55 protein-coding genes and 1 riboswitch are annotated in these 55,788 nt (G+C 59.9%); of the genes, 43 read left to right on the top strand and 12 right to left on the bottom strand.

The window, feature by feature from the left end; translation table 11 throughout:
* Positions 1-223 precede the first annotated feature (223 nt).
* Complete coding sequence (locus PL597_RS23105) at positions 224-436, bottom strand: DUF1674 domain-containing protein (protein ID WP_077983668.1); 213 nt, start codon at positions 434-436, stop codon at positions 224-226.
* Positions 437-554: 118 nt separating this feature from the next.
* On the opposite strand from PL597_RS23105, the gene htpX reads away from it, so the two are divergent.
* The 4 genes from htpX (at position 555) to purH (ending at position 6,465) form a co-directional block, all read left to right on the top strand.
* Positions 555-1,520 carry a zinc metalloprotease HtpX gene (htpX, locus tag PL597_RS23100; RefSeq protein ID WP_269824774.1) on the top strand — a complete coding sequence of 322 codons (966 nt, stop codon included), beginning with the start codon at positions 555-557 and terminating at the stop codon, positions 1,518-1,520.
* Entirely contained in the window at positions 1,517-2,902 is a 1,386-nt protein-coding gene (locus tag PL597_RS23095; RefSeq protein WP_142912892.1) for an RsmB/NOP family class I SAM-dependent RNA methyltransferase, read from the top strand. Before htpX ends, PL597_RS23095 begins: the two co-directional genes overlap by 4 nt.
* 125 nt (positions 2,903-3,027) lie before the next feature.
* Positions 3,028-4,695 (top strand): heparinase II/III family protein, encoded by a 1,668-nt coding sequence (locus PL597_RS23090; RefSeq protein ID WP_165691251.1) that lies wholly within the window; start codon positions 3,028-3,030, stop codon positions 4,693-4,695.
* A 153-nt stretch (positions 4,696-4,848) separates the two neighbouring features.
* Complete coding sequence (gene purH, locus PL597_RS23085) at positions 4,849-6,465, top strand: bifunctional phosphoribosylaminoimidazolecarboxamide formyltransferase/IMP cyclohydrolase (RefSeq protein WP_271366311.1); 1,617 nt, start codon at positions 4,849-4,851, stop codon at positions 6,463-6,465.
* 87 nt (positions 6,466-6,552) lie between these two features.
* Here the strand turns inward: purH and PL597_RS23080 are convergent, their stop codons facing one another.
* Positions 6,553-8,085 carry a UxaA family hydrolase gene (locus PL597_RS23080; RefSeq protein ID WP_077983664.1) on the bottom strand — a complete coding sequence of 511 codons (1,533 nt, stop codon included), beginning with the start codon at positions 8,083-8,085 and terminating at the stop codon, positions 6,553-6,555.
* A gap of 42 nt (positions 8,086-8,127) precedes the next feature.
* Positions 8,128-8,820, bottom strand: a complete 693-nt coding sequence (locus PL597_RS23075) for a FadR/GntR family transcriptional regulator (RefSeq protein WP_191217162.1) — start codon at positions 8,818-8,820, stop codon at positions 8,128-8,130.
* A 254-nt stretch (positions 8,821-9,074) separates the two neighbouring features.
* Here PL597_RS23075 and PL597_RS23070 point away from each other — a divergent pair, with 254 nt between their 5' ends.
* The 9 genes from PL597_RS23070 to PL597_RS23030 all read left to right on the top strand — a co-directional run bounded on the left by PL597_RS23070 (position 9,075) and on the right by PL597_RS23030 (position 18,390).
* Positions 9,075-10,640 carry a sugar ABC transporter ATP-binding protein gene (locus PL597_RS23070; protein WP_269824776.1) on the top strand — a complete coding sequence of 522 codons (1,566 nt, stop codon included), beginning with the start codon at positions 9,075-9,077 and terminating at the stop codon, positions 10,638-10,640.
* 8 nt (positions 10,641-10,648) lie between these two features.
* On the top strand, positions 10,649-11,671 hold the full coding sequence (locus PL597_RS23065; protein WP_077983716.1) for an ABC transporter permease: 1,023 nt from the start codon (positions 10,649-10,651) through the stop codon (positions 11,669-11,671).
* Between the two features lie 75 nt (positions 11,672-11,746).
* Positions 11,747-12,688, top strand: a complete 942-nt coding sequence (locus PL597_RS23060) for an ABC transporter substrate-binding protein (RefSeq protein ID WP_191217164.1) — start codon at positions 11,747-11,749, stop codon at positions 12,686-12,688.
* Positions 12,689-12,751: 63 nt separating this feature from the next.
* Positions 12,752-13,765, top strand: coding sequence for an aldo/keto reductase (locus tag PL597_RS23055; protein WP_271366309.1), 1,014 nt, complete (start codon positions 12,752-12,754; stop codon positions 13,763-13,765).
* 4 nt (positions 13,766-13,769) lie between these two features.
* Complete coding sequence (locus tag PL597_RS23050; protein ID WP_271366307.1) at positions 13,770-14,591, top strand: amidohydrolase family protein; 822 nt, start codon at positions 13,770-13,772, stop codon at positions 14,589-14,591.
* 3 nt (positions 14,592-14,594) lie between these two features.
* Positions 14,595-15,605 (top strand): zinc-binding alcohol dehydrogenase family protein, encoded by a 1,011-nt coding sequence (locus PL597_RS23045; RefSeq protein WP_142912897.1) that lies wholly within the window; start codon positions 14,595-14,597, stop codon positions 15,603-15,605.
* Complete coding sequence (locus PL597_RS23040; RefSeq protein WP_269824779.1) at positions 15,602-16,735, top strand: mannitol dehydrogenase family protein; 1,134 nt, start codon at positions 15,602-15,604, stop codon at positions 16,733-16,735. The genes PL597_RS23045 and PL597_RS23040 overlap by 4 nt, the downstream gene beginning before the upstream one ends.
* A gap of 11 nt (positions 16,736-16,746) precedes the next feature.
* Complete coding sequence (locus PL597_RS23035) at positions 16,747-17,076, top strand: L-rhamnose mutarotase (protein ID WP_077983658.1); 330 nt, start codon at positions 16,747-16,749, stop codon at positions 17,074-17,076.
* A gap of 36 nt (positions 17,077-17,112) precedes the next feature.
* Positions 17,113-18,390 (top strand): L-fuconate dehydratase, encoded by a 1,278-nt coding sequence (locus tag PL597_RS23030; protein WP_173990383.1) that lies wholly within the window; start codon positions 17,113-17,115, stop codon positions 18,388-18,390.
* On the opposite strand, the gene cobD is transcribed toward PL597_RS23030, so the two are convergent.
* Positions 18,372-19,418 carry a threonine-phosphate decarboxylase CobD gene (gene cobD, locus PL597_RS23025; RefSeq protein ID WP_271366306.1) on the bottom strand — a complete coding sequence of 349 codons (1,047 nt, stop codon included), beginning with the start codon at positions 19,416-19,418 and terminating at the stop codon, positions 18,372-18,374. The genes PL597_RS23030 and cobD overlap by 19 nt on opposite strands.
* Here cobD and cbiB point away from each other — a divergent pair.
* Positions 19,417-20,382, top strand: a complete 966-nt coding sequence (cbiB, locus tag PL597_RS23020; RefSeq protein WP_173990379.1) for an adenosylcobinamide-phosphate synthase CbiB — start codon at positions 19,417-19,419, stop codon at positions 20,380-20,382. The genes cobD and cbiB overlap by 2 nt on opposite strands.
* Here cbiB and PL597_RS23015 read toward each other — a convergent pair.
* Together PL597_RS23015 and cobO are read right to left on the bottom strand one after the other, a co-directional pair.
* Positions 20,369-21,826 carry a cobyric acid synthase gene (locus PL597_RS23015; RefSeq protein WP_271366304.1) on the bottom strand — a complete coding sequence of 486 codons (1,458 nt, stop codon included), beginning with the start codon at positions 21,824-21,826 and terminating at the stop codon, positions 20,369-20,371. The genes cbiB and PL597_RS23015 overlap by 14 nt on opposite strands.
* 1 nt (position 21,827) lies before the next feature.
* Positions 21,828-22,445, bottom strand: coding sequence for a cob(I)yrinic acid a,c-diamide adenosyltransferase (gene cobO / locus PL597_RS23010; protein ID WP_137412352.1), 618 nt, complete (start codon positions 22,443-22,445; stop codon positions 21,828-21,830).
* Positions 22,446-22,578: 133 nt separating this feature from the next.
* Positions 22,579-22,793: riboswitch (cobalamin riboswitch) on the top strand.
* A gap of 120 nt (positions 22,794-22,913) precedes the next feature.
* Here cobO and PL597_RS23005 point away from each other — a divergent pair.
* From PL597_RS23005 to PL597_RS22975, 7 genes are read left to right on the top strand one after another with little or no spacing between them, the layout of a single operon-like run.
* Complete coding sequence (locus PL597_RS23005; RefSeq protein ID WP_269824781.1) at positions 22,914-23,339, top strand: DUF1636 family protein; 426 nt, start codon at positions 22,914-22,916, stop codon at positions 23,337-23,339.
* Positions 23,336-24,373 (top strand): cobalamin biosynthesis protein CobW, encoded by a 1,038-nt coding sequence (gene cobW, locus PL597_RS23000; RefSeq protein WP_077983652.1) that lies wholly within the window; start codon positions 23,336-23,338, stop codon positions 24,371-24,373. The genes PL597_RS23005 and cobW overlap by 4 nt, the downstream gene beginning before the upstream one ends.
* 2 nt (positions 24,374-24,375) lie before the next feature.
* Entirely contained in the window at positions 24,376-27,726 is a 3,351-nt protein-coding gene (gene cobN, locus PL597_RS22995; RefSeq protein WP_269824782.1) for a cobaltochelatase subunit CobN, read from the top strand.
* Positions 27,726-29,078, top strand: coding sequence for a precorrin-3B synthase (gene cobG, locus PL597_RS22990; RefSeq protein WP_271366314.1), 1,353 nt, complete (start codon positions 27,726-27,728; stop codon positions 29,076-29,078). Before cobN ends, cobG begins: the two co-directional genes overlap by 1 nt.
* Entirely contained in the window at positions 29,078-29,710 is a 633-nt protein-coding gene (locus PL597_RS22985) for a precorrin-8X methylmutase (RefSeq protein ID WP_137412348.1), read from the top strand. The genes cobG and PL597_RS22985 overlap by 1 nt, the downstream gene beginning before the upstream one ends.
* A complete protein-coding gene (locus PL597_RS22980) occupies positions 29,707-30,474 on the top strand; it encodes a precorrin-2 C(20)-methyltransferase (protein ID WP_142912903.1) in 768 nt (255 codons plus the stop codon). Before PL597_RS22985 ends, PL597_RS22980 begins: the two co-directional genes overlap by 4 nt.
* Positions 30,471-31,232 carry a precorrin-3B C(17)-methyltransferase gene (locus PL597_RS22975; protein ID WP_142912904.1) on the top strand — a complete coding sequence of 254 codons (762 nt, stop codon included), beginning with the start codon at positions 30,471-30,473 and terminating at the stop codon, positions 31,230-31,232. Before PL597_RS22980 ends, PL597_RS22975 begins: the two co-directional genes overlap by 4 nt.
* Here PL597_RS22975 and PL597_RS22970 read toward each other — a convergent pair.
* A complete protein-coding gene (locus PL597_RS22970; RefSeq protein WP_137412346.1) occupies positions 31,199-31,981 on the bottom strand; it encodes a cobalt-precorrin-6A reductase in 783 nt (260 codons plus the stop codon). The genes PL597_RS22975 and PL597_RS22970 overlap by 34 nt on opposite strands.
* On the opposite strand from PL597_RS22970, the gene cbiE reads away from it, so the two are divergent.
* Genes cbiE through cobM form a run of 3 tightly spaced genes read left to right on the top strand, consistent with a single transcriptional unit; the run spans position 31,980 to position 34,440 of the window.
* On the top strand, positions 31,980-33,257 hold the full coding sequence (gene cbiE / locus PL597_RS22965; RefSeq protein WP_077983645.1) for a precorrin-6y C5,15-methyltransferase (decarboxylating) subunit CbiE: 1,278 nt from the start codon (positions 31,980-31,982) through the stop codon (positions 33,255-33,257). The genes PL597_RS22970 and cbiE overlap by 2 nt on opposite strands.
* The gene (locus PL597_RS22960; RefSeq protein ID WP_162520514.1) at positions 33,251-33,667 is read left to right on the top strand and encodes a cobalamin biosynthesis protein; all 417 of its coding nucleotides are present in this window, start codon (positions 33,251-33,253) and stop codon (positions 33,665-33,667) included. The genes cbiE and PL597_RS22960 overlap by 7 nt, the downstream gene beginning before the upstream one ends.
* The gene (gene cobM / locus PL597_RS22955; RefSeq protein WP_077983643.1) at positions 33,667-34,440 is read left to right on the top strand and encodes a precorrin-4 C(11)-methyltransferase; all 774 of its coding nucleotides are present in this window, start codon (positions 33,667-33,669) and stop codon (positions 34,438-34,440) included. The genes PL597_RS22960 and cobM overlap by 1 nt, the downstream gene beginning before the upstream one ends.
* Here the strand turns inward: cobM and PL597_RS22950 are convergent.
* Positions 34,395-35,525, bottom strand: a complete 1,131-nt coding sequence (locus PL597_RS22950) for a cobalt-precorrin-5B (C(1))-methyltransferase (RefSeq protein ID WP_162520495.1) — start codon at positions 35,523-35,525, stop codon at positions 34,395-34,397. The genes cobM and PL597_RS22950 overlap by 46 nt on opposite strands.
* Positions 35,526-35,582: 57 nt before the next feature.
* Between PL597_RS22950 and cobA the strand changes: the two genes are divergently transcribed.
* From cobA to PL597_RS22935, 3 genes are all read left to right on the top strand, one after another.
* A complete protein-coding gene (gene cobA, locus PL597_RS22945) occupies positions 35,583-36,371 on the top strand; it encodes a uroporphyrinogen-III C-methyltransferase (protein ID WP_271366302.1) in 789 nt (262 codons plus the stop codon).
* A complete protein-coding gene (locus tag PL597_RS22940; RefSeq protein ID WP_271366300.1) occupies positions 36,368-37,684 on the top strand; it encodes a cobyrinate a,c-diamide synthase in 1,317 nt (438 codons plus the stop codon). Before cobA ends, PL597_RS22940 begins: the two co-directional genes overlap by 4 nt.
* A 222-nt stretch (positions 37,685-37,906) precedes the next feature.
* Positions 37,907-39,157 (top strand): cytochrome-c peroxidase, encoded by a 1,251-nt coding sequence (locus PL597_RS22935; RefSeq protein ID WP_271366299.1) that lies wholly within the window; start codon positions 37,907-37,909, stop codon positions 39,155-39,157.
* Here the strand turns inward: PL597_RS22935 and leuB are convergent.
* The 3 genes from leuB to PL597_RS22920 form a co-directional block, all read right to left on the bottom strand.
* Positions 39,138-40,250, bottom strand: a complete 1,113-nt coding sequence (gene leuB, locus PL597_RS22930) for a 3-isopropylmalate dehydrogenase (RefSeq protein ID WP_271366297.1) — start codon at positions 40,248-40,250, stop codon at positions 39,138-39,140. The two genes, PL597_RS22935 and leuB, sit on opposite strands and share 20 nt — an antisense overlap.
* A 222-nt stretch (positions 40,251-40,472) precedes the next feature.
* Positions 40,473-41,078, bottom strand: coding sequence for a 3-isopropylmalate dehydratase small subunit (leuD, locus tag PL597_RS22925; protein ID WP_271366296.1), 606 nt, complete (start codon positions 41,076-41,078; stop codon positions 40,473-40,475).
* Between the two features lie 165 nt (positions 41,079-41,243).
* Positions 41,244-41,474, bottom strand: a complete 231-nt coding sequence (locus tag PL597_RS22920; protein WP_137412341.1) for a hypothetical protein — start codon at positions 41,472-41,474, stop codon at positions 41,244-41,246.
* Positions 41,475-41,583: 109 nt separating this feature from the next.
* On the opposite strand from PL597_RS22920, the gene PL597_RS22915 reads away from it, so the two are divergent.
* Positions 41,584-42,495: an HpcH/HpaI aldolase/citrate lyase family protein gene (locus tag PL597_RS22915; RefSeq protein WP_271366295.1), complete on the top strand. Its 912-nt coding sequence runs from the start codon at positions 41,584-41,586 to the stop codon at positions 42,493-42,495.
* The gene (locus tag PL597_RS22910; RefSeq protein ID WP_063951515.1) at positions 42,492-42,698 is read left to right on the top strand and encodes a DUF1737 domain-containing protein; all 207 of its coding nucleotides are present in this window, start codon (positions 42,492-42,494) and stop codon (positions 42,696-42,698) included. The genes PL597_RS22915 and PL597_RS22910 overlap by 4 nt, the downstream gene beginning before the upstream one ends.
* Before the next feature lie 18 nt (positions 42,699-42,716).
* Here the strand turns inward: PL597_RS22910 and PL597_RS22905 are convergent, their stop codons facing one another.
* Entirely contained in the window at positions 42,717-43,157 is a 441-nt protein-coding gene (locus PL597_RS22905) for a metallopeptidase family protein (RefSeq protein ID WP_003492693.1), read from the bottom strand.
* A gap of 329 nt (positions 43,158-43,486) precedes the next feature.
* Between PL597_RS22905 and rplU the strand changes: the two genes are divergently transcribed.
* The 14 genes from rplU to PL597_RS22835 all read left to right on the top strand — a co-directional run bounded on the left by rplU (position 43,487) and on the right by PL597_RS22835 (position 55,667).
* Positions 43,487-43,801, top strand: a complete 315-nt coding sequence (gene rplU / locus PL597_RS22900; RefSeq protein ID WP_003492690.1) for a 50S ribosomal protein L21 — start codon at positions 43,487-43,489, stop codon at positions 43,799-43,801.
* A 40-nt stretch (positions 43,802-43,841) separates the two neighbouring features.
* The gene (gene rpmA, locus PL597_RS22895; protein WP_003492686.1) at positions 43,842-44,111 is read left to right on the top strand and encodes a 50S ribosomal protein L27; all 270 of its coding nucleotides are present in this window, start codon (positions 43,842-43,844) and stop codon (positions 44,109-44,111) included.
* Positions 44,112-44,242: 131 nt separating this feature from the next.
* The gene (locus tag PL597_RS22890; protein ID WP_077983637.1) at positions 44,243-44,875 is read left to right on the top strand and encodes a GNAT family N-acetyltransferase; all 633 of its coding nucleotides are present in this window, start codon (positions 44,243-44,245) and stop codon (positions 44,873-44,875) included.
* On the top strand, positions 44,872-45,465 hold the full coding sequence (locus PL597_RS22885; RefSeq protein ID WP_271366294.1) for a GNAT family N-acetyltransferase: 594 nt from the start codon (positions 44,872-44,874) through the stop codon (positions 45,463-45,465). Before PL597_RS22890 ends, PL597_RS22885 begins: the two co-directional genes overlap by 4 nt.
* A gap of 168 nt (positions 45,466-45,633) precedes the next feature.
* A complete protein-coding gene (gene obgE, locus PL597_RS22880) occupies positions 45,634-46,704 on the top strand; it encodes a GTPase ObgE (protein ID WP_077983635.1) in 1,071 nt (356 codons plus the stop codon).
* Positions 46,701-47,870 (top strand): glutamate 5-kinase, encoded by a 1,170-nt coding sequence (gene proB, locus PL597_RS22875; RefSeq protein ID WP_271366293.1) that lies wholly within the window; start codon positions 46,701-46,703, stop codon positions 47,868-47,870. Before obgE ends, proB begins: the two co-directional genes overlap by 4 nt.
* Complete coding sequence (locus PL597_RS22870; protein ID WP_269824791.1) at positions 47,863-49,149, top strand: glutamate-5-semialdehyde dehydrogenase; 1,287 nt, start codon at positions 47,863-47,865, stop codon at positions 49,147-49,149. The genes proB and PL597_RS22870 overlap by 8 nt, the downstream gene beginning before the upstream one ends.
* 42 nt (positions 49,150-49,191) lie before the next feature.
* Positions 49,192-49,776, top strand: a complete 585-nt coding sequence (locus PL597_RS22865) for a nicotinate-nucleotide adenylyltransferase (RefSeq protein ID WP_416172503.1) — start codon at positions 49,192-49,194, stop codon at positions 49,774-49,776.
* A gap of 113 nt (positions 49,777-49,889) precedes the next feature.
* Positions 49,890-50,333: a ribosome silencing factor gene (gene rsfS / locus PL597_RS22860; protein ID WP_271366313.1), complete on the top strand. Its 444-nt coding sequence runs from the start codon at positions 49,890-49,892 to the stop codon at positions 50,331-50,333.
* A gap of 159 nt (positions 50,334-50,492) precedes the next feature.
* Complete coding sequence (gene rlmH / locus PL597_RS22855; RefSeq protein WP_035265250.1) at positions 50,493-50,975, top strand: 23S rRNA (pseudouridine(1915)-N(3))-methyltransferase RlmH; 483 nt, start codon at positions 50,493-50,495, stop codon at positions 50,973-50,975.
* Between the two features lie 159 nt (positions 50,976-51,134).
* On the top strand, positions 51,135-52,532 hold the full coding sequence (locus PL597_RS22850; protein WP_271366290.1) for a murein hydrolase activator EnvC family protein: 1,398 nt from the start codon (positions 51,135-51,137) through the stop codon (positions 52,530-52,532).
* A complete protein-coding gene (locus PL597_RS22845) occupies positions 52,522-53,850 on the top strand; it encodes a S41 family peptidase (RefSeq protein WP_077983630.1) in 1,329 nt (442 codons plus the stop codon). The genes PL597_RS22850 and PL597_RS22845 overlap by 11 nt, the downstream gene beginning before the upstream one ends.
* Before the next feature lie 58 nt (positions 53,851-53,908).
* On the top strand, positions 53,909-55,108 hold the full coding sequence (locus PL597_RS22840) for a divergent polysaccharide deacetylase family protein (protein ID WP_271366289.1): 1,200 nt from the start codon (positions 53,909-53,911) through the stop codon (positions 55,106-55,108).
* Positions 55,109-55,154: 46 nt separating this feature from the next.
* Entirely contained in the window at positions 55,155-55,667 is a 513-nt protein-coding gene (locus PL597_RS22835; protein ID WP_077983628.1) for an RNA pyrophosphohydrolase, read from the top strand.
* Positions 55,668-55,788 lie beyond the last annotated feature (121 nt).

The following is a 55,788-nucleotide window of genomic DNA, read 5'->3' as shown; positions in this document are numbered from 1 at the left end:
TCGCCGCGAGCGCCCAGAACATCAAGAAAATAGCGATGGCGCTCACGAAAGCACCCAAACCCGCCTGGGGATGAGGAAACGAGGCTCATCTTATCTCCCGTTCACCCGCAAAAGACGACAATAAAACGTCATCATCCCGAAAAAGAAAAAACCCGCCGAAAATATCGACGGGTTTGTCAGCGGTCTGAATACCCGCCTTTGGCGGGTATTTTTATTAATGGGCTCAAAAATCGATGGCCCGGCCTTTTATTTCGTAATCGCCGAAACGCACGGGTTCTGCACCGCCGCGGCCGCCGGTTTCCGGCGGCAACTTGAGATCGGCCTGTTGCCTGCGCCGTTCTTCCGCTTCTTTCAACGCTCGCTGCGCCGCCGGCGAAAGTCGCTTTACACCTTCCGCGCCACTGTCTGTGGCGTTGTCATTATTCGCATTCTGCATGAAATCCTCCCTATGACGGGATATTGAAATACGTTTGCCGTTTACCAGATGATATATAATCCGAGGGGCTTTATAAACCCCGGAATATTCCCGGTGAGTGACAAGGAGAGTTAAACGGATGAACATGATGCGCACGGCAATGCTTCTGGCCTTCATGACCGCATTGTTCATGGGTGTCGGTTTTCTGATCGGCGGCAAGGGCGGCATGATGATTGCCCTGGTCATCGCAGCCGGTATGAATATTTTTTCCTACTGGAACTCTGACAAGATGGTTCTCTCCGCCTATCATGCGCGGGAGATCGACGAGGCGAATGCGCCCGAATTTTTTCACATGATCCGCGACCTGTCGCAAAATGCCGGTCTGCCGATGCCGAAGGTCTATATTTACGATAGCCCGCAACCCAACGCCTTCGCGACCGGGCGTAATCCGCAGAACGCCGCCGTTGCCGCTTCGACAGGATTGCTGGAGCGTCTGACACCGGAGGAAGTGGCCGGTGTCATGGCGCATGAGCTTGCGCATGTGCAGAACCGGGATACGCTGACCATGACAATCACCGCCACGCTGGCGGGCGCCATATCCATGCTCGGCAATTTTGCCTTCTTCTTCGGCGGCAACCGGGAGAACAACAGTAATCCGCTCGGCTTTATCGGCGTGCTGGTGGCGATGATCGTGGCGCCGCTGGCCGCGATGCTGGTGCAGATGGCGATCAGCCGCACACGGGAATATTCCGCCGACCGGCGCGGCGCGGAAATCTGCGGCAACCCGCTCTGGCTTGCTTCCGCATTGCAGAAGATTTCGGGCATGGCGCAGCGTATCCACAATGACGATGCCGAGCGTAACCCGGCAACGGCGCATATGTTCATCATCAATCCGCTTTCCGGCGAGCGCATGGACAATCTCTTCTCCACGCATCCGAATACGGAAAATCGCGTGGCCGCACTGCACGCCATGGCGCAGGAGTTTTCCCCGCGAGGATCGACGCCGCCGCCATCGGGTGATAGACCTCTGCGCAAATCAAGCTCCGTTCCCAAAACAGGCTGGGGACGAGGCAATGAAAACGAGCGCAAGGGGCCGTGGTCTTGACATCCGATATTCAGAATAAGCCGGCGCGGTCCAGAAAACCGAGACCGGCTAATGGGAAGGGCCGTGAAGACGGCCCTTCGTCTTTCCAGGATAAGCCGGGTCTCGCCGCGCGCATTGCCGCCACTCGCATTCTGGCCGCCGTTCTGGAAAAAAAGACCTCGCTGGATGGGATGCTCGATAGCGAGAACGGCAATCCCGTCTATCGAGCCCTGTCGCTTGCCGACCGGGCGCTGGTGAGGGCCATCGTCAACAGCGCGCTTCGCCACCTCCCCCGGATTGAAACGGCTTTGTCGATGCTGCTCGATGGTCCGCTGCCGCAGGGCGCGCGATCGCTGCATCACGTTCTTGTCGTCGGTGCGGCGCAGATGCTTTACCTCGATGTGCCGGATCATTCCGCTGTCGATCTCGCCGTGGAGCAGGCTCACCGCGATCCGCGCAACCGGCGTTTCGTCAAACTGGTGAACGCTGTTCTTCGACGGCTCGGTCGTGAAAAGATGGAGATCGAAAAGGCTGTCGCCGACGTTCCCGTGCTGCCGGACTGGTTCTACGAGCGGCTTGTTTCGGCTTACGGAATTGAGGCGGCTCAGAGGATCTCGCAAGCGCAGCTGACGCCTTCCTCCATCGATCTCACGATCAAGGTTGATCCCGCTCTGTGGGCGGAAAAACTGGGCGGTACGCTGATGCCGAACGGCAGCGTGCGTCTGGGTGAATTCGAGGGGCAGATCCCCTCGCTCGAAGGCTTCGCCGAGGGTGCATGGTGGGTGCAGGATCTTGCCGCCAGCATGCCGGTCCGGCTTATGGGTAACATTGCGGGCAAACGTGTTGCCGATCTCTGTGCGGCCCCGGGCGGCAAGACCGCGCAGCTTGCGCTGGCGGGCGCCAAGGTGACGGCGCTGGATCAGTCCGGAAACCGTCTTCGTCGCCTCAGGGAAAACCTCGACCGGCTTGGTCTCCGTGCCGAAACGGTGGAGGCCAATATGCTGAAGTATCAGCCGGAACAGCTCTTTGACGCGGTCCTCCTCGATGCGCCCTGTTCTTCCACCGGGACACTTCGCAAACATCCCGATGTCTGCTGGACCAAGGATGAGAACGATATTGCCAAACTCGCTGCCCTTCAGGGCCAGATGCTGCGGCATGCGCTGACCCTTGTTGGACCGGGCGGTCTCGTTGTCTTCTCCAATTGCTCGCTGGATCCTTCTGAAGGAGAAGCGATGATCGCCGAGGTTCTGGCGGAAAATCCCGACGTGGAGCGTGTTGCCGTCCGCCGCGAGGATTGGCCCGGAATGGAAGCGGCCATCAGTCCCGATGGCGATCTTCGCACAACGCCGGATATGTTCGGCGGCGTCGATGGGTTTTTTAGCAGTGTCTTGCGTAAGAAGTAGAAAAAAGCCAAGCTCTCGCGAATCATTAGATATTTATCGAAAACGTTCCGGTCGTCGCGGTTCACTGATAAAAACAAAACATGTGAAACGGGAAACACAGCTTGTTAGGGTCCTTTGCAGGCAGCATGAATGCCGCCGGTCTTCTGTCGCGGATGGCGTATCGTCATCTGTGTGTCGGACTCACTCCTTTGCGCCTGCATATGTCGCGATTTGCCACTCGTGCGCCGGACGGTCTGGTGGCGGCGCCGACCGATCTTAGAGCCATCGATCCCTATTTCGCCGAGGAACTGTTGCGGGGCCGCATCGCGCTGGCCGGGCGTGTCGTCGAAACCGGCGGAGCTTCGCCATTTCAGATGGAATATCCCTCGGTGGTCTTTGAAGAACGGCTGCATGCATTTAGTTGGCTACGGCATATTCGCTCCGATAAATCGAGCGAGGCCTGCAAACGAGCGCGCCGCATTGTTGCGGAGTGGATGGTGCTTCATGGCAAACGGCTTGCAGGTATTGCTTGGTCACCGGAAATCGCCGCACAAAGGCTCATTGCCTGGCTTTCGCACTCTCCCGTCGTTTTATACGAGGCCGATGCCGGCTTTTATCGCCGGTTTCTGAAAAGCCTCGCCTTTCATGTGCGGTATCTCGAAAGAATTGTCAGACACGCGCCCGATGGCGAAGCGCGGCTGAGGATCAGGATTGCATTGGCCATGGCTTCCATTGCCATGCCAACGCGCCTTTCACGGATCACGCGAAATGGAATGAAGCTGGCTCAGGAAATGGAACGCCAGATTCTGCCCGATGGCGGACATGTTTCCCGTAATCCACGCGTCATGCTGGATCTGTTGCTCGATCTCCTGCCGCTTCGGCAAAGTTATATCAATCTCGGCCATGATCTGCCGTCAGGTCTGGTGCCGGCGATAGACCGCATGTTCCCGGCGATCCGGTTCTTCCGGCATCAGGGCGGCGATCTCGCGCTGTTCAACGGCGCCACGGCCACGCTCGCCAATGAGCTTGTTTCCGTATTGCGCTATGATGAAACGGCCGGCCGGCCTTCAAAGGTCCTGCCGGATGTGAACTATCACCGGCTTGCGACGGACGATACGGTCATCATCGTCGATACAGGGTATCCCGGCTCGGCGGAGCTTTCACGGAGTGCTCATTCGGGTTGCTTGTCTTTCGAAATGTCCTGCGGCAAGAACCGCTTCATCGTCAATTCCGGCTTTCCACGTAACGCCGCGCCGGAATATCAGCGCGCCAGCCGTTCCACGGCGGCTCATTCCACCGTCACGCTTGCGGATACCTCATCCTGTAGACTGTCGCGCTCGCGGCTGCTTGGTCCGATTATGGTGTCAGGCGTTAGCCACGTCGACAGCAGGCGCGGGGCGGATGCTAACGGTAATGATGTTCTCTGGGCATCACATGACGGTTATTTGCAGAATTTCGGTTGTTACCATGAGCGGGAAATAGAACTGAATGCGGTCGGCACCAAGATAAAGGGTCGGGATCTGCTGCGGCGCGACGAAAATGCGGCGAAAGCGCAATCGCAGTCGGTCACAGCGGTTTCACGTTTCCATATTCATCCCCACATTCAGCTACATCAGCGGGACGAGGAGTCGGTCTACCTGGAGGCAGCGGATGGAATCGTCTGGCTGTTTTCCGCGCCCGGGCTGGAGCTTTTCGTCACCGAAGATGTCTTCATGGCCGACGCATCCGGTATGCGCCCGTCGCAGCAGATTGAACTCCCCTTCAATCTTGCGAATACGCGGGAAATCCGCTGGCTGATCGAACGCCAAGCCTAGGCAAATTTCCGGCGATGCCGGTCAAAAACCACCATAGTTGTCATCGTTCGGCATCCCCGCTGTTTATTAATCCGGTAAGCTGTGTTAACGCGGCGGCAATTGCTGGATCAATTCCATTCCAGCCTGTCCTCCCCGTTAAACGGAGTATGCCTGATGGCCGTCGTGTCCAAGAAAATTCCCGCCCCCGATAAGGTAAAAATCCGCACGGCGCTTCTCTCCGTGTCTGACAAGACGGACATTATCGAATTGGCGACGGTGCTTTCCAAGCTTGGCGTCAAGCTGCTTTCGACCGGCGGTACGGCAAAGGCCATTGCTGAGGCAGGCCTGCCGGTTACGGATGTCTCAGACGTCACGAATTTTCCCGAGATCATGGATGGGCGCGTGAAGACGCTGCATCCCAGCGTTCATGGCGGCTTGCTGGCGATCCGGGATGATGCCGATCATGTCGAGGCGATGAAGGCGCACGGCATCGAGGCGATCGATCTATCGGTCATAAATCTCTATCCCTTCGAAGAAGTTCGCGCCAAGGGCGGCGATTATCCGACGACGGTGGAAAACATCGATATTGGCGGCCCGGCCATGATCCGCGCTTCCGCCAAGAACCACGCCTATGTCACTGTGGTTACCGATCCGTCTGACTATCCCGATCTGGTTGAGGCCCTGCAGGCCGATGACGGCCAGACGTCCTATACGCTGCGCCAGCGATTTGCCGCCAAGGCTTATGCCCGCACCGCTGCCTATGATGCGGTGATTTCCAACTGGTTCGCAGAGGCGCTTGCAATCGAAACGCCGGATTACCGCGCTATCGGCGGCGCGCTGAAGGAAAAGATGCGGTATGGCGAAAACCCGCACCAGAGCGCTGGTTTTTACCTCACTGGCGAAAAGCGTCCTGGCGTTGCGACCGCGACGCTGCTTCAGGGCAAGCAGCTTTCCTACAACAACATCAATGACACCGATGCAGCTTACGAGCTCGTGGCGGAATTCTTGCCGGAAAATGCGCCGGCAGTCGCTATCATCAAGCACGCCAATCCCTGCGGCGTGGCGACGGGGCCGACACTTGCCGAAGCTTACCGGCGGGCGCTGGCATGCGATTCCATTTCCGCTTTTGGTGGCGTGATTGCCCTGAACCGCACGCTCGATGCGGAAACGGCGGAAGAGATCGTCAAGCTCTTCACCGAAGTCATCATCGCGCCTGATGTCACCGAAGAAGCCAAGTCCATCATCGCCCGCAAGCCGAACCTGCGCCTTCTTGCCGCTGGCGGTTTGCCTGATCCGCGCGCGGCTGGCCTCACTGCTAAGACCGTCTCGGGCGGCCTGCTGGTGCAGAGCCGCGACAATGGCATGGTCGAGGATCTGGACCTCAAGGTCGTCACCAAGCGTGCGCCGACACCGCAGGAACTTGAAGACATGAAGTTTGCCTTCAAGATCGCCAAGCATGTGAAGTCCAATGCCGTCATTTACGCCAAGGACGGGCAGACCGCGGGTATCGGCGCAGGCCAGATGAGCCGTGTGGATTCCGCGCGTATCGCTGCCCAGAAGGCGGAAGATGCCGCCAAGGCTCTTGGTCTTGCCGAACCGTTGACGCGCGGCTCCGCCGTCGCTTCGGAAGCATTTTATCCCTTTGCCGATGGTTTGCTCGCCGCGATTGCTGCTGGCGCTACCGCTGTCATCCAGCCGGGCGGCTCCATGCGCGATCAGGAAGTGATTGACGCTGCGAATGAGCATAATGTGGCAATGGTCTTTACCGGCATGCGCCACTTCCGCCATTAAGCGCGGAAATAACCAAGAATAAAGAAGGCCCGGAAATTGATTTCCGGGCCTTTTGTTTCACGTGGGACAGTCTTGGCGCCGCAGTGTTCAGGTCACGGCTCCAACCTGCCACGGCACAAATTCATTATCGCCGTAGTCGTATATTTCGCTGACGGTCTTGTCGCCGGACGCTACCGCCAGGATATGCTCGAAAATTCGTTTGCCGGATTCTTCGATGGTTTCAGCGCCGGTGACGATCTCACCGCAATTGATATCCATGTCTTCCTTCATGTGTTCATACATTTCGGAATTGGTGGCGATCTTGATGCACGGCGACGGCTTGAAACCGGAAACCGAGCCGCGACCGGTGGTGAAACAGATGACGTTGCAGCCGCCCGCGACCTGGCCGGTGACGGCAACGGGGTCATAGCCGGGTGTATCCATGAAGACGAAACCCTGTTCCGTCACGGTTTCAGCAAACTCATAAACCGCCTTCAGCGGCATGGAGCCGCCCTTGGCGACCGCGCCCAGCGATTTTTCCAGAATCGTGGTCAGGCCGCCAAGCTTGTTACCGTGGGAGGGGTTGTTATTGAGTTCGTCGCCATTACGGGCGGTATAATCACGCCACCAGTCGATACGCTGTAGGAGCTTCTCGGCGACGGCAGGGGTGACGGCGCGCTTCGTCAGGAGATGCTCGGCGCCGTAAATCTCCGGCGTCTCCGAGAGGACTGTGGTGCCGCCGTTACGGACGATGAGGTCGGAGGCGAAACCCAGAGCCGGGTTGGCGGAAATGCCGGAATAACCATCCGAACCGCCGCATTCCAGCGCCACCTTCAGCTTGGAAAGCGGTTGTTCCGTGCGGCGGGCGGCATTGACCATAGGCAGCATGGCCTTGATCTCGGCGATCGCCGCATCGATTGTCTTGCGGGTGCCGCCATGCTGCTGGATCGTCATGGTGCGCAGCCGCTCACCCTCTTCCATCTTGTAATGTTCGAGAATGGGCGCGATCTGGTTGGTTTCACAACCGAGGCCGATCAGCAGAATGCCGCCGAAATTCGGGTGGCGGGCATAACCCTGAATGGTGCGGATCAGCAGGCGGTAACCTTCCGATTTCGTATTCAGCGCACAGCCGCCGCCATGGGTCAGCGCCACGACGCCATCGACATTGTCGAAACCATCAAGGCCGCCCTGCTTGTTGAAATAATCCGCGATGTAACGCGACACCGTGGCGGAACAGTTCACCGAAGCGATGACGCCGATATAGTTCCTCGTTCCAACACCACCGAGACCGCGGTCATAACCCCTAAACGTCCGGCGTTCGGCTTCCGGCACCATGCCCTTTTCTTCGATATCAACACTGAACTGATGTGCGTGTTCGGAAGGCACCATGGCGAGATTGTGCAGGTGCACGTGCCGGCCGGGCTCAATATCCTGGGTGGCGATACCAATGACCTGTCCGTATTTCAGCACCTCATCGCCCGATTTGATGAACTTCAGGGCCACCTTGTGCCCGCGCCCGATCAGCTCGAGCGCCGCCAGATCGCCCCTGCCCGTCGCGCCGCCGGCCGGAATGGACCGACGTGCCACCGCGACATTGTCGTTGGCGTTCAGCAAAATGGTTGCCTCGGAATTTTCACTCACGGGTTATCCTCCTCCCGTTATATTGCCTGCTATGTTTCTAGATCAATTTTCGACCCAGCGTCTCTTCGAACCTTCCAGATGCGTATGCATGGCGGCCTGCGCCAGCAGCGGGTCTTTCAGTTCAAGCGCCGCCAGAATGGCCTCGTGCTCCTGAAGGGCTTGGGTCCAGGTATCGCGGTCTTCAAATTTCACGCGAAGCTGGGCCGAAATGGGGCTGTGGCGCTCGTCGAAGAGGTTCGCCACCATTCGGGCCAAAACGCTGTTACCGGATTGCTCGGCGATGGTGACGTGAAACAGTCGATCCTGATCCAGAGGCTTGCGGCCGGCTTCGATTTCCCGCTGCATGGTATTGAGTATCTGGTGGAGGGTCGCGATTGTCTCATCGGTCATCCGGCTTGCCGCCAACACGATGGTGGCACCCTCCAGAGCGGCGCGCGCCTGCATCAGTTCGGAGGGGCTGTCACCGAGCGATTTGGTATGATGGGTCGTCTGCAGCGCTTCGGTAGATACGTAGACGCCGGAACCCATGCGAATTTCGACGGTGTTGTCGATCTCAAGCGCAATCAGCGCCTCCCGCAATGACGGTCTCGACACGCCGAGTTTCTGTGCCAGTTCCCGTTCGGCGGGAAGCCGCGTCCCAGGCAGGAATTCACCCATGTCGATGAGTTCGCGTATCTGATCCGCAATCTGTTGATACAGCCTGCGCGGTTCCGCTATTTTGGCCTGACCACTCATGTGTTTTTTGCTGAAGCCTTCGTGATGCTTGTATTTGGCCTTACCGTAACGCCAAGTGTAGCAATACGCAAGAAATTACTCAATATACTGAAAATACGATACTATTTTAAAGTTTCTCACGATGGCTATCCGTTGCCTCTAAAGCCAGCCTCCAATTTTTAACCTAATTGGCTTGACCATTATAAAAAACCGGCCTAACCATTTGCCCTGTTAAAGGCCCCCGGTGGAGCGGGGAACAGGGTGGAGGTTTCCAGATGTCGCAAGGCGCATCGACAATTCGGGGCGATTTTTCGTCCGAACAGATGGCGCACGGACAGCGCGCGGTGCTCCTGCGCCTCGATAATATCAGCAAGGAATTTCCCGGCGTCAAAGCACTTTCGAACGTGCATTTCGATCTGCGCGCAGGCGAGGTGCATGCCGTCTGCGGCGAAAATGGCGCGGGAAAATCGACGCTGATGAAGATCGTCAGCGGCGTCTATCAGCCGAGCGACGGCACCATCCTTCATAAAGGTGCGAAGGTGCAATATGCATCGCCGCTGGAATCCGAAGCCGCCGGCATCGCCATCATCCACCAGGAACTCAACCTCGTTCCGCATCTTTCCGTCGCTGAAAACATCTATCTTGCGCGCGAACCACGTCGTGGTTTCCTCGTCGACCGCAAGAAGCTGCGTCTCGATGCCAAGCGTTGTCTCGACCGGCTGGGTGTGGATATCGATCCGGACCAGATTGTCCGCGGCCTTTCGGTCGCTCAGTGTCAGATGGTGGAAATCGCCAAGGCGCTTTCTCTTGACGCTGAAGTGCTCATCATGGATGAGCCGACCTCTTCGCTGACCGAGCAGGAGACCCGGCTCCTGTTCAAGGTCATCCGCGATCTCAAGGCATCCGGTGTCGGGATCGTTTATATTTCCCATCGTCTCGATGAAATGGCCGAAATCGTCGATCGTGTGACGGTTCTGCGCGACGGACGTTATATTTCAACCGACGATTTTGCCTCGATCACCGTTGATGACATTGTCACGCGCATGGTGGGGCGTTCGCTGGAAGACAAATTCCCCGAGCGGACATCGCGCCCCACGGAAGACGTTATTTTTTCCGTGGAGGGCCTGACGCGCAGCGGCGTGTTCCACGACGTCGGTTTTTCGCTGCGCCGTGGTGAAATCCTCGGTTTTGCCGGGTTGATGGGTGCCGGCCGCACCGAAGTCGCCCGGGCTGTCTTCGGCGCCGATCCGCTCGATGCGGGCAGGATCGTTTTCAACGGGCGCGAGCTTTCGATCGGCTCACCGCAGGACGCCATCGAAGAAGGCATCGCCTATCTCTCGGAAGATCGCAAAAGCGATGGCCTCGCCATCAAGATGTCAGTGGCGGCCAATACGACGCTTGCCAATCTCGGCGAGGTTTCCAACCGTTTCGGGCTCATCGACTTCAAGAGGCATGACGATGTAGCAAAGCGCTACGTCGATCTCCTGAATATCCGTACTCCCTCCATCGGGCAGACGGTGCGACTGCTTTCCGGCGGCAACCAGCAGAAAATCATCATCGGCAAATGGTTGTTCCGGCAGTCGCGCGTGTTGTTCTTCGACGAGCCGACGCGCGGTATCGATGTCGGCGCGAAATTCGCGATCTACAAGATCATGGACGAGCTCGCCGCGCAGGGTATCGGCGTCATTCTCATCAGTTCGGAACTGCCGGAAATTCTTGGGCTGACGGATCGTATCGCCGTTTTCCATCAGGGCCGAATTACGGGCGTGCTAGAAACCGCCAAGACCAATCAGGAAGAAATCATGCGGTATGCGTCCGGTTACGGCCGGGCCGCGCAGTGAGGAACGACATGGCCAATATTGCAGAACCCAAAAAGGGCTTCGCTGTCAGCGATCGCCAGAAGGACATCATCCAGAAGTTTGCCGCGCTCGGCAGCCTGTTCGCCCTCGTCGCGGTGTTCTCCGCCACCAGCAGCGCCTTCTTCACCGTCAATAACGGCATGACGATTGCCTTGCAGGTCACGTCCATCGCGCTGCTCGGCATCGGGGCTACCTGCGTCATCATCACCGGTGGTATCGATCTTTCGGTCGGTTCGGTGCTGGCGCTCGCCGGTGTCGTCGCCGCTCTTGCGGTGAAGGAACTCGGTATGCCGGTGCCGGTCGGCATGTTGCTCGGCATTCTGACGGGATCGCTCTGCGGCTTCATTAACGGTCTTCTGGTCACCCGTTTCAAGCTGCCGCCCTTCATCGCCACCTTAGGCATGATGTTGATCGCCCGCGGCGTGGCCCTGCAAATCACCGGCGCGCGTGCCGTTTCGGGCCTCGGCGAATCCTTTGGCGAACTTGGCAACGGCGCCCTCTTTCGCATCGTCACTATCGGTGACGACGGCTTTCCGAATGTGGTGTTTCCCGGTATCCCCTACCCCGTCATCCTGATGGTGGTGATTGCGCTTGCGGTTTCCTTCATGCTCAACCGCTCGATCCTTGGCCGTCACATTTACGCTGTCGGTTCCAACGCCGAAGCCGCGCGCCTTTCCGGCGTCAATGTCGCCCGTGTCACCAATTTCACCTACATCCTGTCCGGCACGCTCGCCGGGCTCACGGGCTGCGTGCTGATGTCGCGTCTCGTTACCGCCCAGCCAAACGAAGGTGTGATGTATGAGCTGGACGCAATCGCCAGCGCCGTTATCGGCGGCACATCGCTGATCGGCGGCGTCGGCACCATTTCCGGCACGGCCATTGGCGCCTTCGTCATCGGCATCCTGCGCAACGGTCTCAATATGAATGGCGTGTCCGCCTTCACGCAACAGATCATCATCGGCCTCGTCATTCTGGTCACCGTCTGGATCGACCAGCTGCGCAACCGCCGCTGACCAAAGGGCTGCGGACCCTTTCCGCAAAAAAGATCGGCAGGGGAGGCCCGGTATGCCGACATCACGGAGGAAGAAATGAAGAAAATTGCGACTGCCCTTCTGACATCCGCAATCGCGCTGTGGAGCGTTTCCACCGTGCAGGCCGGTGAGATCGCCGTCATCGTCAAGACCGTCAACTCCACCTTCTGGCAGAATGTTCAGAAGGGTGCTGATGCGGCGATGAAGAACTCTTCCGGCAATACCATGACATTCCAGGGTCCGGCTGCCGAGTCCGCCATTGCCGACCAGGTCAACATGGTCGAAAACGCCATCAATCGTAAGGTCGCGGGCATTGTCCTGGCACCTTCCGACCCGGACGCGCTAGTGCCGGCCGTCAAGAAGGCCTGGGAAGCCCGTATTCCCGTCGTTTTGATCGACTCGCAGCTCGCCAAGGGTTCGGAGCAATATTACCAGTCGTTCCTGGCAACCGATAACAAGAAGGCCGGCGAACTGGCGGCCCAGGCGCTGATCGACAAGGTTGGCACGGAAGGCAAGATTGCCGTCATGTCCTATGTCGCCGGTGCCGGTTCCGAAATCGGCCGTGTCGGCGGTTTTACCGACTACATCCAGATGCACTCGAAGCTTCAGATCGTTGGTCCGTTCTATTCGCAGTCGCAGATGGCGACCGCGCTGAACCAGACCACCGACGTGCTGGCCGCCAATTCCGACCTGAAGGGCATTTTCGGCGCCAATGAGCCGACGGCCATCGGTGTCGGCCGCGCGCTTGCCCAGTCCGGCAAGGCCGGCAAGGTCATCGCCATCGGCTTTGACGGTAACCAGGATTTGCAGAGCTTCGTCAAGGACGGCACGCTTGCCGGCATCGTGGTTCAGGGTTCCTACCAGATGGGTGAAAAGGGCGTGGAAACCGTGACCAAGCTCATCAACAAGGAAAAGGTTGAGAAGTTCGTCGATACCGGCGTTGTTGTTGTCACCAAGGACAATATCGAGAAGCCTGAAGCCAAGAACGTGCTTTACTAATGCTGACGGCGCGCCGCCTTGCGGCGGCGCGTCCTTCCAAAGACGAGCTGGAAAGTCCCTGCGATGAAAGTCTCCGATACACGTAAATTGCCGCGCCGCGCCGTCGACGTCACCGTCATGGGCCTCGGTTGCGCCCAGATGGGCAATCTCTACCGCGTCACGCCCTATGAGGAATCCAAGGGCGCGTTCGACAAGGCATGGGAAAGCGGCATGCGTTATTTTGATACCGCGCCGTTCTACGGCTATACGCGGTCGGAGCGCCGCCTCGGCACCATGGTGACGGAGCATGACCGGAACGAATACACGCTGAGCACCAAGGTCGGCCGTGTGATGGTGCCGGACGAGACCGTCGGTCCGGAGGAGGATGCCTATATAACGCCCCTGCCGTTCCGCCCGGTCTATGATTATTCCTATGACGGTATTCTGCGCTCCTTCGAGGCAAGCCAGCAACGGCTAGGCGTTCTGAAGCCGGATATTATTTATGTCCATGATATCGGCTCCTTCACCCATGGCGAAAAGCATCAGCACTACTGGGAGCAGCTGACCACCGGCGGCGGCTTCCGGGCGCTTGACAAGCTGCGCGAGGAGGGATCGACGGGGGCCGTCGGCCTTGGCGTCAATGAGTGGGAAATCGTCAGCGACGCCATGGATGTCTTCGATATAGACGTCGCCATGCTTGCCGGCCGTTATACGCTGCTGGAGCAGCAGAGCCTTGCTTTCATGAACCGTTGCGCTGAAAGCGGTGTCGCCATCGTTGTCGCCGGTGCATTCAATTCCGGCATTCTGGCCGGCAACCGCAAATTCAATTATGCCGACGCGCCTGCCGATATTCTTACGCGTGTCGATGCGCTGCAGGGTGTTTGCGAGGAACTCGGCGTATCGCTGCAGGCGGCCGCACTGCAATTTCCGCTTGCCCATCCGGCATCGGTCACGGTCGTTTCGGGTGCGCGCAATGCGCAGCAGCTCGCCTCCAATATAGAGTGGTTCGAGCAGTCGATCCCGGATGAATTCTGGTCCGAACTGCACAGGCGCGGCCTGGTCGCCGAAGGTGCGCCCGTACCGGGCGGAAAGGCCTGAGGCGATGCTCATCGACGCCCACCAGCATTTCTGGCTGATGAAGGATCGCGCCGGGCAGTGGCCGCCGCCGTCGCTCGCCGCCATCTACCGGGATTTTCTCCCCGCCGACCTGTCGCCTTTGCTGGCCGCTGCCGGAGTTTCCGGCACCGTGCTGGTTCAGACGATGGAGACGGCGGCCGACACGGATTTCATGCTGGAACTGGCGGAAAAGACCGATTTCATCAGGGGCGTTGTCGGCTGGGTGGATATGAAGTCCGCCGATGCGGCGAGTGAAATCGCCCGTCGGGCAAAACATCCGGCGTTCAAGGGTGTGCGTCCGATGTTGCAGGGCATGGAGGATGTCGCCTGGATCGATGATCCGGCACTCGATCCCGCCGTGGCGACGCTGGTAGAGCACGGTCTGGCGTTCGATGCGCTGGTCCTGCCGCCCAATCTCCCGCATCTCCTCGCCTTTGCTCGCCGCCATCCGCAATTGCCTGTCGTCATCGATCACGGCGCGAAGCCGCTGATTGCCGCCGGACACTACAGCGACTGGCGCAAGGATATGGCCGCTCTGGCGGCTCTTCCGAATGTCCATTGCAAGCTTTCCGGTCTGCTGACCGAGCGCGGCGATCAGCGGCCGGAAGCGATACGGCCTTATGCCGAGACCATTCTGGAACTCTTTGGCGGCAACCGCGTGATTTTCGGCAGTGATTGGCCGGTGTTGCGGCTGGCGGGCGACTATCAGGTGTGGCTGGATTTCTGCCGCGATATCGTGCCGGCAAAGGACCATGCGGCAGTCTTTGGCGGTAACGCCGTTCGTTTTTATTCCCTTTCCCACAGGTGATACATGCTGGCGATTTTCTGCGAAACCCCAGGTCAACTCGTTTCCAAGGAACTGCCGACACCAGTGCGTGGCGAAGGCGAAGTGCTGGTGCGTATTCGCCGCATCGGGGTTTGCGGCACGGATCTGCACATCTTCACGGGCAACCAGCCTTATCTCTCTTATCCGCGCATCATGGGCCATGAGCTTTCCGGCACGGTGGAAGAGGCGCCGGAAGGCAGCCATCTGTCCGCAGGCGACGTGGTCACCGTCATTCCCTATATCTCTTGCGGCAAATGCAGCGCCTGCCTGAAGGGCAAGAGCAATTGCTGCCGCAATATTGGTGTGCTGGGCGTTCATCGCGATGGCGGCATGGTCGAATATCTGAGCGTGCCGCAACAATTCGTGCTGAAGGCGGAGGGGTTGAGCCTCGATCAGGCGGCGATGACCGAATTTCTGGCTATCGGTGCGCATGCGGTGCGCCGTGGCGCAGTCGAGAAGGGGCAGAAGGTTCTGATCGTCGGCGCCGGCCCGATCGGCATGGCGGTTGCGGTTTTCGCGGTTCTCGATGGCGGCGAAGTGACCATGATCGATGGGCGCAGCGACCGGCTGGATTTCTGCAGAGAGCATCTCGGGGTCGTACACACGGTGGCGCTCGGCGAGGGCGACAGGGATTGCCTCTCCAACATCACCGGCGGCGATTTTTTCGATGCGGTCTTCGACGCGACCGGCAATCCGAAAGCCATGGAACGCGGCTTTTCCTTTGTCGGCCATGGCGGTTCCTATGTGCTGGTCTCCATCGTCGCCAGCGATATCAGCTTTAACGATCCGGAGTTCCACAAGAGGGAAACGACGCTGCTCGGCAGTCGCAATGCTACGCCTGAGGATTTCGAGCGCGTCCTGCAGGCGCTGCGGGAGGGCAAGGTACCGGAAGCACTGATCACCCATCGCATGACGCTTGCCGATGTGCCCTCACGATTCGCCGGCCTGACCGATCCGAAGGCCGGAGTTATCAAGGGCATGGTGGAGGTCGCATGACGCCCGATACGCCCATCCTGCAATTCGGCACCAGCCGCTTTCTTCTGGCGCATGCGGATCTCTTTGTTTCGCAGGCGCTGGACAAGGGCGAGGCTCTGGGGCGCATCGCGATTGTACAGACGACCGGCAACGCGGAGAGCCTGAAGCGTGTTACGGCGCTGAACGGCGGGGCGCCCTACCCCGTGCGTATTTGCGGCATCCGCGATGGGCAGGAAGTGGATGAGGAAATTCGGGGCGGGGCTGTCGCGCGGGCATTGACGGCTGCGACCGACTGGGCCGAAGTGCGCCGCCTTGCCTGCGAGGCCGAGGTCATTCTGTCCAATACGGGCGATCGCGGTTATGAGCTGGATTCGGCTGATAATGCCGGGCTTGCTGACGATTTCACGATCGTACCGAAAAGCTTTCCGGCCAAACTCTGCATGTTGCTGCTGGAGCGTTTTCAGAGCAATCCGGAAGCACCGGTCTCCATCTTCCCTTGTGAGCTCGTGCCACGTAATGGCGAAAAGCTGAAACAGGTCATTCGCCGGCTTGCAGATGAATGGCAATTGCCGGCGGGTTTTGCCTTTTATCTGAATGAGAAGTGCCGTTTCGCCAATAGTCTCGTGGATCGCATCGTCTCCGAGCCTATCGACCCGGTGGGTGCCGTCGCGGAGCCCTATGCACTCTGGGCAATCGAGAAGCAGGACGGGCTTGTCCTTCCCTGCACGCACCCCGCCGTGGTGTTGACCGATGATCTCGATCATTATGAAAAGCTGAAGCTTTTCCTGCTCAATCTCGGTCATTCCTATCTGGCGGAGCGCTGGTTGCAGGATGGGCGAGGCAAGGATGAAACCGTGCGTCAGGCAATGGTCGACGATATTCTCGTTGCGGATCTGGAGACGCTTTGGCGGGACGAGGTTCTGCCGGTCTTTGCCGCTGAAGGCATGGGAGAAGAGGCGCAGGCCTATATTGGCGTGCTGCGGGCGCGTTTGCGCAATCCCTTTCTCGCGCATCGGCTGGCCGATATCGCCGGCAACCACGATGAAAAGAAGCGCCGCCGCTTCGCTCCGGTCGTTGCCGCAGCGGAACGGCTGGGATTGAGCCTGCCACAGTCGAAGTTGCGCGCGGCGCTCGCCACCATCAAGCAATAACGGAGTTTTTCATGCAGCGCATGGGCATGGTCATAGGCGTCAAACCGGAAATGATCGCGGAATATAAAAGGCTGCATGCCGCCGTCTGGCCTGAAATTCTGGCGCTTATCAGCGACTGCAATATCCGCAATTATACGATCTTCCTGCGCGAGCCGGAAAATCTGCTCTTCGGCTATTGGGAATATCACGGCAGCGATATCAGCGCCGACATGGCGAAGATGGCTGCAAGCCCGAAGAACCAGGAGTGGTGGTCTTTCACCATTCCCTGTCAGCAACCGCTCGAAAGCCGCAAGGAAGGCGAGTGGTGGGCGATGATGGAAGAAACCTTCCACCTCGACTAAACGATTTCCTTTGACACTGACCGCGAGTGAACGGCCATGACCAAAATTACTGATCTGCGTGTTTTCGACCTACGTTTTCCGACGTCCCAAAGTCTCGACGGCTCGGACGCGATGAACCCCGACCCGGATTATTCGGCGGCTTATGTCATTCTCGATACCGATGAGCCGGGTCTTAAAGGCCACGGGCTGACCTTCACCATCGGTCGCGGCAATGACATCTGCTGCATGGCCATCGAAGCGATGCGTCATCTGGTGGTTGGCACCGATCTTGCCACCGTCACCGAGAACCCCGGCAAATATTGGCGACATCTGACGAGCGACAGCCAGTTGCGCTGGATCGGCCCGGACAAGGGCGCGATGCATCTCGCCACCGGCGCCGTTGTGAATGCGGTATGGGATTTGCTGGCCAAGAAGGCCGGCAAGCCGGTGTGGCAGCTCGTTGCCGATATGAGCCCGGAAGAAATTGCCGATATCGTCGATTACCGCTATCTGACCGACGTGCTGACCCGGGACGAAGCGCTTGCGATCCTCAAAAAAGCCGAAAGCGGCAAGAAGGAACGTATCGAGACGCTGAAGAACGAAGGGTATGCCTGCTACACGACGTCGGCCGGCTGGCTGGGTTACGACGACGCCAAGCTGCGTCGTCTTTGCCAGGAAGCCATCGATGCCGGATTCAACCATGTGAAGATGAAGGTTGGCCGCGATCTGGAAGACGATATTCGCCGTCTTACCATTGCCCGTGAGGTGATCGGTCCCGACCGTTACCTGATGATTGACGCCAATCAGGTCTGGGAAGTCGATCAGGCCATCGAGTGGGTCAACAAGCTTGCCTTCTGCACCCCCTTCTTCATTGAAGAGCCGACGAGCCCGGACGACGTCGCCGGCCATCGCAAGATCCGCGCGGCCATCGGTCCGGTTAAGGTGGCGACGGGTGAAATGTGTCAGAACCGTATCATGTTCAAGCAGTTCATCGCCGAGGGCGCCATCGATGTGGTGCAGATCGACAGCTGCCGCATGGGCGGTCTGAACGAGGTGCTGGCGGTGCTGCTGATCGCCGCCAAATACAATCTGCCGGTCTGGCCGCATGCCGGTGGCGTCGGCCTCTGCGAATATGTGCAGCATCTGTCGATGATCGACTATCTCGTGGTATCTGGCACGAAGGAAGGCCGCGTGATCGAGTATGTCGACCACCTGCACGAGCATTTCATCGAACCCTGCGATATCAGAAACGCCGCTTACATGCCGCCGAAATTGCCGGGCTTCTCCATCGAAATGAAGCCGGAGTCGATTGAGACCTACACCTTCGAGGAATAGTCAAAGGATGACAGCGCCTCCTCAAAGCGCTGCCACTCCGTTTCGCTACCGGGAAGGCCGAAACGCATGTCGTTCGGCCTCTCATCAAAAATGCGGACCAGAATGCCGTGTCGGCCAAGATGGCTGAACAGCTTTGTGGTGCGGGGATCCCGCACCAGAGTAAACAGCGACGTGCCGCCGGCAATTGCCAGCCCCGCTTTTTCCAGCATGGTGTTCATGCGCCGGGCGTCTTCGGCAAGGTGCAGACGCATGGACGATTGCCATTCCCCGTCCGCCAGAGCCTGCGTCGCGATATGCAGCGCCGGGCCGGAAACCGCCCAGGGGCCGAGCCTTGCCTCCAGTTCAGCAGCGATATCGGGCTGCGCAATCGCGAAACCCAGCCGAACGCCTGCCATGCCGTAAAATTTACCGAAAGAGCGCAGGACCACCAGTGCATCCTGACAGGCGGCATTTGCGAGGCTTTCGGCACCTCCTGTCTCGATGAAGGCTTCGTCCACGACGAGCAGCCCACCCTTGCGGCGCATGGCGGCGGCCAGCGACAACAAGGCGGTGCGATCCGTGATGCGGCCATCGGGATTATTGGGATTGACCACGACGCCATAGTCATGAGCCGACATCGCGCTGATGTTTTCCGCCTCGGTCACAGCCAGTCCGGCGATGCGTGCGGTTCGGGCATGTTCCGCATAGGCGGGGGAAAGGACGGCGCCGCTTTTTGCCCCGCGGGCGATAGCGATCTGAGCCAGTAATGGCATCAGCATCTGCGTGCCGGGGGAAAGCGCTACATGCCGGGCGGAAGGCGCATTGAAATGCGTTGCCGCCAGACTTTTCAATTCTTCGGCGGCGTCCGGTTCCGGCAGGCGGGCGAATGCGCTGGCGGGGATCGGCGAATGCGGGTAGGAGTGCGGATTGATCCCAGTCGAAAGGTCGATCCACGGTTCAGGCGCTTCAGGAAACAGCAGACGCGCCCTGCCGAGATTGCCACCGTGACGGATCGCAGCTTTCGCCTTTTCTGGTACTGTTTCGCCCATGTTTTTTGCTCTCGCTTTCCTGTCGCTCGTGATCGAACGCCTGACCGGCTATCCGGTATGGCTGTTCAAACGCATCGGCCATCCCGTCACCTGGATCGGTTCGCTTATCGCGCTGCTGGACAAAAAATGGAACCGGGAGAGTGCGTCATTTTCACAGCGCAAGGGGGCCGGTGTCGCGGCTCTCCTCGTTTTCGTCGGGCTGACGCTGCTTGTTGCGTGGTTTGCGCAATCCACCCTGCTTTTTCTGCCCTTCGGCATTTTACTGGTTGCTGTGCTGGGAGCTTCGCTTCCGGCGCAGAAAAGTCTTGAGCAGCATGTGGAGGCTGTCGCCATTGCTCTGGAGCGTGAGGGTGTGGAAGGCGGCCGCAAGGCGGTATCGATGATCGTCGGGCGGGATCCTCAAAAGCTGGACGAAGCGGCGATCTGCCGGGCGGCGGTTGAAAGTCTGGCCGAAAATTTTTCCGACGGCATCGTCGCTCCCGCCTTCTGGCTCGGCATCCTGGGCCTGCCGGGCGGCGCGGCTTACAAGGCGATCAATACGGCTGACAGCATGATCGGCCATCGCTCACCCCGCCATGAGGCCTTCGGCTGGGCCTCCGCCCGGCTGGACGATCTGGTCAATCTGCCGGCCTCACGGTTGAGCGGCGGTCTTTTCGTGGTTGCCGCGTTTTTTGTTAAGGGCGCATCACCCGGCAGGGCTATGGCTGCGATACGTCGCGATGCCCATCATCACCGTTCTCCCAACGCTGGCTGGCCGGAGGCGGCGTTGGCCGGTGCTCTCGGCTTTGCGCTCGCAGGGCCGCGCTCCTATGGCGGTCAGATGATCGAGGCGCGTTTCATGGGTGAAGGTGGCAGGGCGGCGCTGGTTGCCGGCGATATTCGCAGGGCGCTGCGGCTCGTGCGGATTGCCGACCTGCTATTGATCGGCCTGTTCGGACTTCTGGCGATCCTTATCGCGCTATAGCAAGCAGACGGTCGAGATCGAGGTGCTGTTCCATATGTGCAGCGAGACGGTCGAGAACCGTATGCACCTGCTCATCATAGTTCAGCTCCGTGCCCTGCCCGCCGAGACGTTCCAGCCACGCGCTCCGCTGGCTGTTATCCGCGAAGAGGCCGTGAATATAGGTGCCGAAGACGCGACCGTCGGGTGAAATCCTTCCATCGCTATGCCCGTCGATCGTCGAAAACGCCAGATTGCCCGCTGCTCCCGTGGTTTCCCCGACATGCATTTCGTAGCCGGATAAACCAATACCATCAAAGCTCACGCCTTGAACGGAAACCAGCCTTTTGTCGCCCGTCAAAACCGTGTCGACATCAAGCAGACCGAGCCCATCGACAGTTGTGGGCGATCCCTCGATGCCGTCAGGATCGGCAACGGTTTTTCCGAGCATCTGGTATCCGCCGCAAAGGCCGAGAACGTAGCCGCCGCGCCGCATATGCGCCTTTATATCGATGTCTAGGCCCGCATCTTTCAGCACGGCAAGATCGGCGATGGTGGCTTTCGATCCGCAAAGCAGCACCAGCCGGCAATCGGCCGGAATGGTTTCGCCCGGCCGCACGCGGATCAGTTCGACATCCGGTTCCATATCCAGCGGATCGAGATCGTCGAAATTGGAAATATGCGGCAGGATCGGCACGGCGATGCGGATCTTTGCGCCAGGCTTCTGTTGGGCGGGGCCGGAGAGCCCCAGCGCATCTTCCGCCGGCAGTTTGGCGGCATCTGAGAAATGTGGCAGAAGCCCGATAGAAGCCCAGCCGGTCTGTTCCCTAATTATCCGCATGCCGTCTGAAAACAGGGCCGGATCACCGCGAAAGCGATTGACGATGAAACCTTCGATCATCGCCGCGTCTTCAGCTTCGAGTACGGCTTTCGTGCCGACGAGGCTGGCGATGACGCCGCCCCGGTCGATATCGCCGATCAGGATCACAGGCGCGTCCGCAGCTCTGGCAAAACCCATATTGGCGATGTCATTGGTACGCAGGTTGATTTCGGAGGCGCTGCCCGCCCCTTCCACCAGCACCAGATCGGCCCGTTGTTTCAGGCGGTTGAAGCTTTCGAGCACGCGCGGCATCAGCCCGGCCTTCATGTGCTGATAATCGGCCGCCCTGGCATTGCCGGCGATCTTGCCCTGCACCACCACCTGTGCGCCGGTCTCGCTCTGCGGCTTCAGGAGCACCGGGTTCATGTGCACGGAAAGCGGCACGCCCGCCGCCCGTGCCTGCAGCGCCTGTGCGCGGCCGATCTCGCCGCCATCGGCGGTCACGGCCGCATTGTTTGACATGTTCTGCGGCTTGAACGGCATGACGGACAGGCCGCGCCGGGTGAAGGCACGGGCAAGGCCTGCCACCATCAGCGATTTACCGACATCCGAGCCGGTTCCCTGAAACATCAGCACGCGTGCAGCCATGTCAGAATTCTATCCCCGCCTGCGCTTTTACGCCGGCCTTGAAGTGATGTTTCACGAGGGTCATTTCCGTCACCATATCGGCCGCGTCGATGAGCGGTTGCTTGGCGTTGCGGCCGGTAACGATGACGTGCAGATCGGGCCTTCGGCTGGATAGCGTTTCGACCACCTCCTCCAGTGGCAGGTAATCGTAACGGAGCGCGATGTTCAGCTCATCGAGGATCAGCAGGCCGACGGTCTCGTCGGCCATCAGGACCTTGGCTTCTTCCCAGGCCTTTGCCGCCGCCGCGACGTCGCGCTTCAAATCCTGCGTGTCCCAGGTGAACCCTTCGCCCATGGTGCGCCACACCACCCTGTCGCCGAACAAATTCAGCGCCTGCTGTTCTCCCGTCGACCATGCACCCTTGATGAATTGCACCACGCCGACCCGCCGCCCAGTGCCGAGCATGCGCAGGGCAAGGCCGAAAGCGGCGGTGGATTTGCCCTTGCCCGGGCCGGTATTGATCATCAGCAGACCTTTTTCGATGGTCTTTTCCGCAACCTCGGCGTCCTGCACCGTTTTGCGGTTGACCATTTTCTGCCGGTGACGTTCGGCTTCGCTGTCGCTGATGTCACGTGTCATCGCGTTTTCCTTTTCATCCAGCGGCGTGGGACCCGGTGCCCCGCCATTCGGAGCGGCGACTATACCCAATTTGCCGCACCCGGCAATGTGCGGGCCACAGGGTCGCGGCATTGACCCCCACGCCCGTTCAGCCTAAGGGTAACGGACTGACGGTCTTTTCCCGGCAACGGGAAAAGCTAAGAGGGAACACGGTTCCAACCCGATTACCGGGTCATTCCGTGGCTGCCCCCGCAACTGTAAGCGGTAAGCCCGCACCGTAAAGCCACTGGACGCCTTAACGGGTTCGGGAAGGCGGTGTCAGGATGTAAAGCCGCGAGCCAGGAGACCTGCCGTTTCAGGAAAAACGTCTGCCGGGCGGGGTGCTCCGGTCAGTCGGTTAGATCGAACACCCGGCTTGCGTCTGTCCGCATGCCGTATTCGGCATCCGCACCCCCGAGATTTTTTGTAAGGCGCGGGAAACGATACGGTTTGGATATTTCAGCGACATCTTCATGTGCAGGCGGAAACACGCAGAACGAAACAGCGTCCGGCGTGACCGTCTTCGTTTGCAGAAGCTGCCGCGATGAAACCGATCCCAATGCCGAACCGCGCCCCGGTTTACGTCTCGCCGATGCCGTCATCGCAAAGGCGCAGGAAACCGGTGTCACCGTTCGCTCCGTCAACTGCCTCGCCAATTGCAAGCGCGGGCTTAGCGCCGTGCTGCGCAGCGCCAATGGCTGGTCCTATGTCTTCGGCGGGCTGACGACCGGTGATGCGGAAGATTTGCTGACCGGTGCGCAGCTGCTGGCGGCCGCCCCCGATGGTCTGATGCCCTGGCGCGGCCGCCCCGAACCCTTAAAGCGCGGCATGGTGGCGCGCATTCCCCCATTCGATTTTACCGAGGAGAGATCATGAGCACCCTTCTGGACCGCGTTCCCTGCACCATCGTTACCGGCTTTCTGGGGGCCGGCAAAACCACGCTGCTGCGCGGTCTTCTCGAAAAGCTGGACGGCAAGCGGCTGGCGATCATCGTCAACGAATTCGGCGATATTGGCATCGATGGCGAGATTCTCAAAGGTTGCGGTATTGAAAGCTGCCCGGAAGAAAACATCGTCGAACTGGCTAATGGCTGCATCTGCTGCACGGTGGCGGATGATTTCCAGCCCGCCATCGAACAGATTCTGAGCCGCCAGCCGAAGGTGGAACATATCCTCATCGAGACCTCGGGCCTTGCCCTGCCGAAGCCCTTGGTGCAGGCCTTCCAATGGCCGGCGATCAAGAGCCGTGTGACGGTGGACGCCGTCGTAGCCGTAGTGGATGGCGCCGCCCTTGCCGAGGGTCAGGTGGCGCACGACATGGAAGCGCTCGCCACCCAACGGGCAAATGACGAGGCGCTCGATCACGATGACCCGGTCGAAGAGGTTTTCGAGGATCAGGTCGCCTGTGCCGATCTTATCGTGCTGACCAAGGCCGATCTGCTGGATGACGCCGGTCTGGACAAGGCCAAGGCGCATGTTCTCGAACATCTGCCGAAGGCGGCAAAGATCGTTGTGGCCTCCAATGGCGCCATCGACCCCGCCGTGCTGATCGGTCTTGGCCTTGCGGTGGAAGAGGATATCGAAAACCGCCGCACCCACCACGATGGCGAACTCGACCACGAGCATGACGATTTCGACAGCTTCGTCATCGATCTGCCGACTGTTACCGATCCGGAAGCGCTGGCGGCCCGTATCGCCAAGACGGCTGCTGCCGAAAATGTCCTGCGCATCAAGGGCTTCATCGAAATTGCCGCGAAGCCGATGCGCCTGCAGGTGCAGGCTGTCGGCAGCCGAGTCAACCATTATTACGACCGGCCCTGGGCTGCGGGTGAGGAACGCCGCAGCCGCCTCGTCGTCATCGGCGAAAAGGGCATCAACCGCGAAAAGATCGAACAGATGCTGGCCGCCTAACGATGCACATCCTCGCTACCACATCCTCGTCTCTGGACGATCTGATCGAGCCGGTTGATCTCAACCAGCCCCGGTCTGATGTGGTGATACTGTCTTTTTCGGCAAGCGATCTTGCCGGGCTGGAACAGGCCTGGCGGCGAACAGGGGGGGCGCTCCCCTCCCTGTCAGCCGCCAACCTCTCCGAGCTTCGGCATCCCATGTCGGTCGATCTCTGGGTCGAAAAGACGGCGGAACATGCCAAGGTTATTCTTATCCGGATTCTCGGCGGCGCGGAACGCTGGCGTTACGGCGTCGATCAGCTTTCCATTCTTGCGCACGGGCGTGGCATCAAGCTTCTGCTTTTGCCGGGTGAGTGCAGCGAAAGGGACGAGAAACTGGAAGCGGCCTCGACCGTCGATCGGCGGATTTTGGCCTCGGTCCTCTCCTTCTTCCGTGAGGGTGGGCAAGAGAATATGGATCGGCTTGCCCTTGGTCTCGCCGCTCTTGCAAGGGCCGAGGCATGGCCGGATATCGAAGCCGAGCCGCTACCAAAAGCCGGTTTCTACCGGCCCGGCAGGGGCGTTGTGGATAGGGCGGAAGCCTGCGCGGGTTTTCCCGAAGGTGTGCCCGTTCTGCCCATTCTGTTTTACCGCTCCATGCTTCTGGCGGCAGATGCCGCACCGGTGGACGCGCTTTTTAAGGCGCTCTCGCAGCGCGGCTTTGCGCCATTGCCGATTTTTGTCAGTGGTCTGAAGGATGGCGAGGCGATCCGTTTCCTCGAAACGGCGCTGCCCGATCTGAAGCCCGCCGCCATCATTGCCGCCACCGCCTTCGCCAGTCAGACTGATGATGACGGGGCAACCTTGTTTGACCGGATGGGCGTTCCGGTGTTTCAGGTGGTGATGGCGACGACGCGGAGGGACGGATGGGCGGAAAATGCGCGCGGTCTCAATCCTTCCGATCTCGCCATGCATGTCGTCCTGCCGGAGCTGGATGGCCGGATTCTCGTCGGTGCGATCTCATTCAAACAGGCGCGTGTGGATGGCGGCGCGAGTTTGCTCAATGTACCCGAGGCTGATCGCATCGAGCAGGCTGCAAATCGCATCGCCGCTTTCCTGCGGCTGCGGAATGCCGCTCCACGGGATCGGCGGATCGTTATTCTGATGCCGGACTATCCCGGTGCGGCGCCCGGGCGAACCGGTTATGCCGTCGGTCTCGATGTGCCGCAAAGCGTTCTCGAAATGATGCAGGATCTCGCCGGGGCAGGCTATACGGTCGAGGATATTCCTGAGACTGCGCGGGCGTTGCTCGCCTGCGTCGAACAACAGGAAGCGGCAATTGATCTTTCCACCTACGAGTTTTTTTTCTCCGCCTTGCCGTCGGCATCTGCCGCATCCGTGAACGCGACATGGGGCGCGGCAATCGATGACGACGCATTCGTCGATGGCGCGTTCCGGTTCCGCGCCGCACGTTTCGGCGAAGTGTTCGTGGCGCTCGCGCCGGACCGGGGCCGCAATGAGGATCGTCGGGTGGACTACCACGACCCCGCCCTGCCGCCACGTCACGCGCTTGTTGCCTTCGGCGCATGGATGCAGCGGATTGCGGGTGCGCATGCCATCGTGCATGTGGGCGCGCATGGAACGCTGGAATGGCTGCCCGGAAAGACGGTAGCGCTTTCCTGCAATTGTTTTCCCGAAATTGTCACCGGCTCACTGCCGGTGGTCTATCCGTTCATCGTTTCCAATCCGGGCGAGGCGGCGGTCGCCAAGCGGCGCATCGCGGCCGTGACCATCGGCCATGTTCCGCCAGTACTCGTGAATGCCGGGCTTTCGCCGGAGCAGTCGGCGCTGGAGCAACTGGTCGATGAATATGCGCAGGCGGATGGGTTGGATCGCCGCCGGCGTGACCGGCTGGCGAAACTGATCGTTGAAAAGGCGCTGGAGACCGGGCTTGCGGCGGAAGCGGGCGTGGTGGAGAAAGATGATCCAGATGCGGCGCTGTCGCGCATCGATGCTTTTCTCTGCGACCTCAAGGATTTTGCGATCAAGGACGGCCAGCATGTTTTTGGCCGCAGTGCCGAGGGTGAGACCGACCTTCTGAGGCTTGAAAGCGCCAAATCGGAAAAAGCCGCCCTGATTGCCGCGCTCAATGGCCTGCATATCGTTCCCGGCCCTTCCGGCGCACCTGCGCGCGGGCGGCTCGATGTGCTGCCCACTGGTCGCAACCTTTATGCCGCCGATCCCCGCACCATGCCGACGCCGACGGCATTTGAACTCGGCAAAATGGCAGCTGAAGAAGTATTGCGCCATCATCTACAGAGCCATGGCGACTGGCCGAAGCACCTGGTCTTCGATCTCTGGGGCAGCGCCAGCCTGCGCAATGGCGGTGAGGATGTGGCGCAGGCGCTGCATCTGATGGGGACAAGGCCGATGCATGACCCCGCTACCGGTCGTGTCACCGGTATCGAGGTTTTGCCGCCCGCCAGCCTCGGGCGACCGCGTGTTGATGTGACGTTCCGCATCTCCGGGCTGTTCCGCGACATGTTTCCGGCGCTGATCGCGCTTCTCGACGCCGCCACCAAAGCCGTCGCGCGCAGGGATGAAGCGCCGGGCGACAATCCGCTTGCGGAAGAGGCCGCAGCGCTCGGGCATATCCCGGCGCGCATCTTCGGTTCTGCGCCCGGCACCTATGGCGCGGGTATCGAGGAAAAGCTGGCGGGCGGTACCTGGGAGGAACGCGAGGAGCTGGGGCGGGCATATCTCGAGGCTGCAAACCATGCTTTTGGCGGCGCCGATGGACTCGACATCGTTGAGGATGCCGGCTTTACCGAACTTGTGCGCCGGGCCGATCTTCTCGTTCATACCGGCGATGATCCCGGTCGGGATTTGCTCGACGGTTCGTCTGATGTCGCCTTCATTGGCGGTTTTTCCGCTGCGAAGGCTGCGCTCGGGGATATTGCCGATATCGTTGCCTTGGATACGACCGATCCGGCCCGCCCGCGTGCGCGGACGATCTCGCAGGCGCTGACGCGTGTGGTGCGGGCACGCGCCGTCAACCCGCGCTTCATCGCCGGCCAGATGCGGCATGGGCCGCGTGGTGCCGCGGAACTGCTTGAAACCGTTGACCGCCTGATCGGATTTGCGGAGACGACGCATGTCGTGTCCTCATCTCTGATCGAATGCCTCTACGACGCCTATTTGGGCGACGAGGCCGTGCGCGACTTTCTTCTGCGGGAAAACCCGACAGCGGCGCGGGTGATGGCCGAACGCTTTTTATCCGCGCGCCGTCGCGGGTTGTGGCATAGCCGCCGCAACGCGGTTGATGCCGAACTGGAAATGCTGATCCTGCCGTTTTCCGAAAGGAGAAAGGCGTGATGGCCGCTGCTGCCGATACCGTTCAGCCGTTTGGCCGCCGTGGCGTCTGCCCCGCCCTTTCCGCCCCCATGCGGACAGGCGACGGGTTTTTGTCGCGAATTGCTTTTGAGGCTGATATATCGCCGCGCGAGATGGTGGCGCTTTGCCATCTTGCTGAGCGGCATGGCAACGGATTGATCGACATCACCGCCCGCGGCGGGGTGCAGTTTCGCGGTCTGACGCCCGACAGTGCGATTGCGCTGGAGAAGGAGGTACTGGCGCTGGACCTGCCGCTTCGTCACGGACTTGCGATAGAGACCTCGCCTCTCGCCGGTCGGGATGATACGGAAATTGCCGATGCCCGCCCGCTTGCCGCAGCAATTCGGCGAGAAGCCGGCAGGCTTCAACTTCATGAAAAACTCGCCGCCAAGATGTCGGTCGTCATTGATGGTGGCGGTCGCCTGTCTCTGGATGGTTTGCTGGCCGATATTCGCCTGAAGGCGGCGTCTCTGGGTGGCAGAACCCTTTGGCAATTGATGCTTGGCGGGCCGCAGCCGAAGGCGCTGAAGGCAGGGTTGATCGAGACGCACGCGGCGCCGGATATAGTTGTCTCTCTGCTCGTCCATCTGGCTGCTCAAGGACCGCTTGCCCGCGGCCGCGATCTGGATGTTGCAGCGACGAGGTCGATCTGCGGAGATCGTCTGCTGGCTGGAGAGATTGCCGATGAACTTACGGACACGTCTCTGCCATTGGGGCTGATGACGACGGGAGAGGATCGCTTTGCTGTCGGCATCGCCCCTGCTTTCGGACAACTCCCGGCTTCCGATCTGGCGAAGCTCTGCGAGCAGGCCGATGCGCTCGGTATCGAAACGTTGCGGCCATCGCCAAACCATAGCCTGCTATTATTCGGTCCTTCTGCGGTCTGCCGCGATTTGCTTGCGGTGGCGGGCGAGACGGGTGTTATCACTGCTTTCGGGGACGCGCGCTCTTCCGTTGCCGTGTGCTCGGGCGCGCCACGTTGTGGGTCGGCCTTCTTTGCCACCCATGAGTTGGCCGCCTTTGCGGCTGAAGAATGCCCTTCCCTGCTGGATGGCTCTTTCACGCTTCATATTTCCGGCTGTGGCAAGGGATGTGCCCATCCAGGACCGGCGCTTCTGACGTTTTCCGGCACTGCTGAAGGCCTGGCATTTTCTATTTCGGGCCGCGCCGGCGACGCGCCCAATGGCATTTTACCTTTTCAGCATCGCAGGACGGCGCTTTCGCGGCTTGCCCGTCTTTACGAAAAAGAACATAAGCCCGGAGAAAACGCTGCCACCTTTCTTGTCCGTCTGGGCACGGGAGTAATCGGCGCGGCGCTTCGACAGGATGACTGATGACCGACTATGACTATATTCGCGATGGCAATGCGATCTATGAACGCTCCTTCGCCATCATCCGTGAAGAAGCGGATCTGTCCGCCTTCAGCGATGAACAGGCAGATATCGCCATTCGTATGATCCATGCCTGTGGCCAGGTGGAGGCGGCAAGCCACTTCCGCTTTTCGCCCGATTTCGTTGGCGCTGCGCGTTCCGCCCTCCTCGCTGGCAAGCCTATCCTCTGCGATGCTGAGATGGTGGCGCATGGCGTGACGCGCGCGCGCCTTCCGGCCGGCAATGAGGTTATCTGCACCCTTCGCGATGCTCGCACGCCCGATATTGCGAAACGGATAGGCAACACACGGTCCGCCGCCGCCCTTGATCTGTGGGCGGACAAGCTGGATGGCGCGCTTGTCGCGATCGGCAATGCACCAACCGCCTTGTTCTATCTCCTCGAAATACTGGAAAAAGGCGATGCCCGCCCGGCGGCCATCATTGGCATGCCCGTTGGCTTTGTGGGTGCGGCGGAATCGAAAGACGCCCTGGAGGCAAGTTCGCTCGCTATTCCCTACGCCATCGTCAAGGGGCGTCTCGGCGGCTCGGCCATGACCGCCGCTGCGATCAACGCGGTTGCGAGGGCGGGCCTTTGAGCGCGGCACTCCTTGAACATCCCAAGGGCAAGCTTGTTGGCGTCGGCACCGGTCCCGGCGATCCGGAGCTTTTGACGCTGAAAGCCGTGCGTGCCATCGAAAGTGCCGATGTTCTCGCCTTCTTCTGCAAGAAGGGAAGCAGCGGCAACGGTCGCGGTATTGTCGAAGCCTTCATTCGTCCGGGCACGCTGGAAATGCCGCTGGTTTACCCGGTAACCGTCGAAAGCGACAAAAACGGCGATGAATACAAAGATGCCATCGCGGGTTTTTTCGATCAGTCGGCGAAGGATATTGCCGTGCATCTCGAGGCTGGGCGAAATGTTGCCGTGCTCTCCGAAGGCGATCCGCTGTTTTATGGCTCCTATATGCACCTGCATCTGCGGTTGGCGCCGTCTTATCCCGCCGAGGTCGTGGCTGGCATCACCGCCATGTCGGGATGCTGGTCCATGGCTGGCCTGCCGCTGGTGCAAGGAGACGATATTTTAAGCGTGCTTCCCGGTACACTTGGAGAAGATGTTTTGACGGACCGCCTTTCCGGAACGGATGGGGCGGTCATCATGAAGGTCGGGCGCAACCTGCCGAAAATCCGCCGGGCGCTGGAAAAGGCTGGCAAGCTTGAAGACGCGCTTTATGTCGAGCGCGGCACCATGGCCAACAGCCATGCGGTGCGGCTTGTCGATCGCGATGCGTCGCCTGCTCCATATTTTTCGCTGGTTCTGGTTCCTGGCTGGAAAACAAGACCCTTGGCTGGTGAAAAGTCATGACGGGCAGGCTCGTCGTCGTCGGTCTTGGCCCGGGCAGTCAGGCCCAGATAACGCCGGAAGCGCTCGCTGCCGTTGAAGCTTCGGACGATTTTTTCGGTTATTTCCCTTACATTGACCGGCTGTCGCTTCGGCCGGACCAGCGTCGCCACGCTTCGGACAATCGCGAGGAGATTTCCCGCGCCGAGCAGGCTCTGCGGCTTGCCGCTTCCGGCGGCAAGGTGTGCGTGGTGTCCGGCGGCGATCCCGGCGTTTTCGCCATGGCGGCGGCAGTTTGCGAGGCGATCGAAAGCGGCCCCGCCGAATGGCGCGATATCGATTTCTCCTTCGTGCCGGGTGTGACAGCCATGCTGGCGGTCGCTGCGAGAGCCGGCGCGCCGCTTGGCCATGATTTCTGCGCCATTTCGCTATCGGATAATCTGAAACCCTGGGGCATCATTGAAAAACGGCTGATCGCGGCGGCAGAAGCAGGCTTTGTAATGGCGTTCTATAATCCCGTCAGCAGGGCGCGGCCGCACCAGCTCGGGACCGCTTTTGATCTGTTGCGGGCGCATTTGCCCGGTTCGGTGCCGGTGATCTTCGGTCGCGCGGCAGGCCGGACGGATGAGCGTATCCGGGTTGTGCCTCTTTCGGAAGCTTCGAGCGATATGGCGGATATGGCTACCTGCATCATCGTCGGCTCGGTTGAAACCCGTCTGATTGAACGTTCCGGCAAGGAACCGCTGGTTTATTCGCCGCGTTTTTCGAGAAGAGAGAGCTGATGGCGAATGGCGGTGAGCGCAGCGGCAATGTCCGGCACCGTCACGTCATTCAGGGGCGCGTCGTTTTGCTGTCGCGGCCGGTCGATCATGATGACCGGAAGGCCGAGCCGTCGCGCCGCTTCGATCTTACCATAGCTCGCGCTGCCACCGGAGTTTTTCGAGACCACCGTCTCGATGCGGTTTTCGTCCAGCATGCGGATTTCGTCGTCCAGCGCAAAGGGGCCGCGCGCGGTAATATAGCGCGCATGCGGCAGTTTCAGTGGCGGCTCCACCGGGTCGACGCTGCGGATGAGATAGTTGTGCTGGGGCGCGGTTTCGAAAGGAAGAAGCTCCTGCCGTCCCAAAGCCAGAAACACGCGTCTGCCTTCGCTGCCGAGCGCGGCGACAGCCTGTTCGACAGTGTCGACATCATGCCACCTGTCACCCGGCTGGCGCTGCCAGGCAGGACGCGAAAGGACGACCAGCGGAACTCTGGCGAGCCGCGCCGCCTCAATGGCATTGGCGGAAATTTTCGCCGCATAGGGATGGGTGGCGTCCACGAGAATATCGAAATCCCCGGTGCGAATGAAATCCGCAAGACCGCTAGCACCACCGAAGCCGCCACTACGCATCGGCACTGGCTGTTCCACCGGCGAGAGCGTCCTGCCGGCCATGGAGAGGAGAATACGGTCGCAGGATTCCTGCGCCAGCCTGCCCGCCAGTATCCGGGCATCCGCCGTGCCGCCAAGGATGAGTATGGAGCGTGTCATGACGTCTGAATATTCCGGAACGGGCCAGGCTTCCACAAAAAATGAGGCTTCCACCGAAAAGAAAGAAAAGCCGTGGCTCTCCATCGTCGGCATAGGTGAGGACGGGCTGCAAGGGCTGGGCAGCAAGGCAATTGAGGCAATTGAAGCGGCCGAAGTGGTTTTTGGCGGCAAACGCCATCTGGAGTTGGCGGCCGCGGCCATTCGCGGTGACGCCCAGCGCTGGCCGGTGCCCTTTGACACCGAGATGAGCGATGTCGTGGCGCTGCGTGGCAGGCGCGTTTGTGTGCTGGCGTCAGGCGATCCGTTTTTTTACGGCGTCGGCGTCACGCTTTTGCGGCAAATCGAGGCGGACGAGACAGTTTGTCATCCCTCGCCCTCCGCCTTTTCGCTTGCTGCCTCGCGGCTTGGCTGGGCGCTGCAATCAACCGAGTGCGTTTCGTTGCATGGCCGTTCCGTCGATCTTCTGCGCCCGCATCTCCATGGGGGTGCGCGCATCATCGCCCTGACGTCTGACGCGCATGCGCCGGCTTTGATTGCAAATCTGCTGTCTGATCTCGGTTTAGGCCAGTCGGAATTCATTTTGCTCGAAGCCCTGGGCGGAGAGCGGGAGAGGCGGCGGCAGGTCAGGGCGGCCGATTTCTCGTTTGAAGACATCGACCCGCTGAATGTGGTGGGGATTGACGTCGTCGCGGCCGATGGCGCCCGCGTTCTGCCTTTCACATGTGGGCTTGATGACAGCCTGTTCGAACATGACGGGCAGATCACCAAACGTGAAATCCGCGCCGTGACACTTTCCTCTCTTGGCCCACGGCGGGGCGAGTTGCTGTGGGATGTCGGTGCCGGTTCGGGTTCGATCGGCATAGAGTGGATGCTGTCGCACCACTCGCTCCGCGCCATCGCCATAGAACAACACCCGGAAAGGGCGGAGCGTATCGCTCGCAATGCCGAAGCTTTCGGTGTTCCGGCGCTTGAGGTCATGATCGGCGCGGCCCCTGCGGCTTTCGAAGGCTTGGCCAAGCCGGATGCGATTTTCATTGGCGGCGGCGGCAGTGAAGACGGTGTGCTTGAGGGGGCTATGGAGGCCCTGAAACCCGGCGGGCGGCTGGTCGCCAATGCGGTGACGCTGGAAATGGAGGCCATTCTGCTTGCCGCCCATGCGCGGCACGGCGGATCGATGATCCGTCTGGATGTGTCGCGGGTGGCGGCTGTCGGTTCCATGTCGGGCTGGCGTCCGGCAATGCCGGTGACGCAATGGAGCTGGACCAAGCCATGGTGACCGTGGCTGGCATAGGTTGTCGCAGAGGCACGGGTCCCGCTGCTGTCATTGCCGCCGTGCGTGCCGCAGAACGTGCTTTTGACGTGACGGCGGAATGCCTGGCGACCGCGCCGCTCAAAGCCGGTGAAGCCGGTCTTTTGGAAGCGGCGAAAAGCCTGTCGCTGTCGCTTGAGATCGTATCGCAGGAACGGCTCGAGGCGGTTGCTTCGAAAACAATGACATTTTCACAGGCGAGCCTTGATCATGCCGGCTCGCCAAGTGTGAGCGAAGCGGCGGCGCTTGCCGCCGCCGGAGAGAATGCAAGGCTGGTTGCGCCGCGTCTTGTGGTTGACGATGTCACGGTGGCCATCGCAACGACTGACGACGCCCCGCAGAAAAGCAGCAGCGCCATCGAACATGGAGAACAATAATGACGGTTCATTTCATTGGCGCCGGTCCGGGCGCCGCCGATCTCATTACGGTGCGCGGGCGCGATCTTGTCGCCGCCTGCCCGGTGTGCCTTTATGCCGGCTCGCTGGTTCCGAAAGCGCTCATTGAATATTGTCCTCCGGGCGCCCGCATCGTCGATACGGCCGCGCTTTCATTGGATGAGATCGAGGCGGAATTTGTGGCCGCAGCGGAGGCCGGAAAGGATGTGGCGCGGCTGCATTCCGGCGACCTTTCCGTCTGGAGCGCCATGGGCGAGCAGATTCGCCGTCTGGAGCGGCTGGGTCTGGATTATACCGTCACCCCGGGCGTGCCGTCCTTTGCCGCCGCCGCCGCCACTTTGCAGCGGGAACTGACTGTGCCGGAAGTGGCGCAGAGCCTTGTGCTGACCCGCATTTCCGGGCGCGCATCGAAGATGCCGGAGGGTGAGACGCTGAAGGCTTTCGGTGCGACGGGCGCAACGCTCGCCGTCCATCTCGCCATTCATGCCATCGGCAAGGTGGTGGAAGAGCTGACGCCGCTTTACGGTTCGGATTGCCCGGTCGCCATCGTCGTTCGCGCGTCCTGGCCGGATGAGCGGGTTATCAGAGGAACGCTGTTCGACATTGAGGACAAGCTCGCAGCCGAACCGGTGGAGCGGACGGCCCTGATCTTCGTCGGACGTGGGCTTGCCTCGACTGATTTTCGTGAAAGCGCGCTTTATAGCACCGACTATGTTCGGCGGTTCCGGTCTCCGAAGGAAGATGCGAAAGGCTGATGCGACGGCGTGGAGGCGGTGCGGCCCTTGAGCGCGCCCTGACGATCGAACACCAGAATATCGAGCGCAATGGCCGGCATCTTCAGCGCTGCCGCTGCGGTTACCCAGGCTTTTTCAGCAACGACCGCACCGAGATCTATCTTGGCGCTTTCGGCCAGCTCAAAGGCGTGCGCGACCATGTTGGCCTGACGGATGGCAATGGCGAGATTTTCATTTCCTCCGGCTTCCCGCGCCAATGCCGCCAGCGCATCGAGATCGGCCAATCCCTTTTTGGAGTGCACGTCGAGCATTCCCTGGGCGAGCTTAGTCATCTTGGCGACGCCGCCCGCGATCGTCACCCGCTCGACCGGATGGCTGCGCAGGTATTTCAGCATGCCGCCGATGAAATCGCCCATGTCGATAAGCGCGGTTTCCGGAAGATCGTAAAGCGCCTGCCCGGCTTTTTCGGAGGTGTTGCCGGTAGCGCCCAGCACATGGGTGCAGCCGGTGGCGCGCGCCACATCGATGCCGCGCCAGATCGAATGAATCCACGCCGAGCAGGAAAACGGAATGACGATGCCGGTGGTGCCGAGGATAGAAATACCGCCGACGATGCCGAGCCTGCCGTTCAGGGTTTTTTCCGCCAGTTTCTCGCCATCGCGGACGGAAATCTCGACCTCGAAATCGGTACTTTCTCCGGCCACCTCGCGAATGGCCGTTTCGATCATCTTGCGCGGCACGGGATTGATGGCGGGTTCTCCCGGCGGCAGGGGCAGGCCCGGCCGGGTGATGGTGCCCACGCCCTTCCCGGCCTTGAAGATGATACCGCTTCCCGGTTGACCTCGTCTGACCGTGCTTTCGATCAGCGCGCCATGGGTGACGTCGGGATCGTCACCCGCATCCTTGACGACACCGGCGCGGGCGAAATTATCACCCTTTTCCTCGATGGCGAGGGAAAATGCGGGCCTCGCGCCGCTTGGAAGTTCGACCTCGACAGGGTAAGGAAATTCGCCGGTCAAAAGGGCAGCGCAGGCCGCCTTCGTGGCGGCCGCCGCGCAGGTGCCCGTGGTCCAGCCGCGGCGAAGGGTCTTTCCATCCGTATCCATATGAATTTCTATAGCCGGGACGGCTTTTTCCGTCATCGTTAAAAAGCAGCCAAAAAAATGTCGATACCTCAGATTTTAAACAGCATCGCCGCAAAAGGTCCGGTCTTTGAGGCCGGTCACGTCTGGCTCGCGGGGGCCGGGCCGGGCGACGTGCGTTATCTGACGCTGGAAGTGGCGCTCGCGCTGTCTCAGGCCGATATCATCGTGCGCGATGCGCTGGTGAGCGACGATGTCGTTGCGCTTGGTCCGCAGGCAGAGATTGTTTTTGCGGGCAAAAGGGGCGGCAAGCCCTCCGCAACGCAGGATGACATTACCGCTTCGCTGATCGATTTCGCCGGCCAAGGCAAAAAGGTGCTGCGGCTGAAGGGCGGTGATCCCTTTATCTTCGGGCGTGGCGGGGAAGAGGCAGAGGCGCTTGTCCATGCTGGTATTCCGTTTCGCATATTGCCGGGCATGACCTCGTCGTTCACCGCGCTTGCTTCCGCCCGCATCCCCGCCACCATGCGTGGCATCAGCCGCGCCGTAACGCTGGCCACGGGCCACGCGGCGGGCACCGAAGAGGATCTTGACTGGCTGGCGCTGGCGAAAACACGCGAACCCATCGTCGTTTACATGGGGCTGAAGAACATCGGCACGATCGCCGGTCTTTTGATGCAGGGCGGCCGTTCCGGCGAAACGCCGGTCGCCGTCATCACGTCTGCGACGACGGCGCAGGAGCGGATTTTCATCGGCATTTTGGAAAGTATAGCTGACGATGCAATCAGGCAAAATTTCGAAGCGCCGGCTTTAATTGTTATCGGCGAGATTGTATCGATGCGGGCGCGACTTGGAGTTTCCGGCTCATGACAGCGCGGGCGATCATTATCGGCGCGCCGCGCTCGGGCTCCGGCAAGACCAGCGTGACTATCGGCCTGCTCCGGGCCTTTGCTCGACGGGGTATCAAGGTGCGCGGCATCAAGACGGGGCCGGATTATATCGATCCCGGTTTCCATGCCTTCGCCACCGGCACATCAGGCCTTAATCTGGATAGCTGGGCCATGCGGCCGGACTTGCTGCGGCATCTGTTTTCGCAGCAGGCCGATGGCGCGGAACTTGTTCTGATCGAAAGCGCCATGGGGCTGTTCGACGGTATTCCGGTTGCGGAAAATCGCACGGGTTCGGCGGCGGATCTGGCGCGGCTGTTCGGTATTCCCGTGTTGCTGGTGCTGGATGTCTCCGGCCAGTCGCAGACGGCTGCTGCCGTCGCCCATGGTTTTGCCCACTACGATCCGGCCGTTACCATGGCGGCGGTGGTGCTGAATAGGGCGGGCAGTGAAAGACACCGGACGCTGTGCACGGAAGCCATCGAAAAAATCGGCCTTCCCGTTGCCGGCTGCATGTTGCGTGATCCTTCGCTCATCCTGCCCGAACGGCATCTGGGGCTGGTGCAGGCCAGCGAACATCCCGAAATCGATGCGCATATCGAACGGCTGGCGGATGTGATGGAAAAATCCATCGATCTAGACGCCCTGCTTTCTCTCGCCGCGCCGGTGAATGTGCCTTCTGGCTCTGTAGATACGGCGATTGCACCGCCCGGCCAGCGCATTGCGCTGGCGGAGGATGCGGCGTTCACTTTCCTTTATCCGCATCTCAGGAAGCATTGGCAGGCAGCCGGGGCCGAGATAGTGCCCTTCTCGCCGCTCGCGGATGAGGCGCCTGACGAAAGCTGCGATATCTGCTGGCTGCCGGGCGGATATCCCGAGCTTTTCGCCGGAAAACTTGCGGATGCGGCTGGTTTCAAGACAGGCCTTGCCCGCTTTGCTGCGACAAAACCTGTTCATGGCGAGTGCGGCGGCTACATGGTGCTCGGCGAGGCGCTGGAAGATGCGGATGGTGTGACCCATGCCATGACCGGACTTCTGTCGCATGCCACCAGCTTTGCGACGCGCAAGATGAATCTCGGCTATCGGCAGGCGACAATCGCGGCAAGCGGACCGCTCGGCACGGCGCGGGATGTTCTGCGCGGCCATGAATTCCATTATGCGCGGGTTACCGATCCCGGCCGCGATGAGCCCTTCGCCCAGATTGCTGACGGGCAGGGTCGTCCGCTCGGGCCATCGGGCGGCCGGAGAGGTCTTGTCTCGGGGACTTTTTTCCACGCCATCGCCAAAGGCGGTTGATCGTTTCCGGGTGTTGTCCGTGGACCTGCGGCAAAGTGGACAAAGCTGCGAAAGTTTGTAGGCTTGGCCCACAGGAAAGTGCTATAGATTTCTTTATAGGGCATGGAAGAGCGGAGGTGTCTGCCGTGATCCATGTTCGGTGAAGCGCAGCCGGATCGAAAGCCGCTTCATACGTCCCGGTCCGAACCTGCCCTCGCGCATTTATATCGAGCGTGCCTATCGATGATGAAACCCGGATTTTTTGTCTCCGCTGCTTTTGCCGCATCCATTCTGCTGGCCCTCTTGGGCACCGGTGTCGATGGTATGGCTGCCCACGGCGGTGAAGATTACGCAACGCTGGAAAAGCTCGGTGCGGCGCTATTCGACGATCCCAACCTTTCGATGAACCGCACCATGGCCTGTTCCACTTGCCATATGCAGGCTGCCGGTTTTTCCGATGCGCGAGAGAGCGATAAGGTCGGGCGGGACGTATCTGTCGGCGACGATGGGATTTCGCTGGGCGACCGCAACGCGCCCACTGCAGCTTATGCTAGGTTTACGCCGCCCTTCGGCAGGAATGCGGCGGGAGAGTATGTCGGCGGGCAGTTCTGGGATGGCCGCGCCTCCCTGCTTGAAGATCAGGCGGGCGGTCCGCCGCTCAATCCCCTCGAAATGGGCATGCCGGACAAGGCCTCGGTCGTCAAACGGCTCAGGGAAAACCCGGATTATGTCGCGGCTTTCGGCACGCAGTTCGGCAAGGATGTTTTTGAGAGCGACGAGATCGCCTATGCCGCAATGACCAAAGCGCTTGCGAGCTTCGAGCGCTCGGACGAGTTCTCCACCTTCGATTCCAAATATGACCGCTTCCTTCGCGGCGAGGAGAAGCTGACCGATCAGGAAGAGTTGGGTCGGGTCCTGATCTCCTCGACGCAATTCACCAATTGCAATACATGCCATGAAATCCGTGGCGCCAAGGGTCTGGAAGACGGCCTCTTCACCAACCACAAATATTTCAACATCGGCGTTCCCGCCAATACGTCGGTCCGGGCTGCAAACGGCTCCAAACCGGGCGCGGTTGATCTGGGACTGGCGCAAAATCCCGAAGTTGCCGGCGATGCCTCCCAGCGTGGCAAGTTCAAGGTGCCAACGCTGCGCAATGTCGCCGTCACCGGTCCTTACATGCATAATGGCGTGTTCAAGGATTTGCGCACGGTGGTGCTGTTTTACGTGAAATATAAAAGCAAGAAGCCGAGCCGCCAGATCAATCCGGAAACGGGCAAGACGTGGGATGCGCCGGAAGTGCCTGAAAATATCGCCATGGCGGAACTGACATCCGCGCCGGCGCTGGACGACAAGCGTGTGGACGCCATCGTCGCCTTTCTGAAGACTCTGACTGACAAAAGATATGAGCATCTTTTGCCGAAGGAAGATGGGCAGACGAACGCGCCGACTGCCCAGCCGGATTCGTCAGGCGTTACGCCGAAAGCGCCTTGAATTCGGCAAGAACCGCGTCGCCCATTTCGGAGGTACCGACCTGGCGGCTGCCCTCCGCCATGATGTCGGCGGTGCGGATGCCCTTGTCGAGCACGTTTGCGATCGCTGTTTCGAGCTTCGTTGCCTCATCCACCATGTTGAACGAATAACGCAGGCACATGGCGAAGGACGCGATCATGGCGATGGGGTTCGCGATGCCCTTGCCGGCAATGTCAGGGGCCGAGCCGTGGACCGGCTCATACATGGCCTTGCGCTTGCCGGTCTTGGCGTCAGGCGCGCCGAGCGAAGCGGACGGCAGCATGCCGAGCGAGCCGGTGAGCATGGCGGCGACGTCAGAGAGCATGTCGCCGAAGAGGTTGTCGGTGACGATCACGTCGAACTGCTTGGGCTTGCGCACCAGCTGCATGCCGCCGGCATCCGCCAGCATATGCTCCAGCTGAACGTCCTTGTACTTGGCGGCGTGGGTTTCGGTGACCACCTGGTTCCACAACACGCCGGATTTCATGACGTTGCGCTTTTCCATCGAGCAGACGCGGTTATCGCGGGTGCGGGCCAGTTCGAAGGCGACGCTGGCGATACGCTCGATCTCGAAAGTGTCGTAGATCTGCGTGTCGATGCCGCGCTTCTGGCCATTGCCGAGATCGATGATCTGCTTCGGCTCACCGAAATAGACGCCGCCGGTCAGTTCGCGGACGATGAGGATATCGAGACCCTCGACCAGTTCCGGCTTCAGCGAGGAGGCGGCGGCGAGCGCCGGATAGCAGATGGCAGGGCGCAGGTTGGCGAATAGTTCGAGGTACTTGCGCAGGCGCAGCAGACCCGCTTCCGGGCGATGCTCATAGGGAACGCCGTCCCACTTCGGGCCGCCAACGGCACCGAACAGGATTGCATCGGCGGCAAGCGCCTTTTCCATGTCCGCATCGGAAATCGCCACGCCATGCGCGTCGTAAGCGGAACCGCCGACGAGGCCTTCCGAAACGGTGAAACCGGCATTGTGCGCGCTGTTCATATATTCGATCAGCTTGCGGACCTCAGCCATGGCTTCGGGGCCGATACCGTCACCGGGCAGCAGGAAAAGCGAACGGACTGTCATGAGAACCCTCCTTGGGCGGCGCGCCGGAAAACATCCTGAAGGGTTTTCGATTGCGGCGAGCGCGGCGTCAAACTCGTTTCCGTCCTGCACATGAGAAGTCGTATCGCGGCCGGACGGGATCGGAGGCTTCTTATCTCCGCCTCAGGGGCTTTTCAAGCAAAGCAAAAGCCGATCCGGTACGGTTTGGTACGGGATCGGCTTTTTTGAAGAGCGGAAATGTGGTCAGGCCCAGGGGCGGACCGAGGCGTTTGCCTTTTCGAACGTGTCAATGGCACCGGCATGTTCCAGAGTCAGGCCGATATCGTCGAGACCGTTCAGCATGCAGTGCCGCTTGAATTCGTCGATCTCGAAACTGATCGTACCGCCATCGGGGCCGCTGATTTCCTGGCGCTCCAGATCGATGGAGAGAACGGCGTTCGAGCCGCGCGAGGCGTCGTCCAGCAGCTTTTCGAGGTTCTCGGGGCTGACGACGACAGGCAGGATGCCGTTCTTGAAACAGTTATTGTAGAAGATATCGGCGAAGCTAGTGGAGATCACGCAGCGGATGCCGAAATCGAGAAGCGCCCATGGCGCATGTTCGCGTGACGAGCCGCAGCCGAAATTGTCACCGGCAACGAGAATCTGAGCGTTCTGGTAGGCGGGCTTGTTCAGCACAAACTCGGGATTGGGCGAACCGTCTTCGAGGTAACGGGATTCAGCGAAAAGCCCCTTGCCGAGACCGGTGCGCTTGATGGTTTTCAGATAATCTTTCGGAATGATCATGTCGGTGTCGATATTGACGACCGGCATGGGCGCGGCGACGCCCGTCAGCTTGGTGAATTTTTCCATCTGTCGCTTCCCGTGTTTCCCTTGAACAAAAATCCGGCACTGACAAAAGCCTGCCGGATATTTTCTCTGGGGAAATACTGCAAAACCAGGCGCTTTAGAAGCGCAAATCCGCATTCTTCGGTACGCCCGTTGGGCGTTGTCGCATCCTGACCGGATTACACGATCTCAGAGATCGATGATTGTGCCCTTGCCGTCGTTCCAGACGCGCATGTCGCGCTGGTTGCGGGTCTTGACCGGAATGGGAGCTGGCTTCAGGCGCGCCGACAAAATTCGGGCTGCACTGAGAACGGCGAGTACGCCGATGAAAGCCACCGTGAGCGACGCCGTGAAAAGAGCCGCCATGGCCAAAATTGCGATACCGGAGGCGGCGATGAAAAATGAACGGATGCCTTGCATGATTCAACCTTTCTTTCCAGACGAATGTGGGCCTTCTTCTTCCGGCTTGCAAGAGGATTCAGTGGATTGTCAGCTTGCAGATGTCACAAAAGCTTGACACAAGTGCGGCATGGTCAGTTTTTCAGAAAATATTCTTGCAAGACCCCGCCGTTCCATCCTTTCGGTGCCAGCGATCAACGAACGTGCGCTGGCGAAAATTCCGGCGCTCGACTGTGACGGCTTCATCCTCGATCTCGAGGATTCCGTTGCTCCCGGGATGAAGGGGAAGGCGCGGGATAATCTTGAAAAGCTGTTCTCCGAGCGATCTTTCGGTCTTCGGGAAGCCATTATCCGCATCAATCCGCTTTCGACACCGGATGGAAAAGCGGATTTGCAGCTTGTCCTTTCCTGCAAGCCGGATTCGGTGCTGCTGCCCAAGGTGGAGCAGCCTGCTGCCATCCATGATCTGGCAGATCTTCTGTCCGAGGCCGATGCGCCTGAGGCGCTGAAAATCTGGGCGATGATCGAGACGCCGCTTGGTGTGCTGAACGCCGCGTCAATCGCTGATGCCGCACATACGCCGGATTCGCGGCTTGCTGCCTTTGTTATCGGTCTTAACGATCTGCGTAAGGAAACCCGGGTTCCAGACGCGACCGGACGCACTTATCTCGTTCCCTGGATGATGCAGGTCGTGCTTGCCGCACGCGCCTATGGTCTTGATGTCATCGACAGCGTGTCGAATGATTTTCGCGACATCGCCGCTTTCGAGGCGGAATGTGCCCAGGGGCGGGCGATGGGATTCGACGGCAAGATGCTGATCCATCCGGCCCAGATTGAAGCTGCAAATCGCCATTTCGGTCCGGACGAGGCGGCAGTAAGCGACGCACGCGAGATCATTGCCGCTTTCGCAGGGCCCGAATCTGTGGAATTGAACGTCATCAACATGAATGGACGCATGATCGAGCGGCTGCATGTGGCGGAAGCCGAGAGGCTGGTCGCCATGGCCGATATCATCGCGGCAAGAAAGGAAAAAGAGACGTGAAGGTCTATCGTTTCATCACCGGTCCCGACGACGCCAAATTTTGTCATCGCGTTACCGAAGCTCTGAACAAGGGCTGGGAACTGGCGGGTTCGCCAAGCTACGCCTTTAACGCTGCAGCCGGCGTCATGCATTGCGGACAGGCCGTGACCAAGGTCGTCGAGGGCAAGGAATACCATCCAGACATGAAGCTCGGCGAGCAATAGCTGCGGCAGCCGCCCCGATCAGCGTTCGGCGGCGGCCTCGTCGGCGCTTTCTTCAATCCGCTCCATGTCGTCGTCCGACAGGCCGAAATGGTGGCCGATTTCGTGAATGAGGACATGGGTGATGATATCGCCCAGCGTCTCCTCGTTCTCGGCCCAATAATCGAGAATGGGGCGGCGATAAAGCGTGATGCGGTTCACCATCTCGCCCGTTTCCATCGTGAAACGTTCGGAGATGCCGCGACCCTCGAACAATCCGAGAAGATCGAAGGGCGTTTCGAGCGCCATGTCCTCGAACACATCGTCGGTCGGAAAATCCGCGATCTCGATGATGAGATCCTTGGTCAGTGCGCGAAATTCTTCCGGCAGGTGGCCATATGCCTCGATCGCCAGCGACTCAAAGGCGGAAAGTGTCGGCGCGTGGCGGTCCCGCCAATCGTCGGTCTGGTCTATGCGGGCCATTTCTGCTCCTTGTTGGAAGGCCCATATAAACACTTGCTGAACAAATTTCGAGACCTGACTGCCGCACCTGCCGAAAAAGCATGAAATTCTTGGCGTTACAGTTACTTTTCAGGCCGTCTTCATCTTGACATAAACCGGCGTCTCGCGTAATCGGCACCCAAATTGATGGCGTAGTGCGCCTTCTGTTTATGCCGCCTTTCAAATGGCGGTTTCACCGGCAGACATTCAAAGGGGCATCAGCCCTGACGGATTTCCGCTACTCCGACTGATAAAAAGACGGCCAGCTTGCATTTGCGGGCAGAGCCGGAACGAACATGAAAGGATAAAAAATGTTCGCAGTCATCAAGACCGGCGGTAAGCAGTACCGCGTAGCGGCCGACGCCGTGCTGACCATCGAAAAGCTGGAAGCAGAGGCAGGCGCAACTGTAGAATTCACCGAAGTTCTCGTGGTCGGCGAAGGTGCCGACGCCAAGTTCGGTGCTCCCTTCGTCAAGGGTGCCATCGTCAAGGCTGAAGTTGTCGAACACAACCGCGGCAAGAAGGTCATCGCCTTCAAGAAGCGTCGTCGTCAGAACTCCAAGCGTTCGCGCGGCCATCGTCAGCATCACACTGTCGTCCGCATCACGGACATCGTTGCTGCCTGATCGGCGCGACACGGGAAACAAGGTTTAAAGGAGAACTCCAATGGCACACAAAAAAGCTGGCGGTTCCTCGCGTAACGGTCGCGATTCCGAATCCAAGCGCCTTGGCGTAAAGAAGTTCGGCGGCGAAGCTGTCATTCCAGGCAACATTATTCTGCGCCAGCGCGGCACGCAGTGGCATCCGGGCGCCAATGTTGGCATCGGCAAGGACCACACGATTTTCGCACTGACCGCAGGTAACGTGAACTTCCGTACGAAGGCCAATGGCCGCGTATTCGTATCCGTGGCCCCGAAAGCGGAAGCCGCAGAATAAGCCGGTAAGCGTCATATGCAGCCGGTGTCCCATCGACCCGGCTGAGACGTATCAGGTTCAGTCAAGAAAACAGGGGAGATGGGGCACCACCCAACTCCCCTTTTTCTTTAACCTCATGGATGGACTGAACCATGCAAGCTGAATTGTTGAGGGTTGACCAATCACGGTCACCCGAAGAGCGGCCGAGGCCCGATCGGTCGAGGAGCGATTGCCCCGTTTTACTGTCGCAGAGGCTGGTCTTACGCAAGCCTCACGAAGAAGACATCGACGCCCTTGCCCATCTTGCCAACAATGCCAATATCGCGACCATGGTGTCGCGTATGCCGCACCCTTACACGGCCAAAGACGCCGCGGACTTCGTGCGACGCTCCAAAGCTGGCGAGATTGGCAAGTGCGTCTATGCGATTACCCGCATGGACAATGGCGAGTTTCTGGGCTGCTGCGCGCTCGAACCCCAGGAAGACGAAAAGACGCTGGAGATCGGTTACTGGCTGGGGGAACCCTACTGGAACCACGGTTACATGACCGAAGCGGCGCATGCGCTGATCGACATGGCCTTCCGCACCCGTGAAATCGACCAGATCGACGCCCGTTGCCGGGTCACCAACATTGGCTCGCGCCGCGTCATCCAGAAATGCGGTTTCCAGTTCCAGGGTTCCGGCATGGTCGGTTCGCTGGCGCTTGGCGGCATGGTGCCGGTGGAATGGTACAGGCTGGACCGCAAGACCTGGGTTTCGCTGAAGAGCTGGGGGGACATGGGATGAGTGCGCTCGAACTGACCCGACGACGGACTGCCGTGACGGTGGCTCCGCCCGGCCCCTGCCCCGTCATCGAGACGCGGCGTCTGGTGCTGCGACCGCAACGGCTTTCCGATGCCGGCAGCATTGCGGAATCGCTTGGCGATTTCGCCGTGACGAAGATGCTGGCCCGCGTTCCCGCGCCGTACCACAAGCAGGATGCGCTGGAATGGTTGGTGTTGCGGACGTCCGGCACGCTGCCCGACTGGGATTTCGCCATTACCTGCGGCGACGATACTCTGATCGGTGTCGTCTCGGTGGAATTGCGGCATGGCGAGTGGCACCTCGGTTACTGGCTGAACCGCTTCTATTGGGACAAGGGTTACATGACCGAGGCGGTGGCCGGTGTGGTGGAGCGGTTCTTCCGCCGCATGCCGGGGGTGACCCTTCATTCCGGTGTGTTTGCGGATAACCCCGCTTCGCTACGCGTGCAGGAAAAACTCGGCTTCCGGGTGACCGGTTGCCACCAGATATACGCCACGGCGCGCGCCGCCATGGTGGCACATATTGGTACGATGATTACGGCTGAGGATTTTATTCAGCCGCATCGTACCTGAGGAGTATTGCAAGGCCGGTTTGATCCAAACCGGTCTTGTCTCGCGCATGGGCTTCCCGCACGATAGTCTTTGACCTCGTGAAGAAGCGCTTGTATTCGAAACGACGATATTTTTGTTCGACGCAACGGCAAGATTGTTGCGTCCGCAAACCGATAGAACGGCAGTCCGATGAAATTTCTCGATGAAGCAAAAGTCTATATCAAGTCCGGTGACGGCGGCGCGGGCGCGGTTTCCTTCCGGCGCGAAAAATTCATCGAGTTCGGCGGCCCTGACGGCGGCGATGGCGGACGCGGCGGCGATGTCTGGGTTGAGGTGGTCAACGGCCTCAACACGCTGATCGACTTCCGCTTTCAGCAGCATTTCAAGGCCTCTATCGGACAGCACGGCATGGGTAAGACCCGCACCGGTGCCAAGGGCGCAGATGTGGTGCTGAGGGTGCCGGTCGGTACGCAGATCTTCGAGGAAGACAATGAGACGCTGATCGTCGATCTGACGAAAGAAGGCCAACGCTTTCGTCTTGCCGCCGGCGGCAATGGCGGTTTCGGCAATGCCTATTTCAAGTCGTCCACCAATCAGGCTCCCACCCATGCCAATCCCGGCCTCGCAGGCGAGGAAAAGACAGTTTGGCTTCGCCTGAAACTGATCGCCGATGCCGGTCTCGTCGGTCTGCCCAATGCGGGTAAATCCACGTTCCTTGCGACGGTCACCCGTGCGCGGCCGAAGATCGCCAACTATCCCTTCACCACTCTTCACCCAAACTTGGGCGTCGCGACCATCGATGGCCGCGAATTCGTGCTGGCCGATATTCCGGGCCTCATCGAGGGCGCGCATGAGGGTGTGGGCATCGGTGACCGTTTCCTCGGCCATGTGGAGCGTACCCGCGTGCTTCTCCACCTCGTCTCTGCACAGGAAGAAAAGGTCGGCAAGGCCTATAAGACGGTCAAGGCTGAGCTGGACGCCTATGGCGGCGGGCTGACTGACAAGCCGGAAATCGTGGCGCTGTCGCAGATCGACGTGCTGGATGAAAAAGAGCTGAAAAAGAAGGCCAAGGAACTGGAGAAGGCCTGCGGCCGTCCCCCGCTCCTTCTCTCCGCTGCCGCCCATATCGGGATGACGGAAGCGCTGCGCGCCCTTCGCGATATTATTGTGTCGGCGAGCAATGGCGGCGAAACCGCTCTGCCGGACCGGTCGATGCCGCATGAGGACAGCGAGGCCGAGGAAGAGGACGACCGCCTATGAGCCTGACGCGCAAGCCGCTGGCGAGCCATCACCGGATCGTCATCAAGATTGGGTCGGCGCTTCTGGTGGATCGGAAGACCGGTCTCAAAAAAGATTGGCTCGACGCCATTTGCGAGGATATCGCCGCGCTGAAGAAAAATGGCGCAGATGTGCAGGTTGTGTCGTCGGGCGCCATCGCGCTTGGCCGCACCGTGCTTGGCCTGCCCTCCGGTGCATTGAAGCTGGAAGAAAGCCAGGCGGCGGCGGCTGTCGGCCAGATTGCGCTGGCGCGGGCATGGTCGGAAAGCCTGTCGCGGCATGAGATCGTTGCCGGTCAGATTCTTTTGACGCTTTCCGATACTGAAGAGCGTCGCCGTTATCTCAATGCGCGTGCCACCATCAACCAGTTGCTGAAGATCGGCGCCATCCCGATCATCAATGAAAACGACACGGTTGCGACCACCGAAATTCGTTATGGCGACAATGACCGTCTGGCGGCGCGTGTGGCGACCATGACGGGTGCCGATCTTCTGGTGCTATTGTCGGATATTGACGGGCTCTATACGGCACCCCCGCATCTCGATCCCGATGCGAAATTTCTCGAGACGATTGCCGATATCACGCCCGAAATCGAAGCCATGGCGGGTGGCGCGGCATCCGAGCTTTCACGCGGCGGCATGCGCACCAAGATCGACGCGGGCAAGATCGCGACAGCTGCCGGGTGCGGCATGATCATCGCTTCGGGCAAGACGCTCAATCCGCTGAAGGCCATTGAAAATGGCGCGCGCTCCTCATGGTTTGCGCCTTCGGGCACGCCGGTGACGGCGCGCAAGACCTGGATTGCCGGGCAGTTGCAGCCGGCCGGTGAAATCCATGTGGATGCCGGCGCGGAAAAGGCGCTTTATGCCGGCAAAAGCCTGCTTCCGGCGGGTGTGCGACTGGTGAAGGGCAATTTCGGCCGTGGTGATGCAATCGCCATTATCGGTGCGGAGGGCCGTGAAGTCGCTCGTGGTCTTGCGGGTTACGATGCAGAGGAAGCGCGCCTCATCATCGGCCACAAGTCCAACGAAATCGAGGCGATCCTCGGTTATGTCGGGCGAGCGGCCATGATTCATCGTGACGATCTGGTCATGACGGGCGCTGCCGTCAAAGTTAAAAATGCAGAGAAGGATGAGGTCCATGCCTGAACAGGCCGTGAAGCAAAGCCATGATATTGACGCGCTGATGATCACCATCGGCGCTCAGGCGAAAGCTGCTTCGCGACCGTTGTCCATTGCCGGCGCAGACCAGAAGAACCGCGCGCTGCTTGCCATGGCCTCCGCCATCGAGGCATCCAGAGATGCGATCCTTGCCGCCAACAGGAAAGATTTGGCTGCGGCGGAAAGCGCAGGCCTTGCCGCTTCCTTCGTGGACAGGTTGACCCTCAACGATGCAAGGATCGCCGGTATTGCCGAAGGCATCCGTTCGGTTGCGGCGCTGCCCGATCCAGTCGGTGAAGTCATCGCCGCCTGGGATCGTCCCAATGGGCTGAAGATCGAGCGCGTGCGCACGCCGCTCGGCGTCATCGGCGTGATCTACGAAAGCCGTCCGAATGTGACGGCGGATGCCGGCGCATTGTGCCTTAAGGCGGGCAATGCCGTCATCCTGCGCGGCGGCTCGGATTCGCAACATTCATCGCGTGCTATCCATGCCTGCCTCGTGGAAGGGCTGAAGATCGCCGGTCTTCCCGAGCATGCCATTCAGCTGGTGCCGGTGACTGACCGCGCCGCTGTCGGCGCGCTTTTGAGCGGATTGAACGGCACGGTTGACGTTATCGTGCCGCGCGGCGGCAAAAGTCTCGTGGCGCGGGTACAGTCGGAAGCCCGTGTGCCGGTCTTTGCCCATCTGGAAGGTATTTGTCATGTCTACATCGACAAATCCGCCGATCTCGACATGGCAAAACGTATCGTCGTCAATGCCAAGATGCGCCGCACCGGCATTTGCGGCGCGGCAGAGACATTGCTGGTGGACGCCGCTGCCATTTCCACGCATCTTACGCCGCTCGTCAAAGCCCTGATCGAAGCTGGCTGCGAAGTGCGCGGTTCGCAGGCCGTTCGCGATGTGGTGGCGGGTCTTACACCGGCAACGGAAGAGGACTGGCGCACCGAATATCTCGATGCGATCATTTCGGTCGCCGTGGTGGAGGGTATTTCGGGCGCGATCGAGCATATAGGCACCTATTCGTCCAACCACACCGAGGCTGTGATCGCTGAGGACCCTGAGGTGGTCGCGCGGTTCTTCAACGAACTCGATTCGGCCATTCTGCTGCATAATGCCTCCACGCAGTTTGCCGATGGCGGCGAATTCGGCATGGGTGCGGAAATTGGTATCGCCACCGGTAAGATGCATGCACGCGGTCCTGTCGGCGTCGAGCAGCTCACATCGTTCAAATACCGTGTGCATGGCACCGGCCAGACACGGACGTGATATTTGCCGGCCGATAAGCGCCTCGACAGACGTTATCTCACCATGCCGCATGTGGAGCGCGGCATGGTCGTTGGCCTGTTCGGTGGTTCTTTCAATCCGCCGCATGCGGGTCACGCGCTTGTGGCCGAGATTGCGCTGCGCAGGCTCGGTCTCGATCAACTCTGGTGGATCGTCACACCGGGCAACCCGCTGAAAAGCCGCTCGGAGCTGGCATCTCTGGAAGATCGCATCGCCGCTTGCGAAAAGCTGATCCACGATCCGCGCATCAAGGTCACGGCCTTCGAAAAATCACTGGGGATGAGCTATACGGCCAATACGCTCGCCAAGGTGAAGGCGAAAAATCCGCATGTCCGTTTTGTCTGGATCATGGGAGCGGACAATCTGAAAAGCTTCCATCGCTGGCAGAAATGGCGACGGATCGCCGAGACATTCCCGATTGCCGTGATTGATCGGCCAGGCTCCACGCTCTCTTATCTCTCCTCCACCATGGCGCAGGCCTTCAGCCATGCACGGGTGGATGAGGACGATGCCGGCGTTTTGTGGAAAAAAGCGGCGCCTGCCTGGGTTTTCATTCATGGGCCGCGTTCGACGCTCAGCTCCACGGCGTTGCGTAGCGGTCGTAAATGACGACTTCGATCACAAATGATGTATGTGCCGGGTGTGGATGGCTCCATATCTTGAAAAGTTAATGCTTTGATGCCACCTTTATTGTGTGACGCAGAGAATCGCGTCGCCAGTACCTGTTTTGTCATTCTTGGAAAGGAAAACCTCTGACAACAGTACACGCCAAGGGAAGAGCATTTGTTGCTATCCCGAAGGGCCAGGACAGTGGCGCCGATGCCGCCGGCCATGCCCTCGAAACCGTCCTCGCGAGCCTCGAGGACTCCAAGGCTGAAGATATCGTTTCTCTCAACATTGCCGGAAAATCGGCGCTTGCGGACTACATGGTCGTGGTCTCCGGGCGGTCGAACAGGCATGTTTCGGCGATTTGCGAGCATCTTCTGAAGGACATGAAGGATGAAGGGTTCGGAAACGCCCGCGTCGAAGGTCTCGAGACTGGAGACTGGATGCTGATCGATACTGGCGACATCATCGTTCACGTCTTCCGTCCGGAAATCCGCGCTTTCTACAACATTGAAAAAATGTGGGCGACGCCGGACATGCCGGAAGAGACGCTGCATTGATGCGGTGAGCCTTTGAGCGAGTGCATCGCTTCTGCCGAAGATCATGCCTGACTTCGGAAACGGCGCCTCTGGCCGGAAATCAGACCGGCCACATAGGAATCCGCAGGCTATGCTGTTAAGAGCGTGACCCTGTTGGGGCACGACGAATGCAGGTTTGCGATGCGGATTTCAATTTTTGCGGTGGGACGGCTGAAATCCGGCCCCGAAAAGGATCTTGCGGCCCGTTATATCGAGCGCCTGGCAAAGACCGGCCCGGCGATCGGGCTGGAGTTTTCGCGGGTGATCGAGGTTGCGGAAAGCCGGGCATCGAATGCTGAGACCCGCAAGCGCGAAGAAGCCGCGATGCTGGAAAAACATCTGGCAGACGGTGCCGCCCTCGTCTTGCTGGACGAGCGCGGAAAGGCGCTGGACAGTCCCGCCTTTGCTTCGTTTTTTGGCGATTTGCGCGATAGCGGCAAGCGTGACCTCGTGATCGCCATCGGCGGGGCAGACGGGCTCGATCCTGCACTTTACGACAAGGCGACGGCCGTTCTCAATCTCGGCAAGCTGACATGGCCGCATCAGATCGTTCGTATCCTGATTGCCGAACAGCTTTACCGCGCCGTCACGATTCTCTCCGGTCATCCTTATCATCGCGTTTGATCGGATTTCGATTCGGATAAATGTCTCAATTTCAACATGAAGCTCCCCGACACCGCTGATAGCGCACGGCTTTGCCGGCGGCCTTTCCAGGGCCTCTTGGAAGATCGCGGCAAAATCCCTAATATTGGCGCTTCTGCTTCGGCATCAAAGAAAGTTCACATGGACAACAGGCCTCAACGAAAACGGCACGCTGCCCTTGCGGGCGCGGTTATTGCTGCTTTCGTGATGGGGATCGGTCCAACCCATTCGCGGGACGATGCGGGCGCGGTTCCGGCCGCAGGCGATGATACGTCGCCGGATGCGCTACAGACGCTGGAGAAGCGCCGCGACCAGAACCGGCAGGATCTGGAGGAACTGGTCGACAGCATCGGTCTTTCGGAAGACAAGACAAGGAAGCTTGAGGAAAGTATCGCTTCCCTCAATCAGGACAGCGCACGCATTCGGGAAGAGTTGATCGCATCGGCCGCCCGGCGCAAGGCGCTGGAAGCCAAGATCAGCGACGGCGAAGATCGTCTGGCCAAGCTTTCGGTGCGCGAGGACGGCGTCAAGGCGTCGCTTCGGGAAAGACGCGGCGTGCTGGCGGAGGTTCTGGCGGCCCTGCAGCGCATGGGCAGAAACCCGCCGCCCGCCCTTCTCGTCTCGCCGGAGGATGCGCTTGCGTCCGTGCGAAGCGCCATTCTTCTCGGCGCCGTCGTGCCCGGCATTCGCGGTGAAACCGACAAGCTGGTCGCCGCTCTCAAAGAATTGACCGATGTCCGGCAGGCAATCGCTCGCGAAAAGGACGATCTTACGGGTATGATGACGGCAAGTCTGGAAGAGGAAAAACGCCTCGACCTGCTGATTGCCGAAAACGATCGCAAGAACACCCAGACGGCGGCGGAGCTGGAGGCGGAACGCAAGCGATCTGAGGAGCTTGCAAGCAAGGCGACGAGTCTTGAGGGGCTGGTCAGTTCGCTTGAAGGCGAGATTACCTCGGTGCGTGAGGCGATGGAAAAGGCGCGGGCGGAAGAGCAGCGCCTGGCCCGTCTTTCGGAGGCGGAACGCGAAAAGGAACGGGCCGCGGCCGAGGCTGGAATGCCCGATAAAAACCGTATTGCGCCCGCATATCCCTTCGCGAGTTTGAAGGGAAAGCTGGAGCTGCCGGTTACCGGCGATGTGCTGCGGCGCTTCGGCGATGCGGATGGAACGGGCCACTTTTCCAAGGGAATTGTTGTCGCGAGCGGACCGGAAGCGATCGTGACGGCGCCTGCAGACGGCTTCGTGGTGTTTGCCGGAGATTTTCGCAGTTATGGCCGGATGATCATCCTCAATACGGGCAATGGATATCATGTGGTGATGACGGGCATGGACAATGTGAGGACGCGGCAGGGAATGTTCGTGTTCTCCGGAGAGCCCATCGCCTCCATGGGTGCAAAAAGAGTAGCAAGTGCAGCAGCATTGGCGCTGGAAACCGACAGGCCAACGCTCTACATTGAGTTCAGGAAAGATGGTGTGCCGGTTGATTCCCAACCATGGTGGACCGCAAAAAAGACCGGAAGGGCGCACAATGATTCGTAAGGTTTCGCTTCTCCTTATCGGTGGGCTTATGGGCGCCACGGCGATGAGCGTGATTTATTCGGCGAGCATGCCGGCACAGGCGGCCGGGCCTTCGACCTATAAGGAACTGTCGATTTTTGGCGACGTGTTCGAGCGCGTCCGCGCACAATATGTGACGCCGCCGGATGACGAGAAGCTGGTTGAAAACGCAATCAACGGCATGTTGAGCTCGCTCGATCCGCATTCTAGCTTCATGAATGCCAAGGATGCCAACGACATGCGCACCCAGACCAAGGGTGAATTCGGCGGCCTCGGCATCGAAGTGACCATGGAGAACGAGCTCGTCAAGGTCATCACGCCGATCGACGATACGCCGGCTTCCCGCGCAGGCATCCTGGCCGGCGACTTCATTTCGGAAATCGACGGTACGCCGGTTCGTGGTCTGAAGCTGGAACAGGCGGTCGAAAAGATGCGCGGCGCGGTCAAGACGCCAATCAAGCTGACGATCATCCGTCAAGGCGCCGACAAGCCGCTCGAATTCACCGTTATGCGCGATGTCATTGCCGTTCGGGCCGTCAAGTCCCGTGTAGAGGGCGACAATGTCGGTTATCTGCGCGTCATCTCCTTTACCGAGAAGACCTATGACGACCTCGAAAAGGCGATCAAGAAGATCAAGGCTGAAGTGCCGGCCGACAAGCTGAAGGGCTATGTTCTCGACCTGCGCCTCAACCCGGGTGGTCTGCTCGATCAGGCGATCAATGTTTCCGATGCGTTCCTCGAGCGCGGCGAAGTCGTTTCGACCCGTGGCCGTAATCCCGATGAGACGCGTCGCTTCAATGCGACAGCAGGCGATCTGACCGATGGCAAGCCGGTGATCGTGCTCGTCAACGGCGGTTCGGCTTCGGCTTCGGAAATCGTCGCGGGTGCGCTGCAGGATTTGCGTCGCGCAACCGTGGTCGGTACGCGCTCCTTCGGTAAGGGCTCGGTTCAGACGATCATTCCGCTCGGCGAGGCAGGTGCGCTGCGCCTGACCACGGCGCTTTATTACACGCCGTCGGGTAAATCGATCCAGGGTACGGGCATTGAGCCTGACATCAAGGTGGAGCAGCCATTGCCGCCTGAGCTGCAGGGCAAGGTGACCACCGAAGGTGAATCCGGTCTTTCAGGCCACATCAAGGGACAGAGCGAAACCGATGAAGGTTCGGGTTCCTCCGCTTATGTTCCGCCGGAAGCCAAGGACGACATCCAGCTCAACTATGCTCTGGACCTGTTGCGCGGCACCAAGACGGATCCGTCTTTCCCGCCAAATCCGGAAAAGGCTGTGGTCAACAAGCAGTAAGATAGTTCGCCGGTCAGCCGGCGCATTGTCTTGCCCAACCGTTTGGACGGATCGTTCATTGCCTTCGGACCTGCGAAAACCGCTTCTGGGCCGTCAGAAAAAAAGCGTCGGTATCAACCGGCGCTTTTCCGTCATTGTGGCTTTGTCGGTGCTTGCGGTTTCCTCAGTCGGCGGCTTGTCCGTCTATACGGCGCTTTCGCCCGGCAATTTGCAGAAGACGGCGAGCGGCCCGGAGGCACAGCGTCAGCTTGCCGAAAAAAAACCTGAAATCGCACCGGCCGATGTAATGGCTCCCGGCGATGCCGCCGGTCTCCAGCCGCAAGGCGGTCGCTCGGGCGCCAAGATCAGTCGCGAGACGATGCCTGATGGCAATGTCGTATCGGTTTACTCTCCCCGCTCGCGTGAGGGTGAAGGGCCGGTGCTGATGAGCGGCCAAACCTATGGCCAGGATCCGCGCATGGCGATGCGACCCAATGAGGAACTGCTGGAAGAAACCGCATTCGGAAAATTACCGGTCATCGGCGCGGACGGTTTGCGGCCGATGGAGCAATATGCACGGCCTTGGTCTGGCGCACGCGGCACCCGGGTGGCGATTGTGGTCGGCGGGCTCGGTCTCAGCCAGACGGGGTCGCAAAAAGCGATCCGCGAGCTGCCGCCGGAGGTGACGCTCGGCTTTGCCGCCAGCGGCAACAGCTTGCAGCGCTGGATGCAGGAAGCGCGCCGCCAGGGGCATGAAATCCTTCTGCAGATACCGCTTGAGCCTTTCGGTTATCCAGGCAACAATCCCGGCCCTGACACGCTGCTGGCGGGTGATCCCGCCAAGGTCAACATCGACCGGCTGCATCGCTCCATGGCGAAGATCACCAATTACACCGGCGTCATGAATTATCTCGGCGGGCGTTTCCTTGCCGAGCAGGCGGCGCTGGAGCCTGTCATGCGTGACATTGGCAAGCGTGGCCTGCTGTTTCTGGATGATGGCTCTTCAGCGCAATCGCTGAGTGGCGGTATTGCCAAGGCGATTTCCGCCCCACAGGGTTTTGCCGATATTCTGCTTGATGGCGAAGTCACCGAAGCTGCCATTCTACGCAAGCTGGATGAACTGGAGCGAATTGCACGGCGTAACGGCCAGGCGATCGGCGTAGCTTCGGCTTTTGATGAAAGCGTTGCGGCGATCTCGAAATGGTCACGTGAGGCTGGCGGGCGCGGCATCGAGATTGTCGGTGTTTCTGCGCTTGTTTCCGGGCAGGCAGGGCAGTAAACCTTGCGTGCGGCCATTTCTGGCGCTCAGACAGTGCGGGTTTCCCATGACAATCAAAGCAGAAGATTTGCCTTACCGTCCCTGTGCGGGAATTATGGTTCTGAACGCCGAGGGCCTTGTCTGGGCCGGCAGGCGCATCAAGGAAGGCAATTCTGAATATGACGGCTCACCGCATCTGTGGCAAATGCCGCAGGGCGGCATCGATGATGGTGAGCGGCCTTTGACGGCCGCGATTCGCGAACTCTACGAAGAAACAGGCATGAAAACGGTGAGCCTGCTTGCGGAGGCGAGCGACTGGATTCACTATGACCTGCCACCCGAACTGATCGGTATCGGTCTCAGGGGCAAATATCGCGGGCAAGCGCAGCGCTGGTTTGCGTTCCGTTTCGAAGGCGACGAAAGCGAGATCCAGATCGATCCGCCGCCGACCGGACATACGGCTGAATTCGACGCATGGGCCTGGAAGCCGATGGAAAGCCTGCCGGAACTCATCGTACCGTTCAAGCGTGCGGTATACGAACAGGTTGTGGCGGAGTTCCAGCACCTTTCGGGCAAATAAAAAAGGCGGCCTTGGCCGCCTTCAGACTGCTGACAAACCCCTGGCGTGAGCTGGGGGTTTATGATTCATTGGGACATGTTGAAGAAACCTGCTCCTGAACAGACCGCTCTCGAGATGGTGA

The organism is Agrobacterium sp. ST15.13.013 (assembly GCF_027956525.1).
Classification (GTDB): domain Bacteria; phylum Pseudomonadota; class Alphaproteobacteria; order Rhizobiales; family Rhizobiaceae; genus Agrobacterium; species Agrobacterium salinitolerans.
The sequence above is the reverse complement of the archived record's forward strand: the minus strand, read 5'-3'. Positions and strand labels throughout refer to the sequence as shown.

Excerpts from the sequence above, each read along its gene's own strand:
- PL597_RS23105 (WP_077983668.1), bottom strand. The coding sequence starts at position 436 with ATGCAGAATGCGAATAATGACAACGCCACAGACAGTGGCGCGGAAGGT.
- htpX (WP_269824774.1), top strand. The coding sequence starts at position 555 with ATGAACATGATGCGCACGGCAATGCTTCTGGCCTTCATGACCGCATTG.
- PL597_RS23090 (WP_165691251.1), top strand. The coding sequence starts at position 3,028 with ATGAATGCCGCCGGTCTTCTGTCGCGGATGGCGTATCGTCATCTGTGT.
- purH (WP_271366311.1), top strand. The coding sequence starts at position 4,849 with ATGGCCGTCGTGTCCAAGAAAATTCCCGCCCCCGATAAGGTAAAAATC.
- PL597_RS23075 (WP_191217162.1), bottom strand. The coding sequence starts at position 8,820 with ATGAGTGGTCAGGCCAAAATAGCGGAACCGCGCAGGCTGTATCAACAG.
- PL597_RS23070 (WP_269824776.1), top strand. The coding sequence starts at position 9,075 with ATGTCGCAAGGCGCATCGACAATTCGGGGCGATTTTTCGTCCGAACAG.
- PL597_RS23065 (WP_077983716.1), top strand. The coding sequence starts at position 10,649 with ATGGCCAATATTGCAGAACCCAAAAAGGGCTTCGCTGTCAGCGATCGC.
- PL597_RS23060 (WP_191217164.1), top strand. The coding sequence starts at position 11,747 with ATGAAGAAAATTGCGACTGCCCTTCTGACATCCGCAATCGCGCTGTGG.
- PL597_RS23055 (WP_271366309.1), top strand. The coding sequence starts at position 12,752 with ATGAAAGTCTCCGATACACGTAAATTGCCGCGCCGCGCCGTCGACGTC.
- PL597_RS23050 (WP_271366307.1), top strand. The coding sequence starts at position 13,770 with ATGCTCATCGACGCCCACCAGCATTTCTGGCTGATGAAGGATCGCGCC.
- PL597_RS23045 (WP_142912897.1), top strand. The coding sequence starts at position 14,595 with ATGCTGGCGATTTTCTGCGAAACCCCAGGTCAACTCGTTTCCAAGGAA.
- PL597_RS23040 (WP_269824779.1), top strand. The coding sequence starts at position 15,602 with ATGACGCCCGATACGCCCATCCTGCAATTCGGCACCAGCCGCTTTCTT.
- PL597_RS23035 (WP_077983658.1), top strand. The coding sequence starts at position 16,747 with ATGCAGCGCATGGGCATGGTCATAGGCGTCAAACCGGAAATGATCGCG.
- PL597_RS23030 (WP_173990383.1), top strand. The coding sequence starts at position 17,113 with ATGACCAAAATTACTGATCTGCGTGTTTTCGACCTACGTTTTCCGACG.
- cbiB (WP_173990379.1), top strand. The coding sequence starts at position 19,417 with ATGTTTTTTGCTCTCGCTTTCCTGTCGCTCGTGATCGAACGCCTGACC.
- cobD (WP_271366306.1), bottom strand. The coding sequence starts at position 19,418 with ATGGGCGAAACAGTACCAGAAAAGGCGAAAGCTGCGATCCGTCACGGT.
- PL597_RS23015 (WP_271366304.1), bottom strand. The coding sequence starts at position 21,826 with ATGGCTGCACGCGTGCTGATGTTTCAGGGAACCGGCTCGGATGTCGGT.
- cobO (WP_137412352.1), bottom strand. The coding sequence starts at position 22,445 with ATGACACGTGACATCAGCGACAGCGAAGCCGAACGTCACCGGCAGAAA.
- cobW (WP_077983652.1), top strand. The coding sequence starts at position 23,336 with ATGAGCACCCTTCTGGACCGCGTTCCCTGCACCATCGTTACCGGCTTT.
- cobN (WP_269824782.1), top strand. The coding sequence starts at position 24,376 with ATGCACATCCTCGCTACCACATCCTCGTCTCTGGACGATCTGATCGAG.
- cobG (WP_271366314.1), top strand. The coding sequence starts at position 27,726 with ATGGCCGCTGCTGCCGATACCGTTCAGCCGTTTGGCCGCCGTGGCGTC.
- PL597_RS22985 (WP_137412348.1), top strand. The coding sequence starts at position 29,078 with ATGACCGACTATGACTATATTCGCGATGGCAATGCGATCTATGAACGC.
- PL597_RS22975 (WP_142912904.1), top strand. The coding sequence starts at position 30,471 with ATGACGGGCAGGCTCGTCGTCGTCGGTCTTGGCCCGGGCAGTCAGGCC.
- cbiE (WP_077983645.1), top strand. The coding sequence starts at position 31,980 with ATGACGTCTGAATATTCCGGAACGGGCCAGGCTTCCACAAAAAATGAG.
- PL597_RS22970 (WP_137412346.1), bottom strand. The coding sequence starts at position 31,981 with ATGACACGCTCCATACTCATCCTTGGCGGCACGGCGGATGCCCGGATA.
- PL597_RS22960 (WP_162520514.1), top strand. The coding sequence starts at position 33,251 with ATGGTGACCGTGGCTGGCATAGGTTGTCGCAGAGGCACGGGTCCCGCT.
- cobM (WP_077983643.1), top strand. The coding sequence starts at position 33,667 with ATGACGGTTCATTTCATTGGCGCCGGTCCGGGCGCCGCCGATCTCATT.
- PL597_RS22950 (WP_162520495.1), bottom strand. The coding sequence starts at position 35,525 with ATGGATACGGATGGAAAGACCCTTCGCCGCGGCTGGACCACGGGCACC.
- cobA (WP_271366302.1), top strand. The coding sequence starts at position 35,583 with ATGTCGATACCTCAGATTTTAAACAGCATCGCCGCAAAAGGTCCGGTC.
- PL597_RS22940 (WP_271366300.1), top strand. The coding sequence starts at position 36,368 with ATGACAGCGCGGGCGATCATTATCGGCGCGCCGCGCTCGGGCTCCGGC.
- PL597_RS22935 (WP_271366299.1), top strand. The coding sequence starts at position 37,907 with ATGATGAAACCCGGATTTTTTGTCTCCGCTGCTTTTGCCGCATCCATT.
- leuB (WP_271366297.1), bottom strand. The coding sequence starts at position 40,250 with ATGACAGTCCGTTCGCTTTTCCTGCTGCCCGGTGACGGTATCGGCCCC.
- leuD (WP_271366296.1), bottom strand. The coding sequence starts at position 41,078 with ATGGAAAAATTCACCAAGCTGACGGGCGTCGCCGCGCCCATGCCGGTC.
- PL597_RS22920 (WP_137412341.1), bottom strand. The coding sequence starts at position 41,474 with ATGCAAGGCATCCGTTCATTTTTCATCGCCGCCTCCGGTATCGCAATT.
- PL597_RS22915 (WP_271366295.1), top strand. The coding sequence starts at position 41,584 with ATGGTCAGTTTTTCAGAAAATATTCTTGCAAGACCCCGCCGTTCCATC.
- PL597_RS22905 (WP_003492693.1), bottom strand. The coding sequence starts at position 43,157 with ATGGCCCGCATAGACCAGACCGACGATTGGCGGGACCGCCACGCGCCG.
- rplU (WP_003492690.1), top strand. The coding sequence starts at position 43,487 with ATGTTCGCAGTCATCAAGACCGGCGGTAAGCAGTACCGCGTAGCGGCC.
- rpmA (WP_003492686.1), top strand. The coding sequence starts at position 43,842 with ATGGCACACAAAAAAGCTGGCGGTTCCTCGCGTAACGGTCGCGATTCC.
- PL597_RS22890 (WP_077983637.1), top strand. The coding sequence starts at position 44,243 with ATGCAAGCTGAATTGTTGAGGGTTGACCAATCACGGTCACCCGAAGAG.
- PL597_RS22885 (WP_271366294.1), top strand. The coding sequence starts at position 44,872 with ATGAGTGCGCTCGAACTGACCCGACGACGGACTGCCGTGACGGTGGCT.
- obgE (WP_077983635.1), top strand. The coding sequence starts at position 45,634 with ATGAAATTTCTCGATGAAGCAAAAGTCTATATCAAGTCCGGTGACGGC.
- proB (WP_271366293.1), top strand. The coding sequence starts at position 46,701 with ATGAGCCTGACGCGCAAGCCGCTGGCGAGCCATCACCGGATCGTCATC.
- PL597_RS22870 (WP_269824791.1), top strand. The coding sequence starts at position 47,863 with ATGCCTGAACAGGCCGTGAAGCAAAGCCATGATATTGACGCGCTGATG.
- PL597_RS22865 (WP_416172503.1), top strand. The coding sequence starts at position 49,192 with ATGCCGCATGTGGAGCGCGGCATGGTCGTTGGCCTGTTCGGTGGTTCT.
- rlmH (WP_035265250.1), top strand. The coding sequence starts at position 50,493 with ATGCGGATTTCAATTTTTGCGGTGGGACGGCTGAAATCCGGCCCCGAA.
- PL597_RS22850 (WP_271366290.1), top strand. The coding sequence starts at position 51,135 with ATGGACAACAGGCCTCAACGAAAACGGCACGCTGCCCTTGCGGGCGCG.
- PL597_RS22845 (WP_077983630.1), top strand. The coding sequence starts at position 52,522 with ATGATTCGTAAGGTTTCGCTTCTCCTTATCGGTGGGCTTATGGGCGCC.
- PL597_RS22835 (WP_077983628.1), top strand. The coding sequence starts at position 55,155 with ATGACAATCAAAGCAGAAGATTTGCCTTACCGTCCCTGTGCGGGAATT.